Source organism: Capnocytophaga periodontitidis (assembly GCF_016126015.1).
In the GTDB taxonomy this organism is placed as follows: domain Bacteria; phylum Bacteroidota; class Bacteroidia; order Flavobacteriales; family Flavobacteriaceae; genus Capnocytophaga; species Capnocytophaga periodontitidis.
Map to the genome: position 1 here is coordinate 1 of NZ_JAEFDB010000014.1, position 57,671 is coordinate 57,671.

General features: G+C 39.3%; 41 protein-coding genes (1 of these 41 running past the window's edge). 1 reads left to right on the plus strand and 40 read right to left on the minus strand.

What is annotated here, in order from left to right; all coding sequences use genetic code 11:
• Window positions 1-300 precede the first annotated feature (300 nt).
• The 28 genes from I7X29_RS13745 to rimO form a co-directional block, all read right to left on the minus strand.
• Window positions 301-2,190, minus strand: coding sequence for an acyltransferase family protein (locus I7X29_RS13745; protein ID WP_198475468.1), 1,890 nt, complete (start codon window positions 2,188-2,190; stop codon window positions 301-303).
• A gap of 9 nt (window positions 2,191-2,199) precedes the next feature.
• Window positions 2,200-3,033, minus strand: a complete 834-nt coding sequence (locus I7X29_RS13750; RefSeq protein ID WP_198475470.1) for a glycosyltransferase family 2 protein — start codon at window positions 3,031-3,033, stop codon at window positions 2,200-2,202.
• Entirely contained in the window at window positions 3,030-4,136 is a 1,107-nt protein-coding gene (locus I7X29_RS13755) for a glycosyltransferase WbsX family protein (RefSeq protein WP_198475472.1), read from the minus strand. Before I7X29_RS13755 ends, I7X29_RS13750 begins: the two co-directional genes overlap by 4 nt.
• Window positions 4,133-4,834 (minus strand): glycosyltransferase, encoded by a 702-nt coding sequence (locus I7X29_RS13760; RefSeq protein ID WP_198475474.1) that lies wholly within the window; start codon window positions 4,832-4,834, stop codon window positions 4,133-4,135. The genes I7X29_RS13755 and I7X29_RS13760 overlap by 4 nt, the downstream gene beginning before the upstream one ends.
• A 318-nt stretch (window positions 4,835-5,152) precedes the next feature.
• Window positions 5,153-6,280, minus strand: a complete 1,128-nt coding sequence (locus I7X29_RS13765; RefSeq protein WP_198475476.1) for a glycosyltransferase family 4 protein — start codon at window positions 6,278-6,280, stop codon at window positions 5,153-5,155.
• Window positions 6,277-7,371: a glycosyltransferase gene (locus I7X29_RS13770; RefSeq protein WP_198475478.1), complete on the minus strand. Its 1,095-nt coding sequence runs from the start codon at window positions 7,369-7,371 to the stop codon at window positions 6,277-6,279. Before I7X29_RS13770 ends, I7X29_RS13765 begins: the two co-directional genes overlap by 4 nt.
• Before the next feature lie 14 nt (window positions 7,372-7,385).
• Window positions 7,386-8,420 carry an EpsG family protein gene (locus I7X29_RS13775; protein WP_198475480.1) on the minus strand — a complete coding sequence of 345 codons (1,035 nt, stop codon included), beginning with the start codon at window positions 8,418-8,420 and terminating at the stop codon, window positions 7,386-7,388.
• Window positions 8,421-8,428: 8 nt separating this feature from the next.
• Window positions 8,429-9,154, minus strand: a complete 726-nt coding sequence (locus tag I7X29_RS13780; protein ID WP_198475482.1) for a glycosyltransferase family 2 protein — start codon at window positions 9,152-9,154, stop codon at window positions 8,429-8,431.
• Window positions 9,151-9,786, minus strand: coding sequence for a CatB-related O-acetyltransferase (locus I7X29_RS13785; protein WP_198475484.1), 636 nt, complete (start codon window positions 9,784-9,786; stop codon window positions 9,151-9,153). Before I7X29_RS13785 ends, I7X29_RS13780 begins: the two co-directional genes overlap by 4 nt.
• Window position 9,787: 1 nt before the next feature.
• On the minus strand, window positions 9,788-10,627 hold the full coding sequence (locus I7X29_RS13790) for a hypothetical protein (protein ID WP_198475486.1): 840 nt from the start codon (window positions 10,625-10,627) through the stop codon (window positions 9,788-9,790).
• Entirely contained in the window at window positions 10,608-11,846 is a 1,239-nt protein-coding gene (locus I7X29_RS13795; RefSeq protein WP_198475488.1) for an oligosaccharide flippase family protein, read from the minus strand. The genes I7X29_RS13790 and I7X29_RS13795 overlap by 20 nt, the downstream gene beginning before the upstream one ends.
• A gap of 18 nt (window positions 11,847-11,864) precedes the next feature.
• Window positions 11,865-12,632, minus strand: coding sequence for an oxidoreductase (locus I7X29_RS13800; protein WP_198475490.1), 768 nt, complete (start codon window positions 12,630-12,632; stop codon window positions 11,865-11,867).
• Window positions 12,629-13,420 carry a nitrilase-related carbon-nitrogen hydrolase gene (locus tag I7X29_RS13805; RefSeq protein ID WP_198475492.1) on the minus strand — a complete coding sequence of 264 codons (792 nt, stop codon included), beginning with the start codon at window positions 13,418-13,420 and terminating at the stop codon, window positions 12,629-12,631. Before I7X29_RS13805 ends, I7X29_RS13800 begins: the two co-directional genes overlap by 4 nt.
• The gene (locus I7X29_RS13810) at window positions 13,420-14,712 is read right to left on the minus strand and encodes a glutamate-1-semialdehyde 2,1-aminomutase (RefSeq protein ID WP_106096656.1); all 1,293 of its coding nucleotides are present in this window, start codon (window positions 14,710-14,712) and stop codon (window positions 13,420-13,422) included. Before I7X29_RS13810 ends, I7X29_RS13805 begins: the two co-directional genes overlap by 1 nt.
• Before the next feature lies 1 nt (window position 14,713).
• Window positions 14,714-15,697: a Gfo/Idh/MocA family protein gene (locus I7X29_RS13815; RefSeq protein ID WP_106096271.1), complete on the minus strand. Its 984-nt coding sequence runs from the start codon at window positions 15,695-15,697 to the stop codon at window positions 14,714-14,716.
• Window positions 15,694-16,404 carry an acylneuraminate cytidylyltransferase family protein gene (locus tag I7X29_RS13820; RefSeq protein ID WP_198475494.1) on the minus strand — a complete coding sequence of 237 codons (711 nt, stop codon included), beginning with the start codon at window positions 16,402-16,404 and terminating at the stop codon, window positions 15,694-15,696. The genes I7X29_RS13815 and I7X29_RS13820 overlap by 4 nt, the downstream gene beginning before the upstream one ends.
• 3 nt (window positions 16,405-16,407) lie before the next feature.
• The gene (locus I7X29_RS13825; protein ID WP_198475496.1) at window positions 16,408-17,451 is read right to left on the minus strand and encodes a nucleotidyltransferase family protein; all 1,044 of its coding nucleotides are present in this window, start codon (window positions 17,449-17,451) and stop codon (window positions 16,408-16,410) included.
• On the minus strand, window positions 17,451-18,122 hold the full coding sequence (locus I7X29_RS13830) for a PIG-L deacetylase family protein (protein ID WP_198475498.1): 672 nt from the start codon (window positions 18,120-18,122) through the stop codon (window positions 17,451-17,453). The genes I7X29_RS13825 and I7X29_RS13830 overlap by 1 nt, the downstream gene beginning before the upstream one ends.
• Entirely contained in the window at window positions 18,119-19,009 is an 891-nt protein-coding gene (locus I7X29_RS13835; RefSeq protein WP_198475500.1) for a formyltransferase family protein, read from the minus strand. Before I7X29_RS13835 ends, I7X29_RS13830 begins: the two co-directional genes overlap by 4 nt.
• 3 nt (window positions 19,010-19,012) lie before the next feature.
• Window positions 19,013-20,173 (minus strand): UDP-N-acetylglucosamine 2-epimerase, encoded by a 1,161-nt coding sequence (gene neuC, locus I7X29_RS13840; RefSeq protein ID WP_198475502.1) that lies wholly within the window; start codon window positions 20,171-20,173, stop codon window positions 19,013-19,015.
• Window positions 20,170-21,213 (minus strand): N-acetylneuraminate synthase, encoded by a 1,044-nt coding sequence (neuB, locus tag I7X29_RS13845; protein WP_288869619.1) that lies wholly within the window; start codon window positions 21,211-21,213, stop codon window positions 20,170-20,172. Before neuB ends, neuC begins: the two co-directional genes overlap by 4 nt.
• Window positions 21,170-22,099 (minus strand): methionyl-tRNA formyltransferase, encoded by a 930-nt coding sequence (locus tag I7X29_RS13850; protein WP_198475504.1) that lies wholly within the window; start codon window positions 22,097-22,099, stop codon window positions 21,170-21,172. Before I7X29_RS13850 ends, neuB begins: the two co-directional genes overlap by 44 nt.
• 10 nt (window positions 22,100-22,109) lie before the next feature.
• Window positions 22,110-23,258: a LegC family aminotransferase gene (locus I7X29_RS13855; protein ID WP_198475506.1), complete on the minus strand. Its 1,149-nt coding sequence runs from the start codon at window positions 23,256-23,258 to the stop codon at window positions 22,110-22,112.
• Between the two features lie 16 nt (window positions 23,259-23,274).
• Entirely contained in the window at window positions 23,275-24,483 is a 1,209-nt protein-coding gene (locus I7X29_RS13860) for a UDP-N-acetylglucosamine 4,6-dehydratase (protein ID WP_198475508.1), read from the minus strand.
• A 403-nt stretch (window positions 24,484-24,886) separates the two neighbouring features.
• Window positions 24,887-25,507 (minus strand): hypothetical protein, encoded by a 621-nt coding sequence (locus I7X29_RS13865; RefSeq protein ID WP_198475510.1) that lies wholly within the window; start codon window positions 25,505-25,507, stop codon window positions 24,887-24,889.
• Window positions 25,508-25,774: 267 nt separating this feature from the next.
• Window positions 25,775-26,623, minus strand: coding sequence for an NAD-dependent epimerase/dehydratase family protein (locus I7X29_RS13870; RefSeq protein ID WP_009413015.1), 849 nt, complete (start codon window positions 26,621-26,623; stop codon window positions 25,775-25,777).
• 172 nt (window positions 26,624-26,795) lie between these two features.
• Window positions 26,796-28,115, minus strand: coding sequence for a UDP-glucose dehydrogenase family protein (locus tag I7X29_RS13875; RefSeq protein WP_198475512.1), 1,320 nt, complete (start codon window positions 28,113-28,115; stop codon window positions 26,796-26,798).
• Between the two features lie 60 nt (window positions 28,116-28,175).
• Entirely contained in the window at window positions 28,176-29,486 is a 1,311-nt protein-coding gene (gene rimO / locus I7X29_RS13880) for a 30S ribosomal protein S12 methylthiotransferase RimO (protein ID WP_198475514.1), read from the minus strand.
• Window positions 29,487-30,077: 591 nt separating this feature from the next.
• On the opposite strand from rimO, the gene I7X29_RS13885 reads away from it, so the two are divergent.
• Window positions 30,078-31,199: a glycosyltransferase family 4 protein gene (locus I7X29_RS13885; RefSeq protein ID WP_198475516.1), complete on the plus strand. Its 1,122-nt coding sequence runs from the start codon at window positions 30,078-30,080 to the stop codon at window positions 31,197-31,199.
• A 12-nt stretch (window positions 31,200-31,211) separates the two neighbouring features.
• On the opposite strand, the gene I7X29_RS13890 is transcribed toward I7X29_RS13885, so the two are convergent.
• From I7X29_RS13890 to I7X29_RS13945, 12 genes are all read right to left on the minus strand, one after another.
• On the minus strand, window positions 31,212-33,281 hold the full coding sequence (locus I7X29_RS13890) for a GDSL-type esterase/lipase family protein (protein WP_198475518.1): 2,070 nt from the start codon (window positions 33,279-33,281) through the stop codon (window positions 31,212-31,214).
• Window positions 33,282-33,587: 306 nt separating this feature from the next.
• The gene (locus tag I7X29_RS13895) at window positions 33,588-35,654 is read right to left on the minus strand and encodes a beta-galactosidase (protein WP_198475521.1); all 2,067 of its coding nucleotides are present in this window, start codon (window positions 35,652-35,654) and stop codon (window positions 33,588-33,590) included.
• A 43-nt stretch (window positions 35,655-35,697) separates the two neighbouring features.
• A complete protein-coding gene (locus I7X29_RS13900; protein ID WP_198475523.1) occupies window positions 35,698-39,741 on the minus strand; it encodes a hybrid sensor histidine kinase/response regulator transcription factor in 4,044 nt (1,347 codons plus the stop codon).
• 36 nt (window positions 39,742-39,777) lie between these two features.
• The gene (locus I7X29_RS13905; protein WP_198475525.1) at window positions 39,778-42,834 is read right to left on the minus strand and encodes a glycoside hydrolase family 2 TIM barrel-domain containing protein; all 3,057 of its coding nucleotides are present in this window, start codon (window positions 42,832-42,834) and stop codon (window positions 39,778-39,780) included.
• A 24-nt stretch (window positions 42,835-42,858) separates the two neighbouring features.
• Window positions 42,859-45,171, minus strand: coding sequence for a beta-glucosidase BglX (gene bglX, locus I7X29_RS13910; RefSeq protein WP_198475526.1), 2,313 nt, complete (start codon window positions 45,169-45,171; stop codon window positions 42,859-42,861).
• A 7-nt stretch (window positions 45,172-45,178) separates the two neighbouring features.
• A complete protein-coding gene (locus I7X29_RS13915) occupies window positions 45,179-46,582 on the minus strand; it encodes a cellulase family glycosylhydrolase (RefSeq protein ID WP_198475528.1) in 1,404 nt (467 codons plus the stop codon).
• Between the two features lie 256 nt (window positions 46,583-46,838).
• A complete protein-coding gene (gene galA / locus I7X29_RS13920; protein ID WP_198475530.1) occupies window positions 46,839-49,304 on the minus strand; it encodes a beta-galactosidase GalA in 2,466 nt (821 codons plus the stop codon).
• The gene (locus I7X29_RS13925; protein WP_198475532.1) at window positions 49,305-50,090 is read right to left on the minus strand and encodes a glycoside hydrolase family 16 protein; all 786 of its coding nucleotides are present in this window, start codon (window positions 50,088-50,090) and stop codon (window positions 49,305-49,307) included.
• Between the two features lie 227 nt (window positions 50,091-50,317).
• The gene (locus I7X29_RS13930) at window positions 50,318-51,874 is read right to left on the minus strand and encodes a DUF1735 domain-containing protein (protein ID WP_198475534.1); all 1,557 of its coding nucleotides are present in this window, start codon (window positions 51,872-51,874) and stop codon (window positions 50,318-50,320) included.
• A 158-nt stretch (window positions 51,875-52,032) separates the two neighbouring features.
• On the minus strand, window positions 52,033-53,733 hold the full coding sequence (locus I7X29_RS13935) for a RagB/SusD family nutrient uptake outer membrane protein (RefSeq protein WP_198475536.1): 1,701 nt from the start codon (window positions 53,731-53,733) through the stop codon (window positions 52,033-52,035).
• Window positions 53,734-53,737: 4 nt separating this feature from the next.
• Window positions 53,738-56,491, minus strand: coding sequence for a SusC/RagA family TonB-linked outer membrane protein (locus I7X29_RS13940; protein ID WP_198475538.1), 2,754 nt, complete (start codon window positions 56,489-56,491; stop codon window positions 53,738-53,740).
• A 24-nt stretch (window positions 56,492-56,515) separates the two neighbouring features.
• Window positions 56,516-57,671, minus strand: partial view of a RagB/SusD family nutrient uptake outer membrane protein gene (locus I7X29_RS13945; protein ID WP_198475540.1) — the 3' portion only. 593 nt of this gene lie beyond the right edge of the window; 1,156 of the gene's 1,749 nt are visible here — the last part of the coding sequence; the start codon falls outside the window, past its right edge; the stop codon is at window positions 56,516-56,518.

The window sequence follows — 57,671 nt, forward strand, 5'->3', positions numbered from 1 at the left end:
ATTTTTTTATTATCTCACGAATTTTCACCTGACGGTGAATTATTTTGTGAATATATTATGTTACAAAGCTGTAAATCAATGCTCTGTTATATCGAACTGACGTTATATTAACGTGAGTTCGGCCTAAGTAATTATTTAACAATCAGTGAAATATTTTTAATCTTCCACGAATTTGAGGCTGTCCTAAAAGTTTTTCTTGAGAGGGCGTTTGCAAAACGCCCCTACAATGTGACTAAAAGTAATTGATTATCAGATTTATAGACTTTGTCAAAGTTTTGGGACTTTGACAAAGTTTATGATTTATCGCCTACTCTCAAGTTTAAGGAGTTTTTCTCCATTTGCTATGAAAAGAGCTGCTATTTGTTGAGCTCCGTAGGTATTGAAATGATTGGTGTCGTACATTATTGGTTTTCCTGCTATACAACCATCATTAGGGATGTAATGAGAGAGGTCTATTATATGGAGGGTAGGGAATTCAGTTTTTAGAGTGTAGGCAAATCTTTCCCAACGTTTGTAATTTTTCTTGTATTTTTCTCCTCTAAGAGAGGTAAAGTATTGGATTCCTAGTTGCTTTTTGAGCTTTTGGTTTCTTTGAACATCATAATCAAAATTAGCTGATGAGTTTAGCACATAAACGTCTTTTCCTGCCGCTAACAAGGTGTGTATCGTAGCGATGAACTTTTGTGTATATGCAGGGATATTTTCTCTATCGGTAGTATATGAGTTTACTAAAAAGATAACATTGTACTGGAGGTAGTGTTCTTGCAAGTAATCGAGTGCCTTTTGGCATTCGGCTGTAGGTTTCCACCCTTGAGTGTTTAATAGCGATGGACAAGCTCCTGCTGATAGGACATCGGCTTTCCAACCTTCCTTTTTCCCTACTATATCTATGAAAGGGGATAAATGAGAGGTATGGCTATCGCCTACAAAAAGGATTTTTTTAGGATAAAGGTTTTTCGTATCACCTAATGTTTGCAAGGTATCTTTTGAGGAACTACATTTTTCACACACTACTGGTGGAAAGTGTGATGAAGTTTTTTGAAGCTCGGGAATTTTTGCTTGATACAGACTGTAACTAATGGCAATCACTACAATAAGAGGCAATAGGTATAAATACAAAAAGCTCTTCTTGAAAGTGTATTTTTTCTTTCTAAAAGGTTGTTCTACAAAATAATAGGTGATGATTGAAAGTAAGAACATTAGTATAAAAGCCCCTAAAGCGACCTTTAGAGGTAAGTCGCCTACTCCTAAAAAATACCTACACATTGCTAATATAACCCAGTGCCATAAGTATAAAGAGTACGAGAGTTTTCCTATCCACACTATAGGTGGTATTGAAAATAGTTTTTTCACATAGCTTCCTTTTTCATTAGCTACAATTAGTAGCGCTGTAGGGACACACAACAAGAGTGAAGTTACCCCTGGGAAATAAGGAGGAACAAAAATGCCTTTGATACACAAGCAAGCTATGACTATTACCAAAGTGCTACTACCTAATATATTAGACATTTGTACTGACAAATGATTGCCTTTTAAGCACAAGATTACAGCTAATAATGAGCCTGTGAGCAACTCTATCATTCGCAAATGAGGGAGGTAGTAAGCATCTAAGTGTATGCCTATTTTCTCTAAAGGTAAGAAGGAGAGGCATAGCAAGAAAAACATTGTTGAGAGTAATACAGCTATGATATGTTTTCTGAGGAACTTACTTTTAAACACTAACCACAACAATAGAGGAAAAATGAAATAGAATTGTTCTTCTACAGATAGTGACCATATATGATTGAAGGGGCGTTCTTCGGTGGCAATATCAAAATAGCCTCCTACTCTTGCAAAATAGAAGTTAGACAGAAAGAAAACAGAAGCTACTGCACTGTTGGCAACGCTATAAAAATCTTTGGTTAAGAAGAGCCATCGTGTGAGCAATAACCCTACAACTATCACTACAAAACAAACAGGAAGAATTCGCCTGATGCGCCTATTGTAGAAATTGGCAAACGAAAAGTTGTTTTGCTCCATCTCACGATAGAGAATAGTGGTAATTAGGAATCCTGAAATAACAAAAAAGATATCCACTCCCAGAAAGCCATTGGGCAAGAGCGTTGGACTTAAATGAAATAATACAACGGCTAAAACCGCTAAAGCGCGAAGTCCATCGATGTCGGGGCGATAAGTATTCTTTTTCAGCATAGTAAGTTTTTAGTCCTTTTCTAAGATTTGTTTTAAGGTTTTTTGATTGATTTTCTTTCTTTCCTTATCAAAAAACCAGCCGTACTTATTGAAGTAATAAATAGCGGATTTGATATGGGCTTTCAATAGTTTGATATTTTTATAGGATGCTTTTTGATATTCGTGTACAACGACGGCTTCGGGGAAAAAGATGGTTTTGTAGGCACGATGGATACGACGGTTGAGATCGAAATCTTCCATATACATAAAAAAGTGCTCATCAAATAATCCTACATTCTCAAGGGCTTCGGTGCGCAAGAACATAAAGCAGCCTGAGAGTATAGGGATGTTCATCGTTTGGTTATAGCTAAAGTTGTGTAACTCAAAATGTTTGTTGCTTTTGTCTCTCCATTTTTTAAAAGGGATAAAACGCCTAAAAATGAGGTCGAGAGGGGAAGGTAGGAGTTTGCAAAGGTATTGCAGCTGACCATTGGGATAGATGATTTTTGGCATTATATTGCCTACCTCGGGGTGCTCATTCATATAATGAGTGAGTTTTTCTAAGGTGCCTTTTTGTATGACAATATCAGGATTTAAGACTATGTGATAGGGCAGCCCTTGCTCCATAGATTTTTTGATAGCAATATTATGAGCTTTGCCATACCCCATATTCTCGTTGTTGAAAATATAGTGTATTTCCTTATCGGGGTACATCGTTACTACTTCTTTCAGCACATCGGTGGGTGAGTTGTCGACAAGGAATAGCTGTAACTGCTTGCTTTGACAAGCGAAGTAGCTATCGATTGCTTTTTTTAAAGGGGTGAGGTCGGTTTGATATAACACTATAGAGGCAGAGAGTTTCATTCCGATAATTTTTTAATGACGTCTAAATATTGGTACTCATAAGTAGTGTCAGGTTCTAAATAAGCGCCTTCCGACCATTCATTCCAAGCATTGATGAATACAAATTCATTTCCTTTGGCAGCTTCGATAAGAGAGAGTTCTTTTAAAAAGTGTTCAAAATTAGCAGGAGTAGCATTTACAAAGAATTTAGAGCGATTTTTGTATCGGGGAGTGTTATCCCAATCTACAATAATTGATTGATAGGTTTTATCTTGGGTTTGTTGTGCTAAGGCTAAGAGGGCTTCACCAAAAGCTACATAATCTACTTTTTGGCTTTTTTCCATTTTAAATTTGAGTCGGCCTATCCAGAATTGCATTTTTTCAGGCAAACGTCTCAGTTTTTTTTCTATTGCAGATACCCACGATTTGCGTTGGAAGAACTTTTTGTTGAACAAATAGCGAGGTTGAAAGAGCATTTTAGCTTGGAAGCTGTTATACACTTCGTCTTCTCTATCGAGGTCATAGGATTTCATTCCGATAAAATAGATGCCTTCAAAACCATTTTCACGAGCTTTTTGGTTGAAGAAGTTCATCCATTGGGTTTGATGTTTATTGAGTTCGGGGCGATAGATGCAAAAGACAGGCTTGTGGTCTATGGTAATATAGCGAGGGTCTTTGAAAAAAGGTAACAAATAATCAAAATGTTGTTGCCAAAGATCTTTATCGTTTAAATGTTTTTGTTCCATCAGTATTTCGGAGCTACCGATCCACTGTTTTGTCCAAGTTTCGTTTGCCCAAGTGATACAGAAGTTGAGGTTGTTGTTAGGGTTTGCCAAAAACAACTCCATAGGCTTGCCTAATAATAGTTTGCCATCAAACCAATAGTGGTAAAAATTGAAGCCTGCTAAGCCGTATTTTTTTGCTAATTGAGTTTGCCAAGCAATTACCTCAGCTTCAGTAAGGTCGTAGTAGTTGTTGTTCAAAGGGATTCGGGGTTGTTGTTGTTCTTCAGCATATTTTTGAGCGGCTTGTACCAACTCCCAATCGGTGAACTGGTGTCCCCACCATTGGTTGTTTTCTTCTATAGAGTGAAACTGAGGGAAATAGAAGGCTATATATTTCATTGTAGTGTTCTTTTAAGTTTGTTGTATATTTTTATTATTACATATTTTATTCCCAAATACTTATAGAGTATAGAAAGGAAATCACTTTTAAATTGTACATCTTTCACTTGGGTAGAAATTCCATCGTTGCTATATACGGCTATGGTGAGTTCTACATATTCAAATTTGTATTTTGACCAGAGTTTTAGGTTTAACTCATAATCGGCTAATAACTTGTATTTTAGATTATACGGGTGTTGTTCTACTATTTTCTTAGGGTAGAAAATTGCTTGGTGACATATATTTTGCTCTATGAGTTTGGCGGTTGTAAACGCGCCGTCGTATAGTGTTTGTGTGTTTTTTAAAAGTACATTGCCGTAATAGATGGTGTTCTCGTTTTGCAATATTGGGGTTATTTGGTTTATAGTGAAGGTAATTTCATCATCGGCGCCTAAGAAATAGAGAAATTTTCCGTGAGCGAGGGCAATACCCTTGTTCATTGCATCGTAAATTCCTTTGTCTTTTTCAGAAATCCATCTCAATTGAGGGATTTTTTTGGTAAAACTCTCTACAATAATTAGGGTTTCATCGGTAGATTTACCATCTATGACTACCACTTCGTAGAGCTGATTTTTCCCTAATTGTTGCTGTATAAGAGAAAGGCAATGGGCTATATGTGAAGCTGAATTATATGTGGGGATGACAATAGAGAGTAGCATCAGGACGATGAATGTTTAGTGTTTGAAACGCGAAGATACAAAAAATATTATAAATGGTGTGTTTTTTAACAGAAAAGTGAATTGTGAGAAGTTTTGAAAAGCTCTATTTGTGTGGGTGTTTGTGAAACACCTCTACATAACACAATTCAAATATAAGTGTGAAACTTTGGCAAATTGTAACGTTGTAAAGGTGAATTTAAGAGTTTTCGTATATCCTCTTTGGAGGACTTTAGGACTCTTGGAGGACATCTGAAGAAGTTCTATAGATTTACCAAGGTACGAGCTATAAACTTGCGGTAGTAGAAAAAATATAACAAGTTATGACTCTATAATTTTTAATAACTTTTCATTCACTTTCTCTCCATCAAACTTTTCTAAAGCTATTTGATAGCTTTCCATACCCATACGACTGATTTCGGCAGGGTTTTCTATAAAATATTGCATAGCTTGCACAAGAGCTTCGACATCCCATTTAGGAATAAGGAAGCCATTTTTGCCATTTACTACAGTTTCACGGCAGCCCGGTACATCGGTAGTGATTACAGCACGCCCTATTGCCATTGCCTCTTGAGTGCTGCGGGGTACACCTTCGCGATAAGAAGGCAAAACAAACACAGAACTTTCAGTTATCCATTGATTTACATTGTTTACAAAGCCAGGGTAGGTGATAAAGCCTTTTTGAATGTATTTGTCTAATTCTTCTTTTTTCAGAGCTCCTGGATTCTCTGAATCAAAACTTCCAATTATTTTGAAAATAACAGATGGATATTTAGTTTTTACTATTTCTACAGCTTTTAAGTATTCAAAAATTCCTTTTTCGCGCAAAAGACGTGCAATAAAAATGAATGAAATAGGAGAGATAGGAGCATTTGAAAAGGGATAATCTCCAAAATCAAGCCCTATGGCACCTAATACTTCTCGTTTTTTTACAGTTATATGGTACCTATCTAATAAATCTCGTGGGTCATCAGGGTTTAAGAATAACACTATATTAGCCTTAGGGAGCGCTATTTTATATAAAAATACTTGAATTTTTTTGATAATTTTAGCTTTAAGAGATTGCCCGTTAGGTTGTTCTGTAAAAGTATATCCTAAGCCTTCAAGCATTGCTATAATTTTTGGTACTTTAGCTTTCTTCGCTGCTAAAGTGCCAAAAATCACAGGTTTTGAAGCACGAGCAAGCAGTACATCTGGTTGTATTTTAGCAAAAGTTTTTTGGAGGAGCTTCATATTCCTAAGGTCAGCAAAAGGGTTGAGCCCCCCTCTATCAAAAGTATAATCTATAGGAGTTGCACCTAATTGTATTACTTTTTCTTTAGTAGCAGGAGTAAAATCGGTAGCCATTATATACACGATGTATTGTTGAGCTACTAAAAATTGTATCAAGTGTTTTCTAAAAAGGAATACATCTTTAGAAAGCGTATCGAGGATGATTATTTTTTTCATTTTATGGAATTTGTGAGTTTTTGATAGAGCGCTACCGTTTTTTCTACCATTGTTGTAAGTTGGAAATCTTCGGCTCTTTGAGAGCATTTTTGTGAGATTTGTTTATAATAATCTTTATTGGCTAAAGATTGTATTTTTTGAAGCAAATCGTTTTCATTCCCTTTTTCAAAAATTAATCCATAGCCTGACACTATATCTTTAAGACCAATCACACCACTTGCTATTATAGGTTTGCCTGCAGCCATTGCTTCTACAGCTGTAAGTCCAAAACCTTCCCAATGTGAGGATTGTACTGCAATATCGGCTGTTTTTAAAAGAGAAGGAATATCAGTCCTGTTTCCTAAAAATTGTACTCGTTCTTGAAGGGAAAGTGATTGCACTAATTGTTTGCATTCCTCTTGAGTATCACCATCACCTACTAATAATAGCTTGTATGTATCTGGTAATAAAGCCAAAGTTTTGATAAGTGTTTTTTGATCTTTTTGAGGATGGAAGCGGGAGACTTGAATAAGTATTATAGAGTCCTTGTCAAAAAAATCTTCTTTATTATAAACTTTAGCATTTTTATATTTAGTAATATCTACTCCATTATAGACTACCTTTATTTTATTTTCTTTTATATTCAACTTTTGAATTAGCACTTGTTCTACTTGAGGAGTAATAGCAATAATTTTTGAATATTGGCGATAAATTAATTTATCTATCCATCGAAAAACAGCACTCCCTAAACGTTTGTTATGAGTGTTATGCTCTGTGAAAATAATAGGAGTTTTAAACCTAAAAAATAATTTAGCTAAAGAAAGCCAATAGAAAGTAGGGAATAAATGAGCGTGAACTATATTATATTTCTTTTTTCTTATATATTTAATTATTTGGAAAATTTGTAAGGGTGAATATAGGTGTTTTATATTTGAATGATAAACACTTCCTTTTAAGGTATTATTTAATAAATTTTCAAAAGGAGATTCCTTTTTGCTTAATAAAAGTAGATCAACCTCAATATTTTTCTTCTCATACAAAGGTAAGGTTTCAACAAGGAGTTTTTCAGCTCCCCCTGTATTTAGATTATTGATGATATGTAGGATTTTCATTGTTTAAAAAGCTATTAAAATAGTATGTTTTTATAGTTCCAAGCAATAGGTGCCCAAGTTGAGAAATAAAGCCAAATATAAAAAACAAATGTATATTGTACAGTTAACAAGAAGATCAATAATTTTTTACTTCTATTTGTTAGTATTTCAGCAAATTTAGTAAAGACAATAACATCAAAAACAATAAAATATAAGCCTAACCTATCGGCTAATGTAGAGAAAACAAAAGTTAATAGGAAGGTTAAGAAAACCATTATAGATACTAAATCCATTAGTTGAATAATAGAATTTAATGTTTTTTTAAATTTCTTATAGTAAATAACATAAATTCCTAAGGGGATGAGGTGCATTACCATACGCCTTATAGCTCCTGAAGAATCGACACTATTGTTTAAATACAAATTATCTGCCTTTTGCGATAACCAAAGAATAGAAAAAATTAGACCAAAGGAAATAATAGTATACAGCCAGAAAAAGAATTTTTTTCTAAAAATGCGACTGTTGATTAAAGGCATAAAGAAAAACATTATTACAGCTGTTTTGTGGAATAGCATAGCCATAAATATCCAAAAGAAATACACTCTTTTTTTAGGCTTTTTTAGTAATGAAGCAAAAGCCATACACACTAAACCTACAGCAACCCCTTGCCGAGTATAGCCCATAGCAACAACTACAATGGTATATGTAAAAAGAACTAAAATTGGTAGCCAAAAATTCTTAAAAGCAGATGAGAATTTGTAGATTCCCCAACAAAAAATAATGGCACAAATAAAGTTGACTGTATAAATTTCATAACCTAATTGAAAGCTAGCCCAATTGATGGCTCCATAGGCTACATCAGTGAAAATGATTGATATTAAAAAGGGGAGTTTAGATATTAAATCGAACATAGCGAGATAATTATACCAATCGCCTCCTACTTCGTGTCTAAATCCTATAAAGAAGACAAGGAATATAGAGAATAAACCTAATAAAAACTTAGATACCTTATCAGCTTTTAAAAAGTTCATCAATACAATAAATCCCCATATTACCCAATAAATTGCCATTAAGTTGCTTATTTAAATAAATTTCTAATGCTTTCTTTACAAAAACTCCAGATAATTCTACAGATAAAATGGAAGTTATTTTTTTCTCCTGAAATATGCCATTCTTCTAAATATACACTCACTGCTGATTTTGTAGAACATCCTCCAAATAAAAATTTAGACACAATTATATTTTTGTATTTAAATTTATAATGTTCATTGTAAAGATCAAAAAAGACTTTGTAATCGGCACAGATTTTATAGGTTGTATTAAATAGATGTTTTTGTTGAAGTTCTGTTCGTACGAAAACACTTTGATGACAGAATGGAATATTTTTTTTCATTCTGTTAATAGATAATGCTTTTCTAAAATCCTCTTTATTAGGATATACATATACTACGTCTCCATAGATTACATCGGCGTCACTCCAATCATTATCCTTAAATACTTTTTCTAATACTTGTTCATTATAGAAGGTATCACCTGCATTCATAAAGTTGAGCCACACCCCTGTAGCTTTTACAATTCCCTTATTCATAGCATCATAAATGCCTTTATCGGGCTCACTTACCCAAAAGGAAATTTTATCCTCATATTTTTTGATGATATCAAGAGTGCCATCGGTACTACCTCCATCTATGATGATATACTCTATATTAGGGTAGGTTTGGTTGAGTACCGATAGGATCGTATTTTCAATATCCTTTACGGCATTATAGGATACAGTGATGATGGTGATGAGGGGAGTATTCATTGGGTATAACTTTCTATAAAATTTTCGACATCAAAAAAGTATTTTTCTATAAGAACTTGGTTAGTATCGTCGTTCCACCATTGGATAGATTCTAACTTATTTATTATTTCATCATTAAATCTGAACTTAATGATTTTTATAGGGCAACCTACTGCTATAGCATAAGGAGGAATGTCTTTTGAAACGACAGCACCTGCTCCTATAACTGCCCCATTACCTATGGTAACACCATCTAAAACAGTTACATTGGCACCTATAAAAACATCATTTCCTATTACAATGGGTTTTCGTTCTTCTATTTTATCTTCTTTTGATAGCGTATATCCATTTTGTTTTCTTGTAGAATAAAACATAGGGGCGGTTGAAATTCCATTGAGAGGATGTATTCCCCATCCACACAGAAAATTAGGCCCTATTGAACAATATTTTCCTATCTTGGTATAGGATATAGTAGCGTTTTTGGCTATATAAGTATAGTCACCAATTTCACAATTATTGATGCAATAAGGAAGGTATAAATTTACTTTTTTGGTAAATATGTTATTCTTTTGAATGCCAAAAACACACGTAAAATCTACGTTGTATTTACATAGATAATAAAAGAATTTTATTATATTTTTTAACTTGTTCATTTTAATCTTTTTTAAAGGCATCTATAAAAGAATTGGGACTTTTGTTGATGATGTTGATATTCTTACCTTTGATATAATCATTTATTTCCCAATAAGATTCAAACATTCTACCATAGGCATATAATACTTCGTGCAATTTCCAAGGTTTACCATCAAGCCCTTTGAAAACAGTTTTAGAAACTTCTTTTTTATCATAGAAATGTTTATCTTGAATGAGTACATTATTATCTTTATCTACAGATAATAATCCTAACCAAGAGTGTTCAACTCCATATAATTCAATAGTTTTATAGCCTAACCAAATAGAAACCATAATTCCTCCTACAAGTACATTTTGGACAATAGGCATTGCAAGCATTTTATTGAAAAAAAACTGCTTTATACTTATAAAACTTTCAAAAGGAGATGAGTTGTACAAACAAATTTTTACATAATCAGTTTCCATTTTTTTGAAAAATGAATTTTTTCCTTTAATATAAGGTACAAACAAATACATTTCCCAATTAGTAATCAAGGTAATATCTTTTATTTTGTTAATTCCTTCTTCTGTGTAAAAATAATAAGGATCTGCTACTAAATAATACAGAGGTTTTACCTCATAATAACTTTCTGAAAGAAAGTAGTCATTCAGAACCATATAATCATAAGCTCTATCAATAAATCCTCCTTGTTTTAAAGAATTACCATTACCTAAAATTCTGATTTTTGTGTTTTGTTTTCTTTCACTGATATTTAATAGTTGTCTTTTTGATTTAAAGTTTGAAAATAGAATTATTTTTAATAAATATTCAAAGGTTTGAAAAACAAGTTTGATTCTTCTTTTAATTATTGATATTTTCATTAGAAATATTATTGTTTAAATCTATCTTTTTAGTGTAAAAGTATAGAATAGGCAAAATAGATAACGCAGCTAAAATACTTGCAAAAGGAATATATTTAATATCTGTAAACGTTAGACAGATTAATGCTACTATATAAATTAGTGTTGAAAGTATAGAACAGAAAGCAATTTGTTTGTTCTTACCATAATAGAACAGATAATTAACTAATAAAGCATAAGGGATTGCTAAGGTTGCCGTTATTGAAAAAATTACTATATAGTATTTTGTTCCTAAAAATTGATTTCCTAAGAACCATAAGATAAGAGACTCAGGAATTATAGAAATAATAGAACTAATGATTATAGGAATTAACAATGATATTAATGCCCATTTATGTATTTGTTGCAAAGAGATTCCATTTTTCTTTATAGCCTCATAGTAATAGGGTACAGTAGCTTTGTTAATAGCTCCTATAAGTGTTATTAAAATCATTGCTATATTAGCGCCCATTGCATATAAGCCTAAATCTGTTTCTGTGAATTTATGATATATAAAAATTCTATCTACTTGTCCTTTTATATAGAAACTCAAATGATGAAAGATCATAGGTAAACCTAGACTCAAAATATATAGAAAAGCTGTTTTATAGTTATTAAAACTAAACTTTCTTTTCTTTACTTTCGTTCTATACAAAAAGAAATACGATATTACAAACACTAAAGCATTGGAGGTAAGTATAGCTAAAATTCTTTTTTCAACCAGATTAGTTTGAAAGAACTCTAATAAAAATATAGTGATGGACAAAGATAATACTCCTGATAATATTTGAATAACAACATAAGAAAAGGCTTGTTTTTGACATTGCCTTATACTCAATTGAACTGTAACAAACACCTCAAAAACAGCAGCAAGAACTAAATATAATAATATTTCGGATTTAAAGAATAAGCATATTAAAAAGCTTAAAGAGGCGATACAGATTGTATAAAGATAACCGGTTCTTACAATTAAGTCTAAAGCATTTTTTCCATAAAAATAGAAATAACGAGTAACAGAACCTTCTTGTACCAATCCAAATAAAATAACAAACAAAGCTGTATAAGTTTGGTAATAAGAAAGTTCTCCATACCCTGCAACTCCTAATTTTCTAGATAAATAAGGAATCAACAGAAAAGGGATTATTTTTGAGATAATTTCTCCTATTAAGTAAATGGTACTATCTTTTAGTAGGCGCCTCATATTTTTCTCTCAATCTGATTATAATGTAAAACCATCGTCTACAACTATATTTTGTCCGTTTACGAACTCTGATAAATCAGAAAGCAAGTATAGTACAGTGCCAGAAATATCTTTAGCGTTGAGCATTCCTTTGTTTAAGCAAAACTCTCTATACGCTTTTAAGAAAGGCTCAGGTTGTTTATCTTCTATACCACCTAAAGAGATTGTATTTACTCTAATATTTTTTCCTTTAAAGTATTTAGCCATATATTTGCTGAGGTGTATTAAGCCCGATTTAATAGCGGCATACTCTACAGGTGTAGTCATTGGGGTATTATTGTAAATTTGAAAACGTGGAGCTATGACCCCATAAATAGAAGCTAAGTTAATGATATTACCATAACCTTGGTCATAAAAATATTTAGCGAACAGTTGAGAGGTAAGGAAGTAACCTCCTAAGTTCATTCCTATATTTTCACAAAAGTCATTATAAGTTACCTCGAAAAAGTGTTTGCCATAGTTTTTGTTGCGAGGGTAGGCGCTATTGACTAGAGCGTCTATTTTGCCATATTTTTTGGAAATATTATTGATAAGAGCTTCAACAGAAGCTTTATCAGTAATATCGACTTGTGCAGGTACTATACAGGCATTTCCTAATGAAGTACATAGTTTCTCAGCTATGGTAATATCATACTCTGCTACCACAGCAATACCTCCGTTATCGGCTATAGCTTGACAAAAGGTTTTGCCCAATAAACCAGCACCGCCAGTAACTACTACTATTTTGTCTTTTACTAAGTCGCTCATAATATATTTTTGTACAGTGTTGTTTTTCTATCGTTTTTCACTGGGAACTCTGTTCTATATTGAGTTACTTCCTCAAGATTGAGTTCATATAGGGTTACTTCTTCTGAAAGAGACTTTCCTTTCAGCACTTCACCATAAGGTGACACAATGTGCGATGAGGTTACATATAACAATCCTTTGCCATCTTTCCCTATACGATTTACACCCACCATAAACACTTGGTTTTCTATAGCTCTTGCCTTGATAAGTGCCCACCAATGGGGTACTCTACGCTCAGGCCAATTGGCTATATTTAGTATCACCGAGCAATCTTTAGAGTATGCTTGGTAAAGTTCAGGGAAGCGCAAGTCGTAACAGATGGTTAGGCCTATAGTAGCTCCTGCGATAGTTAGCTTTTTCAGTTCTTCACCTGCTTGGTAAAAATCATTTTCATTAGCATACGAAAAAGGATGTATTTTAGCATAAGTAGTTAGCAAGACACCTTGATTGTTTACTACAGCCAAGTTGTTAGTAGCTTTATCTCCTTTTGTCAGAACAACTCCGAAAGCTATAGATACATTATGTTTTTTAGCTTGTTCTTGAAAGAAAGTAATCGTTTCTGACGAAAATTCATCTTCCTTCACCTTTTGACTTTCCATTGTAAAACCTGTGAGGGTCATTTCAGGATATACTACCAAATTGATATCAGAGCAATGTTCAGTAATAAGATTTAATGTTTTTTCTACCTTTTGCTTATTCTCGGCTTTATTCTCCCAACTTTGGTTGAGTGAAACTAAGGCTATTTTCATTAGTTATATTTTCTAAATACAGGTTTGATAGTGCTGCCTACTAGATATTTATCTACTCCTTCATTGAGTGCTTTGGTATACACTTGTAATGATTTCCGTACAGCTTCAAGAGTTCTGTTTAATTCTTTATCAGTATGGGCATACGAAATAGCAATCCAAGGTATTAAAACCCCATTTTTAATCATTTCTTGCGAAAAGAGTGTTCTAAAAGCCAATGATACTTCTTTATTAGTATCTTTTGTGATATAGTTAGGAGAACATTCAATTCCTGTAGCTGCAAAATAATCACTTATTTGTAATTCCTTTGCAATAGCATTCATTTCTGAAACTAATTTTCTACCATAGTTCCATAAATGATCTACCACTTTGTGTTCTTTATAGAATTTTATAGTTTCTACTAAAGCTCCTAAACCACACATCTCGGCGCCGTGAGTAGTAGAGGTTAAGAATACACGTTCTGCTCCAATTTCTTTGATACCTCCTATTTTCATAAACTCTCGTTTACCACATAGGGCTGCTACCGAGAAACCATTAGCCATACCCTTACCAAAGGTACAAAGGTCAGGCTCTACATTATAGTAAGTCTGTGCTCCTTGCAAATGCCAACGAAAACCTGTTATCATTTCATCGAGGATAAATAAAGCTCCATTTTTATGACATAATTCTTTTACTTTTTGCAAGAAGTTATCTTTAGGATGCTCCCCTGTGGCAGGCTCTAAAATTACACCAGCTACTTGATTAGGGTGTTGAGCAAACAAAGTCTCTAATGACTCTATATCATTATATCTAAAGTGTACTGTGTGCTCATAGTTTTCTTTAGGAATACCACGAGTAAGCACTGTATCTCCGATAAACCAATCATCATAAGAAAAGAAAGGGTGATCCAAACAGCGAATGATATATTTCCTACCTGTATAGGCACGTGCCATTTTCACGGCAGCAGAAGTAACTGTTGATCCATTTTTAGCAAACTTTACCATATCTACACTTGGTATAAGGTCTACCATCGCCTCAGCTGCTTCTAATTCTATCACTGAGGCACGTGTAAGGTTATTTCCCTTCCAAATTTGCTCAATAGCAGCATTGGCAACTCTTTTTTCACCATAGCCTAAAGTAATAGCTCGCAAAGCCATACCATAGTCTAAGAATTCTTTCCCATCGGGGGTGTAAAGATAAGCACCTTCACCTCTTTCAAATATTTGAGGGGCATTTTCGGGGTATTGGTCATCTCCTCTACTATAAGTGTGACAACCACCAGGGATTAGATTATTGAGTCGTTGACTATAATTCATTTTAGAAACCTCCATCTGATTTTTCTATTTGATTTAATAATTCTAGTACTTTTATATCGTCTTGAACTGTATTGGGATAGTGTTTAGGGTTTTCAATTCCCTTTATGAAGCTATTCACTTCATCAATATACATTTTCTCACCGATATTCTTGTTATATCCTGAAGCAGATTCAAATTGAGGTTGTTCAAAATGTATCCATCTGCCATTTTCTACTTCATACAAATGGAAAGTAGCCTCATCCCATTTCCATTGTATTTGGGCTTTTTCAAGATTAATTATCAAGTTTCTAACAGCATAACGAGAGGCTACATCTACAAGAATTGTACCTACCTTATCGGCGTATTTTAAAGTAAAAGCATAGGAATCTTCTATTTCACAACCAAAATCAATTGTTTTCTCAAAGACTCCCTTAGCTGAAATAGGCCAACCTATGGTATCTACTATCCAAGTTAGCTCAAAAGGTACAATTTCTCTTCCTCCCCCCATAATACGCTTTGAAACGTAAAAGTCATTTACTCCTTCCCAAGGATGCCAATCGGGTAGATATTGTCCTGAATGATATGAAAAGTTGGTTACTTTCCCATACTTTTCACTCTTTATAATCTTAGTAATATCCTTTATAATAGGATGAAAACGGAAAGTACAAGAAGGGGCAATAAAAGTATTGTTTTGGTTGTAATCAAGCATTTCTTTTACTTCTTCAATAATGACACTTGCCTCTATAAAAGCTGGCTTGTTATAATCAATTGCTATTTTTGCATAGTAGGTATGCAAATTAGGAGGAGTAGAAATAATAAAAGCATCAAAGTTAGACAAATCCTCAGTGTCTAAGGATTTTACCGTTTTTATATGATACTTATTTTCTGCTTCTTTTCTTCGGTCTTCTCGGGGGTCAAAGCCTACTACATCAGTATACTGTAAGGCTTGCAAACATCTCACACGCCTTTTACCCATTGATCCCAAACCAATTACTAAAAATTTCATAGTATATCGTTCTTTTTATAATTTAGAATTGTTTCTATACACAAAAAATCGTAGATATCATCTACTTCGTAGTTTTGCCAACGTTCAATAAAGTAAGGTATTGAAAGTTCACTATAGAAGAGTTTTTTTTCTTCAAAATAACTTGTTTTTACTAAGTAAGATACGCCATAAGGAAAATAAGCTTTAGATAAGTCTTGTCTTCGGGTAACTTTTTTAGAATCTTCTATAAAAGGGCTTATTTTATTATCTTTTATTGTTTTTACTATAAAAGGATGTTCTGTATGCACTTCCCCCAAGCTAACAACTCCTACACTATTCTCTTCTAGAAGAGCAATACAATTATCTATATCTCCTTTTTTTCTTAAAGGAGAGGTGGGTTCTAATAGGAGTATATAGTCAAATTCCTGTCCTTGGGTACGATAATATGCTATTGTATGTAGGACAAAAGCAGAGGAGGGAGAGGTATCTGTTGCTAATTCTGAGGGTCTTAGGAAAGGGACTTTTACTCCAAAACTCTCAGCCACAGTAGCTATTTCAGCACTATCAGTTGAAACAAAAATTTCATCAATATACTCACTTGCATGGGCTTGCTCTATACTCCACCCTATCAAAGGTTTACCACATAGCGGTTTTATATTTTTACCTGGTAATCCTTTGCTACCTCCTCGTGCAGGGATGATAGCTAATATTTTTTTGTTATTATACATTATTTAGTGGTCTAAATGTTTAATAAACTCTTGTGCGTGCTCATAGTCTACAGTTTTACCAATGTCTATCCAATAGCCTATGATGGGGTCGTATACCAATTTGCCCCCTTCAGTAACTAATTGTTCCATTACATCGGTGATGTCGCAATACTTGCCTTTTTCTATTTTAGCAATCAAGGAGCGTTTGAGTATATAAATACCAGCGTTTGAGTGGTATATAAAACTAGGTTTTTCTTTAAAGTTCATTACTCGTCCTTCTTGGGTTTCAAATACAGCATAAGGGATATCTACTTTATACTCAGTAGAAGCTACTGCCATATCTGCCCTTTCATTGATAAGCTTTAAATAAAGAGACTCGAAATTTACATTGGTAAACAAGTCGCTATTCATCAACAAAATATGTTCCGTATTTAGGTTGTTTATCAGAGCTAAAGCACCAGCCGTACCTAAGGGTTCGTCTTCCCATACATATTCTATAGTAATTCCTTTTTGGCTACCATCACCCAAGTAGTTTACTATCTGCTCACCAAGATATTTTACTGATATATAAATTTTTTTGATTCCAAAACTAATGAGCCTATCTATGTTGTGTTCTATGATGGGTTTATCACCTAATCGCAACATTGGTTTAGGCATAGTATCAGTGAGTGGACTGAGGCGTTTACCGCGCCCTCCTGCCATAATTACTGCTTCTAAAGGAAGTTGAGCTTTGATATATTCTAAATCTATAAAGTCTACCATTTTCTCTTCTGAATTGAGAATAGGAAGGATTTTTATATCGCTTTTTCTATATTTCTCAAAACTCTGATAGGAATCTTTTTGGTATAGTCGTTTGAAATCTGGGTTTGCAATCTCTCCTAGAGTTTTTTGTAGGTTTTGTTCAGCGATGATAGATCTGCGTATGTCACCATCTGTGACAGATCCTACAACCTTCTCATTATCATCTACTACAAAGAGGATAAGCCGGCTTAAGTTGCGCAACTTGTTGAGATGTTGTAGCCCCTCTACTAAGTTTTTGTTTTTATGTATTAAAATGTCAGTTCTCATTATTTATCAATATATTTGATAAGCTGGAAAGCCTCTGCATATTCTACACCTACACTTGCACCACGGAAAGTAGCTAGGGCTTCTATATTTTTTAAACTTCTAGGGAAAGGATGCTTTCCAAGTTCAGACTCATATATTTTCATTAGATTCATTTTTTCTTCTAAAAAAGAAGAAATATCTACAAAATAATTAGGTATGAATACTTTTTCGGGCAATTGAGGAGCGAATTCTGTTTCTGAAATGCATTCATACATAAGTACTTGTTTTATAAAAGGATATCTAAAAGATTTGGTGCAAGCCATTACAGCATCGAATGTAATTCTATGATCTGAATGAGCGTCCGAACGATTCAAACAATATACTATCTCAGGTTCAATTTCAATAAAGATTTTTGATATTTTTGGCACCATCTCAATGAGAGTGCTTGTAGAGAGGGACATTGTAGGATAGTTTAACATAAAGACCTTTTCTACACTCAATGCTTCAGAAATTTTTTTAATTTCTTTTTGTCGGTTACTAATGCGTTGCTTGGAAAAACCTTGGTTTTCAAATATATTGGTAGTAATAAGCCAATATATTTTATCTCCATTTTTCTTGTGTTTTAGTAAGGTGCCACCAACTCCTAAAATCTCATCGTCGGGGTGTGCTGAAATGACTACAATATTTCTCATAAGTATTGTCCTTTTTTTGGGAGTTCAGAGAACTCGTGTTCTACAATTTGAATTGCTCCATCATAAGTTTTTACAAGAATTTTGTTGTCCTCGACATCTAAAACTTTTCCTGGTTCGCAGTTTGCAAAGTTACAACTTTTTTTAATTACTTTCCAAATTTTCACCTCTTTTTCATCACTTAGTATAAGATGCGCCCCTACATAAGGATGAGTTAAAGCTCTTACTAAATTATAGATAGCCTCAGATGACATTCTAAAATCAATTTGTCCATCTATTCTCCCTCGTTTTCTCCACGAATTTCCTGCTGTTATATCTTGCTTTCTCCTCTCTATATCATTGCCCTTTAACTCAAATTCTTTAGAAAAAGATATAATTTGTTTTATAGCTACATCAGTTATTTTTTTATAAAGAGTAGCTGCTGTATCGGACTCCTCTATAGTTACTATTTCTTGTGAAATAATATCTCCTGTATCTGCCCCTTCATCCATTATGAAGAAGGTGCTTGCGGTTCTTTTTAATCCTAGGAAAATAGCCCATATTAAGGGGTGACGACCTCTGTTGTTAGGAAGTTCGGCAGGATGAAATCCTACTACTCCATATTTTGGAATAGACAATATCTCGGCAGGGAGTATATGAGACCAACCAAAACAATAAATTACATTAGGATTTTTTTCTTTTAAAAAAGAAATAATGTCTTCTTCATTATCTTTTTTTCTAAAAAAAGTAGGGATATGATATTTTTCAGTCAAGGGAGTTAAATCACAGAAATCAGCATTAAAGTCTGATTTCTTTTTAGTAATGACCCCTACTATGTCAAACCCATTTACTATCAATGCTTCCAAAGCTTGATATGAAAAATCAACAGTACCGATAAAAACTATTTTCATTTGTTACAAATCATAAAACTGTTTTTTAAGTATATCATTTAAATCTATACTTTTTAAAACCTCTACTATTTCTTTTGAAGGATCTTCTACTCCTTTATACGGGTTTTTTACAGTCCTTAACAGCTCTTTAAATCCACTTGAAATTGCTTTATTAATAGCCGCTTCAATATCTTGAGACGAGTTATTACATTGTATCACACTTTTAGCCATTATTCTACCTCTTTGTCTATCTCCTATATTTACAGTAGCGGTTTTGAAACTAGGAGCCTCAAGTAATCCACTTGAAGAATTTCCTATTACAGCATCTACATATTGCAAAGCAGAAAGGTAACGCAGTTGCCCCAGAGAGGTAAAACATACAGCTTTTGAAGTGTTTTTAGCTACATATTCATCAATCATTTGATTTACAATTCGCCCATCGGTGTCGGAATTTGCTTTAGTGAATATTATTTTGCAATTTTTAATTTTGTCCAAAGCGTCCAATAGTTGTTTTGTTTGTTCACCAGAGGTTGATTTTTCAAGAGTAACAGGATGAAAAGTAACTAAAAAGGCGTATTTTTTATCTAACTTAAAATTAATAGAGGCTTCAAAATCTTCTTTAGATAAGAGTTTCAGTTTAGCAATATTTTCAAGTCCCAAAGCTCCTACATTAAATACTTTATTAGGGTTTTCACCTAACTGTACAATTCTTTTTTTATACGCTTCAGTAGCACAAAAATGTATTTGGGACATTTTAGTAATGCTATGTCTAATAGGTTCATCTATCAATCCTTCTGTAGCTTCCCCTCCGTGACAATGTGCAACTGGAATACGAGCTATCATAGCTGCACTTACTGCTGAAAAGATTTCAAATCTATCTCCTAATACTAAGATGATATCAGGTTTCATTTCAGCAAAAGCTTCTGAAAAAGAAATTATTGCTAACCCCATACTTTTGGAAATCCCTATAGGAGTATCGGAAGAGAGGAGGATTTCTATCTTTTTATCAATGGTAAATCCTGCTTTTTCAATTTCTTTATAAGTTAAGCCAAATTCTGGGGAAAGATGCATTCCTGTTGCGATCAACTGCAGTTGCAAATCTTTGTCTTCTTCAATTGCTTTTATAGTACAATATAACAAGCCAAATTCGGCTCTTGTTCCGGTTATGACACAAATCTTTCTCATAGTTCAATCAAATCGTCTTCTTCAAAGTCTTTTTTAGCTGTTTTACCTATTACTTCATCCCATTGCATAGGAGAAATGCCTGTGCCAGGGCGTTTTACTGTTAAGTTCTCAATGGTAAAAGACTCTCCTTTCACTATTTTTTTAGCAGCTACAATACTCTTCCTCACAATAGGTTTGTTTTTAGCTTCAGATTTTGAAACTTCTTTCAGTCCTGAACCTCCTATAGCTTTTTCTATATTGCGAATGGCTATTACCATAGCTTTTAGTTCCTCAGGTTCAAGTGAGGCTTTATGATCGGGACCAGGTAAGGTTTTATCCAAGGTAAAGTGTTTTTCAATAACCATAGCTCCTAAGGCTACAGCTGCAATGGGGACTTCTATTCCCAAAGTATGGTCGGAATAACCTACGGGCACTCCTAATTCTCGATGGATATGGAGCATCGCTTTTAGGTTTACATCCTCCATAGGGGTGGGGTATTCCGTATTACAATGCAATACGGTGATTTTATCTTTACTTACCCCATTATCAGTCAGCACTTTTATGGCGTCTTTTATTTCGGTGATCGTAGCCATTCCTGTAGAGAGTATCACTTCAGTAAAAAGAGTTGCTACTTTTCTTAAATAGGGCAGGTTGGTAATCTCTCCTGAAGGAACTTTAGCTATTGTAATTCCTAATCGAGCCAAAAATTCCAACGATTCTATATCAAATCCAGTAGAAAGAAATTGTACACCTTTTTGGGCACAATAGTCAATCAACTCTTGATGAACAGCTTGCGAAAGCTCTAATTTTTTAAGCATTTCATACTGCGTGTCATTATCTTGCGTGTTTCTATCTTGATAAGCTGCACGTTTTGCTTGTTTAGTTACCAAGTTGCCTGCTTTAAAGGTTTGGAATTTCACATAATCCACGCCAGCTTCAGCTCCTTTATCAATAAGGGCTTTGGCTTTGGTGATATCGCCATTATGATTAACGCCAGCTTCGGCTATAACTATTACTTTATTTTGTCTCAAATCTGTCTCCCACTCTAAATTTTTCATCATATTCAAAATCTATAACTTTAATAAAACTATCTTTTGTTTTTACTATAAAACTGTCTTTTTCTTTATTTAAGATAACTCCTATAGTTGCTTTGTAAGTGGGAGCATCTTTTATTTCGCAAACACGCCTTATTTTCATTTCTTTACCGTTTAAAAAGGCTCTTGCGATGGGGCCAGGGAAGGTAATGGCTCTTACAAAGTTAAATACATCTCTACTTGTTTGATTCCAATCTAATATTTCATCACCTTCTTTCCTTTGTGGGCAATAGAAGCCAATAGGGTGAATAGTTGTCTGCTTTATAGGTTGGATTCCATTTTCTTTTTTGAATAACAAAATAGCTTCATATAATACCTCAGCACAACTTGTATGAGCTACCTCTAATAAAGTGTTATAATCATCAGAATCACTAATAGGAAATGTTTTTTGTAAAATAATATCCCCAGTATCTATTCCCTCATCCATAAAGTGCACTGTGATACCAAACTCTTTTTCGTTATTAATCAATGCCCAGTTCAGTATATTTCTTCCTCTATAAAAAGGGAGCTTACCTGCATGGCAATTAATAGTTTTTAGCTTTGGAAGATTTATAATTTCCTTTTTAAAAATTTGATTAAAAGACATTGAAACAAATAGGTCGCAATTATACTTACTAATATTGTCTATAAACTCTCTTGAATTGATATTTGAGTGTTTTAAATAGTCAATATTATTCTCTTTTGCGAATTGATATAGAGTATTGTCCTTAGTATCAAATCTTACGCATATAAATTGTATGCTGATATCCTTATCAGCAATAAGTTTTCTAAAAGCATTATGAGACCATATTCCATCAGCAAAATAACCTATTTTCAAAGGGTTATTAGAATTGTATTTATTTTTTTCTATCATAGTTTTTCTTCTATTTACCTCTTACTCCACTGGGTATATTCACTACTCTTGCTTCCAACCATTCGGCGTTGCTAAGGTCGGTTTTAGGACAATCTTTAAACATTGGTAGTCGGTTCATTAGTTGCCATATTGGGCGACTCATTACACCCTTTGCATTTGTTTCGGTAAGGAAAGCGTCACGCTCTTCTTTGTTGTTTAAGATAATGGCATTGAGCCAATAGTTACATTTTTCGTATTCACGTTCGGCAAAAAATGCAATCCCTTGTTTTTCAAAGTAAGCTTTATAAGCTTCGGCTGTAGTGCGTTTGTTGGCTAAAAAGCCATCTAACTGTTCTAATTGGGCTACCCCTAAGGCAGCATTGATATTGGGCATACGGTAATTATAACCTATTTCATCGTGTACAAATTCCCACGCGTGAGGTAACTTGGCTTGGGTAGTGAGGTGTTTAGCGTGTTTACCTATAGCCTCATCATTGGTGAGTATCATACCGCCTCCACCTGTAGTAATAGTTTTATTACCGTTGAAAGAGATAGCTCCTATTTTCGCAAAGGTACCCAAATGTTTGTCTTTATAATAGCTACCCATAGCCTCGGCAGCATCTTCTACTACTTCTATATGATAACGTTTACAGATAGCTATAATTTCTTCTATACGGCAGGCGTGCCCAAAGGTATGCATTGGCATACACGCTTTGATACGTCGGTTTGTTTGTTTATGGTAGCATTCATTACCTCGTAGTTCAGCGTTTGTTTGCAAAAACTGCTCTAAAGAGGTAGGAGAGAGCCCCATAGTATCTTTATCGACATCTACAAATACGGGCACTGCTCCTGCATACACAATAGCATTGGTAGTAGCTATAAAGGTCAGTGGTTGAGTAATTACCTCATCACCAGCTTCTACCCCACTGAGTTTTAGTGCTATGTGGAGGGCATTTGTACCATTTACACATACTACAGCGTATTTAGCCCCTGTATATTCAGCTACCTTTTGTTCGAAGAGGTCTACAAACTTTCCTACACTTGATACGAAAGTAGTATCGATGCACTCTTCTAAATATTTTTTTTCGTTCCCAGCAAAAGTAGGTGCGTGTAGAGGGATAAAAGCTTCTTTTTCGCCGTAAAGGTCGCGTATAAAGGATATGGTTTCGGATATGTTCATTGCCTTAATTTTCTAATTACATTTTGCTATCCAAATACTTTCCTATTTCTTGGTGGTCGAAATTTACTAAGAATGTTTTCATCAGCAGGGTAATGTCTTTTTTCTCGGTAGCAGGATTGTCAAATAGTTGGGTTAGCTTATCTATAAAACTTTCTATTTCAGTTATTTTTTTAAATGATTGCAAACTGATAACTCCTAATGAGGCGTATCTATCTAGTGCAACTTGTTCTCCTTCAGTATAAAATTCCTCGTAAGGTTTTTCACCAGTGGTATCGCTTTTTGAGAAATAAACAGGATACCATTTATCTGTTTCCTTCCTACTTTCAGCCTTAGCTATAGCTTCTGCCTCACTTTTACATTCAAGGGGTTCATAGCCTAAATCTTTAAGTAGTTGGGTGGCTATTTCGGAGAAAGTGAGTACTTGTTCTTTCTTCAGTTTAGGGAAGTATATTTGTCCTGTAGTGCCTAATATACAAGCCATTAAGCAAATCTGACCGCTTTCCTCAGGCGATACAAAATAGCGAGTCACATCCGAAGGGGCTGACAGAGGTTGGTTTTTGGCAATACGCTCTAAAAAACCCGCTGGCAACGAGCCATTGGAGAAGGCTACATTAGCAAAACGCGCTGTAGTTACGGGGAACTTATGAGCATAAGCCATTATCATATCTTCCATTATCTTTTTGCTACCTCCCATTATATTTACGGGGTTCGCTGCTTTATCGGTCGATACACAAAAGAAGTGTTCAGGAGGATAGTCACATAATAAATCTAAGAATTTTTTAGCGTTTACAACATTGTTTTTGAGTAAGGCTTCTACCGAATATTTATCTTTTTCCGAGCGCACGTGCTTATGAGCTGAAAAGTTAGCCACTATATCAAAACCACCACGTGCTTTGAACATTTTTACAAAAGTATCATCGGCGTAATTCATAGGGTAGGTTACATAGTCGGTAGGCACTGTAAAGGCGGAAGTACTGCGCAACTCGCGAGTGAGTTCGGTAAGTCCGTTTTCGCTAATATCTACTACTACCAAAGTTTTAGGTTTGAAAGGTAGTAAGGCTTTGATATATGAGCTTCCGATGGAGCCTGCGCCACCAATTACCAATACGCTCTTGCCCTCAATAGCCTTAGTTAGTGCTGCTTGATGGGTGTGCAAATCAGTCTGAAACATACTTTCAGGGCGTTTGGTAACGTATTTTGCTATAAAATTCTCGATGTTTAGCATAGTCTATAACTACTTAAAATATTTTTGAGTCTTTAAACATTCTAAAATAATACAACTATTTGTAAGTGTAGGTTTTGTTGTTTTTTAGATTTGTAGACAAGATGAATAGTATTCAGATCGCAAATGTACAAAATTATTATTGAATAATACCTATGTTTGTTTATAAAAATTATGTCATTAAAAAAGTTCCTTTTAGCTTTTTTCCTGCAAATGCACGATTTTATAAGAATTTGTTGTGATATACTTTGAAAAAATGCGTGATATGATACTTTTGTTTAGTATGTGATGTGATAGAAGAAATAATAGACTCATCTTTTGTTGTGAGATGAGTCTATTTTTCTAATTATTGTTATAGATGTCTCAAAAAATCATACCTACAGATAATAGAATTATAGTAAAGGTGTTATACCAATGTTTTGAGGGTGAGTTGGTTGTTATCGGTAGAGGTTTTTGCTAAGTGTTGTACTCTTGCGGAGAGTGCTCGGCGTCGGTTGCGGTTGAACTCGGTGAGTTTGTGGTGGGATTTGGTGGTTGCTAATAGAAATGCGCAAAAGATTCCTATGACTATGAGTAGGAACAGCCCTGCATAAGCCCAGTGTGCGGTGTTGTGGCATTGGTAAGTGTGCAGTATTCGCAGGTGTTTTTCGTTAGTGAGATCTCCGCGTTTGCGCACAGCTTGTAGTTTTTCTTTCCACGCTTGTTGTAGAGCTTCGTCTCTCCAATTGACGTACCATAAGCTCCACTTGAACTGATAGTTAGGCACTGTTAGAGCTAAGTGTTTTTGCAAACGATAGGTGAAGACGAGCCTAACGAGAATGTAGTAGATAACTCCAAAAACGCCAGCTAAATAGAAGAGGATTTTGTTTTCGATATCGGTGTGGGCGGCATAGTATACAAATGAAGAGACAACAGTCACGGGTAGGAATAGGGCATTGTGGATGCTATCGGTTTCTTTTTGTACATAGTCGTCTCCTTTGAGCAAACGTTTAGGGGAGAATTGTTTGAGTGTTAAAAAGTTCATCATAAATGGTAAATGTTAAAAGGTGTTAAAATGTTTTTGAGGCGCGAAGGTACAAAAATATTTTAATTATTTACGAATTTATGAAAATATTTTTTAGGTGAGAAGAGATTTTTTTGTTTATAGGTTTGAAAATGAGAGTATTTTATGAGGTGCGAGCTACACGGGTGATTTGGGAGCTATGGGAGCAGTGAAGTAAAGGTATTTTAACGATTACGTCACTGTTATTCCTATAGTTACGATAAATTTATCTTCTCCCCTTTTCTCAAGCTGTTAGTTCTTTAGTTTTTCTATAAAGTCTTTTATATGCTTCTTAGCTCTCCAGCCGAGGGCTTCTGTTTTTTTGGTAACAACTTCGGCTGTCATACGGTTGCCTTTGCGCTCGGGGAGCATTTGTATCTCTCCTCCAAACAGTTGGGCTATTTCGAGGACTGTGTAGGTTTCGGGGCTGCCTATGCCGTAGCCATCGCCTTTGCCCTTTTGTCCTACTAATAGCAATCCATCAACTATATCATCTATATGGGTGAAATTGCGCTGTTGGGTACCAGGGCTCACTACTGTTAGAGGTTCGCCTTTCTTCATTTTCTCGGTAAAGAGGGCGATGAGGGTTGCGTATTTGCCTGTGCGTATTTCGCGCTTGCCATAGACATTGTAGAAATATACAATGGCATAATTTAAATTATACCAATTGCCATAGTTGATAATCAGTTCGGTATTAGAGGATTTGCTCCACGCATAAGGGCTTTGGTCTTTGCCAATCCCACCATCGCCAAACTTAGTGCTACTGCCTGCATATACTAATTTACAATTGTGTTTACGACAGAACTCTAACACTTTTAAAGTTCCTATTTTATTGAACAGAAGCACTTTATCGATATCGTCAAAACTTTGTTCTACACGAGAGTATTCTCCTAAATGGTATATCAAATCGGGGGTGAAATTGATGAGCTCGAAAATGTGTTCGGTACTACCTTCTATATAGGTTACTCCCGCCACGTGGTTGTCTCGGCTTCCGGTAAAGTAATTGTCTAATGAATAGACATCGTTTTGAGGGTTGTTGGCTAAGGCTTCACAAAGGTTTGAACCTACAAAGCCAGCGCCACCTGTTACTAATATTTTCATTGTGCAATGCAGAATTAAAATGTGATTTATCAGTGGTCTCAGAGAGGCTCAGAGAAATTCAGATGATACTGGTAATTTTATAAAACAGATAATCAGTTCATTAGACTTTGTTAAAGTTTGAGACTTTGACAAAGTTTGTGCTATAGGAATTGTGGGAACTCTCACCTAATTATTAAACTCCTATTTGTATATATTTCCATCCTTTTTGGGGTAAGTCAAAGGCGTTGTACTGGTTGCGACCATCGAAAATGACTTTTTCGTTTAGTAATTTGGCGATTTCATCAAAATCGGGGACGCGGAATTCTTTCCATTCGGTGAGTAAAAGCAAGGCGTCAGCTCCTTTTAGGGCTTCGTATTTGCTCTCTACATAAGTAACCTCAACATCTTTTAGGTAACATACTTTGGCTTCGTGAACGGCTTTAGGGTCGTAGGCTTGTACTTTGGCACCTCGTTTCACCAATTCTTTAATGACATAAATTGCAGGAGCTTCGCGCATATCATCGGTTTCAGGTTTGAATGAGAGCCCCCATACAGCAAAGGTTTTGCCGCTGAGGTCTTGACCATAGTGAGCGATTACTTTTTGAGCAATTACATATTTTTGACGGTTGTTTACATCGTCGACAGCTTCTATCAATTTGGCTTTGTAATTTACCTCTTCGGCTAATTTTTTTAAAGCCAATACATCTTTAGGGAAGCAAGAGCCTCCATAGCCACAACCGGGGTAAATAAAACTGTAGCCTATACGACTATCGGATCCTATACCGATACGCACTTTGTTCACATCGGCTCCTACACGCTCACAGATATTGGCAATCTCGTTCATAAACGATATTTTGGTGGCGAGCATTGTATTTGCTGCATATTTGGTCATTTCGGCTGAACGGATATCCATTGTGATCATACGATCGTTTTGCATATAAAACGGATTGTAGAGTTCTTTCATTTTCTTGAAAGCGTAATCGTTATCCGCTCCTATTACCACGCGATCAGGTTTCATAAAATCTTCAATTGCTTTACCTTCTTTTAAAAACTCGGGGTTGGATACTACGTGAAATTTGTAATTCACACCGCGTTTATCTAAGGCGGCTTGTACGGTAGCACGTACTTTATCGGCTGTACCTACAGGTACGGTAGATTTATCGACTACAATGAGCTCTCCTTGCATAGTTTCGCCTATTGCTTGGGCTACTGAAAGCACATATTGCAAATCGGCTGACCCATCATCGCCCATAGGAGTTCCTACAGCTATAAAAGCGACCTCGGCATCTTTGATAGCCTCGGCTATATCCGTTGTAAAAAACAAGGTTTGATGAGCTACGTTGCTCAGCACCATCTCTTCCAATCCAGGTTCGTAGATAGGTATAATTCCTTGTTTGAGTTTTGCTATTTTCTCAGTATTGACATCTACGCAGGTTACCTTGTTGCCCATTTCGGCAAAGCAAGTGCCTGATACTAAACCTACATAACCAGTGCCTATGACTGCTATTTTCATATATGGATTTCTGTATTATATTTTTTGCAAAGATATGAATAATTTGTCAATTAGTAAATTTTAACAAATTGCGACGGGCTCTCCATACAAATCGTAGTCGGCAGCCTCTATAATTTTGACATCGGTAAAATCGCCTATTTTCACATAGTGTTTTTTAGCGTCGATGAGTACCTCGTTGTCGACATCGGGGGAGTCGTATTCGGTGCGTCCTACGAAATAGTTGCCTTCTTTGCGGTCGATGAGGCAACGGAAGGTTTTACCTACTTTCTCTTGGTTCAATTCCCACGATATTTGCGATTGCAATTCCATAATTTCATTGGCACGTTGTAGTTTTACTTCTTCGGGGACATCGTCGGCTAACTCGTAGGCTGTGGTATTCTCTTCGTGACTATAGGTGAAACAACCGAGGCGATCAAAACGCATTGCTTTAACAAAATCTTTTAGTTTTTGGAAATCTTCTTCGGTTTCGCCAGGGTAACCTACAATTAGGGTTGTGCGGATTGCCATTTCGGGGACTGCCTCGCGGAATTTTTTGAGGAGCTTGGTAGTCTTCTCTTGGGTGGTACCGCGTTTCATACTGGTGAGAATCTTATCGGAAATGTGTTGCAGTGGGATATCTAAATAATTACATATCTTAGGCTCGGTTTTCATCACCTCAAGCACGTCCATCGGGAAGCCTGTGGGGAAGGCGTAGTGAATGCGTATCCACTCAATGCCTTCAACTTTTACCAAGGCGCGCAATAGGTCGGCAAGAGCGCGTTTTTTGTAGAGATCTAAGCCGTAATAAGTGATATCCTGAGCGATGAGAATGAGTTCCTTCACCCCTTTGGCGGCGAGTTTTTCGGCTTCGGTTACCAAATCGTCAATGGGGGTAGAGATATGAGCGCCACGCATTAGTGGTATAGCACAAAAACTGCAAGGGCGGTCGCATCCTTCGGATATTTTAAGATAGGCGTAATTTTTAGGTGTAGTGGTGAGTCGTTCACCTATGAGTTCGTGTTTATAGTCGGCGCCGAGAACTTTGAGCAGAGCAGGCAATTCGCTAGTTCCAAAATATTGATCGACATCGGGGATTTCTTTTTCTAAATCGGGTTTATAACGTTCGGAGAGACAGCCCATTACAAAGACTTTATCCACTAATCCTGCTTCCTTTTGCTGTACATAGTCCAATATAGTGTTGATGCTCTCTTCTTTGGCATTGTTGATAAACCCACAAGTGTTGATAACCACTATGTTACCTTCTTTTTCGTGTACTACTTCCTTACCACCAGCCTTTAATTGCCCCATTAGCACTTCGCTGTCATACACGTTTTTAGAGCAACCAAGGGTTACCACATTGATAGTATTCTTTTTTATTGATCTTGTTCGCATTCTTCAGTTTATTTCGGGGTGCAAAAGTACGGATAATTTGCTAATTTGCCAATTTGCTGATTATTTGTATCTTTGCGGCGAGGTTTAGGGGATAGGTGTCAGGGAAATGAGTTTTGGGGTGCTCTGAGGCTATCTGAGAAACGATGATGTTTAAAAAGTCTCCCACGAATCTCACGAATTTTCACCTGACGGTGATGTTGTGATAAGGGGGGGAGTGTCTTGGAGAAACTATGAAAATCTTGGAGGGAGAGGAGAATCTCGGAGGGGGATTGTTATACAAAAGGCTGCCTAAGGGTTTAGACAGCTTTTGGTAATTATTATTTGTGAGGTTTAGTTTTAGAATTTGTAACCTACACCAATTTGGAATACACGGTTTTTGAATTTCATAGAAAAAATAAAGTAAATACTCTCCCACGAATCTCACGAATTTTCACGAATTTAGGACTAGATGAAACTCTTTGCTTTGTATTATTTCACGAATTTTTCACCTGACGGTGAATTATTTTGTGAATAAATTGTGATACAGTGCTGTAAATCAATATTCTGTTATATCGAACTCACATTAAAATAATATCATATTTTTTAAAACAAATGAACATAGCTTTTGATGCCAAACGGGCTTTTCATAACTTTCGCGGTTTGGGTAACTACAGTCGGGACTTGATTCGTATGCTCCAAGAGCATAAGGTTGGTCATTTGTACCTATTTAACCCTCAAAAACGCAAATTTTTAGGGGTGAAAATTGATGAAAATACTACCGAAATCACTCCTCAATCTTTCTTTTGGCGCAAATTTAAAAGTCTTTGGCGCAGTTTGAAAATCACTGATATAGCTAAAAAACTACCCATAGATATCTATCACGGACTTTCGGGAGAAATTCCGAAAGGTATCGCTCAGCATTTGCCGACGGTGGTGACGATTCACGACCTTATTTTTATGCGTTACCCCCAATGGTATTCGTATTTCGATAGAAAAATTCACTATAAAAAGTTTCTTTATGCTGCCCAAAACGCCCAGCATATTATCGCTATTAGCGAACAGACAAAACGCGATATCATCTCTTATTTGGGTGTTCCTGAAGAGAAAATTACAGTGGTATATCAGGGTTGTCACAAGGCGTTTAAACAAATATATACTAAAGATGAAAAAGTGTCTATACGCCAAAAATACCGACTTCCAGAACGTTTTGTGCTGAATGTGGGGGCTATAGAGTCTCGCAAAAATGCTCTCGAAATAGTGAAAGCTATTGAACCTCTTGAAGATATGTCGCTCGTATTGGTAGGCAAGCCCACTCAATACTACGAAGAGATAAAGAGGTATTGTGAGTCGCATAACCTCAGTAAGCGCGTGCAGTTGCTCAGTGGTGTATCAATGGAAGAATTGGCGATTATCTACCAATTGGCAATTGTGTTCTGTTATCCTTCAGTGTTTGAAGGCTTTGGCATTCCCATTATAGAAGCCTTATTTTCTAAAACGCCCGTTATCACTTCTAAGGGCAGTTGTTTTCCCGAAGCAGGAGGAGCTCATTCTATTTATGTGAATTTAGACCAAGCGGCTACCGAAATACGCGAGGCTATAGTGAAAATCACTACCGATGAAGCGTTGCGCACGACGATGATTACCGAAGGCTACCACTATGCACAACGCTTTACCGATGAGGCTGTTTTCCAAGAGTTGATGAAAGTTTATTGTCAGGTAAGAGATAAGAGGTAAGAGATAAGAATGTTAGGGTTTACTTGTGAAGGTACTGGCGGGCAAGTTGGCTTCGTTTACTAAATTGCCGTCGGTAACGGGGCTAAAGCCATAGCGCACAGCTTTGGGATTACTTACTTCTTCACTTGTCACTTTTATTGCTTCTCCTATAACTTCGGCTGTTGCCGGATAGAAAATTCCATTACCATTAGAAAGTTCAAAACCGCGCAACGTTTTGCCATCGGCGGAGTGCATTCCTTGGGCATAATCAAAAGCAACTGTAGCGACTTTTCCATTGAAAGTTGCTGAACGGAACAAAGGTCCTGAAGGGAGTACTTTTTTGCCATACGTATCGCCTAAAGCCCATTGTGCTAAACGCTCGCCTATGGGTTGTTTGTTTTTGGGGTGTACATCGGTGGGGTGACCATAGTCGTAGGACACTGCCATTCCGCTGTGAGGCACTACCTTCATCAATCGGCGCTGACTTTCTCTAAACCAACCCCACGACGGGCGGTTGATACTCGATAGCTGTACGTAATAGAAAGGCAGTTGCGAATTGCCGAACTCGGTGCGCCAACTTTTTACTAACAATGGAAACAACCTACTATGTGCATCTTTGTTATGCGCATTGGATTCTCCTTGATACCAAATCACTCCTTTGATAGGATACTTCGCTAAGGGCAATATGCCAGCTTCAAACAGATAAGCAGGCTCATAGGGGTGTCGCTGTAACTTATCGGTGGCTTTAGCGATATTCTCGCCTGCACGCTGGCGCACCCAATCCATTATAAAATCGTTTTCGCGCCAATTGTTGAGGATACGCGGAAAGTCGTATTCCAATGTACGGCGGTCTATCCACGCTTCGGTAGGCGAACCACCTACGGCATTGCAGATGAGCCCTATAGGCATATTCAACTCTTTTTGGAGGCGACGTCCAAAATAATAGGCTACTGCCGAAAAGGCACGTACGGTTTTAGGGCTACACACTTCCCATTGTGCAGGTTTATAGTACTGCAACTGATTGATAGAATCTAAAGCTGAAAGTTCCCAAGCGTTAGCATTATCAGTGCGCCAACGGGCTTCCATATCAAACAATCGAATATTAGGGTTTTCGGCTTGTGGAATATCTCTTTCGCCTGTTGAGGCTTGGAACATTTCAAACTCCATATTTGATTGTCCTGAACAAAGCCACACTTCACCAGCTACTACGTTCTTAAAAACACGTTTTTTTTTACCTGCGGTAATTTGCAAGGTATAGGTTTCTTTGGCAGCAAGTGGTGCCAAGGTTACTTGCCATTTGCCATTGCTATCGGCAGTGGTGTTGAGTTGCTGATTTCCTATTGTCACAGTGATTTTAGTACCTGCATTGGCGATACCGTGCAAGGGTAACGATTGCCCGTGTTGCAATACCATATTATCGGAATAGATTTCAGGGAGTTGCAAGCCACCATAATCGCCTGTAATAGCTCCATAGACTACTTGCGCCAAGATAGCTGCCCCTTGTGCATTGGGGTGTACGGCATCGGGGAGCATTTGTGGGAAATGGTACAGCGGCTCGTGAAAATCGATGAGCTGGGCGTTTGTTTGCTGAGCAACGAGCGCAATGGCTTGTTGTATTTCGGCGTGCCAATCGCGTGTGCCCGACTCAAAACGAGGGTGGCGATGTGATAGCGGACTCATACGTGCAATGACGATGCGCGCTTTAGGGTTTGCTTTTTTAAAAGAAGAAATAAGAGTGAGATAATCTTTTACAAAATCATTGCGGTGGTTAGGCCAATTACGTGGGTCGGTATCGTTGATACCCAAGTGAATCACTACGATATCGGCTGCAAAAGCAAGGGCTTTTTGGTATTCCTCTTGTTGGATGTACGGGCGATGCCCCTTGCTGAGCAAAGTCGCTCCTGAATGACCGAAATTTTCCACTTTATAACCTTTACCCAACAAGCGTTGTAGCACTGATGGGTAACTGTTTTGTTCGCGATTTTCGATGCCATAGCCGTAGGTAATGCTGTTGCCTACACAAGCCACTTTGATAGGTTTTCGCTGTCCCCAACCCAAAGAGCCAAGCACTAAGACGCTGATAAAGAGGAGTTGTTTTTTCATTTGGTTGTAAATTGAATGCTATTCAATTACAAAAGTACAAATAATTAGCGAATTGGGAAATTTTATTTCCAAAGAATCATTAGTGCTTGTGTTTTTTAAGGTCTAAGTTTTGTTCTCTCATAAAAGTCTTTATTTTTTTTATTATCTCACGAATTTTCACCTGACGGTGATGTTGTGATAAGGGGGGAGTGTCTCGGAGAAACTAGGAGAATCTCGGAGGGGGATTGTTATAGAAAAGCTACCTAAGGGTTTAGACTTTGGCAAAGTGTAGTGATGCAAAAATTGCAAATAATTGATTAGGAAATTTTATTTCCAAAGAATTACTAAGGTTTCTTCAGAGGATAGGCGTGCGGTGTTGGCTGTTGCACTTCCTCCCTTATCGGCAAAAACGATTGAAGGATTTACTCCTTTGGGGCAACGCAATGATACTGTGGTAGCTTGTGGACGTTTGTTGATGAGGATAGTAAGGTATTGATTGCCTTTTTGCATCGTATACATTTGCACTCCTTTTTGGTAAGTTTCAAACTGAAAAGGGACTACAGCTTGTGCTTCGGCGAGTAGCAAATGCGAAAGTACTTCCCCTTTGCCACTGCGCAAAGCGCCCAACCCCAATAGCGATGGAAACCAAAAGGTCTCTCCCCTCATAAAGCGATGTTTTGTTGCCAACACACTATTTTCCTCTTGGGCAACTATTTGTCCTTGAGTATTGTAGATACTCCCTTTCCAAAGGTGGGCGGGCAGGGGTGCGTTTTGGTAATTTACACTGAAATCGGTAGGGAGGCATTTTATTTCTTTCAGCGCTCCCCCCAATACATCTTGTAGCGGAAAGCCCGTGTGATGTAGAGCAAACATATTTTCGTCGTAGAACGCGCTGAGTCCTTCCATTATCAGTTTGCCGCCATTGCGTACAAAGTTGCGCAGAGGTTCCCAATAACGCGATGGGAGGCTTATTTGTCCTGATAAAATAATGGTTTCTCCTTTGTAAGAGGGTTTGTTCCAGTTGAACTCATCAAAGCACTGAAACTGACTATTGATGCCATTTTCAAGTAGAGTTTCATACATTGCAAATGCCGATTTCATAGCCCCTCCCGTGTTTCTGCCCTCGTAATCATTATTGGTATTATCATTTAGCTGGGCTTTTTTTTCTACCCAAAGGGTTTCGCGGGTATAGAGGATATGAATATTAGCTACTACGGGTTTAAATTTGCTGATATTGATTTTTCGGAGTGTTTTGGCAACTTCAGAGGCAGCAGTGAGTCGGTCGGTAGGTTGGTTTTGGAAATCTACGAGCGCCCATTCGCCTGCTTCATCGCCCACAGCACGGGGGTTTAAGCACCAAAACAAGATGTGTTCAGCACCATTGCCAATACTCGTCCACAGCCATTGGGTGATTTCTTCTTTGGTAGGACAGAAGGCTTTATAACCGCTGAAAGTGTTGTTGCCCCCTTGCAATTCGGTTACCCAAAAAGGCAATTCGCCTGCTCCCGAACGTATGATAGCGCAATTCGCCCCCAAAGCTGTAGCATACTGATTTCTGTGAAACATAGTGTAATGCCAACTGGGGTGAGCTGAAGCGCCTAACGAACTGAGGAAGTTGCGCCAAGCGGGGAAGTTGTATTCGGCAATATTGCTGAATATTTGGTGAGAATTGACGTGCAGATAGGCATTAGGGTCGTACTTTTTCACCTCGTTGGCAATCCATTGCAGATACCAAGTATTGTAGTGTAGCAAGAACTGTTGAGGGGTGAAATCTACTATTTGTGGGTAGCCTTTGCTGTTGTAGGCAGTAGGTTGTAGTGTTTTGAGCCATTCACTTTTTTGGGTATTAGCAAAAGCGTCGTTAGGTACCCAACCTCCTGTACCAGGTTCGTTCATCAGCACCCAACCATAGAGGGCAGGAGAGGTTTTGAAATGGGTTACTACTTGCTTGATATAGGTAGCAATTTCTTGTAGATGCGACTGCGAATAAGGGTGCTTAAAGCCACCTAATGAATTGTCAGGCGCAGCGGGGAAGAGCGTGCCTACAATCTTCACATTGTACCGCTCTGCTGCTTTAAAAGCCTTGTCAAAAAGAGAGAAATCCCAAGTACCGTCGGGGCGCTTCATATAGTTTTCGAACATACGAATGCGACAACAGTTCATTTGGTGCTCGCTGAGGAGTTTGAACCAAGTATTTATCTCCTCATCGGTTTGACCAGGCTCTATGAACACCTGTGCACCAATGGGTGATACATAGGGTTGCGCTTTCACAGTGGTAGTGATGGAGGCAATCCCAAGACATAAAAGGTATATACAATTTTTAAAAAACATACAAATACTTTTTTGGTGGTACATTTTGTGGTGCAAAGGTAAGGTGATAAAGTGTTTATCCACTTATCTTTTCTTTTAGAAAACTTATCAAATTAGCTTATACGCTTCACATTTCACTTTCTCCTTTCAAATACTCTCGCGGTGAGGCATTGTAGAACTTCTTAAACGAGCGACTGAAATTCGATAGCTCTTGGTAACCCACCTTATAGGCTACTTCCGAGATGTTCAAATTGCCTTGTTTCATCAGTTGGGCAGCGGCGGTCATACGTATTTGTACAATCACGTTGTAAGGGGTGGTGTTCATAATGGCTTTTACTTTTTTGAAGAGTTGGTTAGTACTCATATTTAGAGCATCGGCGAGGGCATCGATACCAAACTCGGGGTCGCTGAGGTGTTCCATTACAATGTTGTTCACTTTATCAACAAATTCTTTTTTCCACGGTTGCCCGATGAGTTTTTCACGGTACACATTCAGGTCAGATGAGGAGCTGTACTGTTCCCACAACTTCTTGCGCGAAAGTAGTATATTTTCGATGCGCTTGCTGAGTATTTTAGCCGAAAAAGGTTTGGTGATATAGTCTTCCACTCCCAAACTGTACCCCTCTACCACTTGCGATTCCTTGTCTAAGGCGGTGAGCAGAATGATAGGAATATGGTTTGTTTTTTCGTTGGCGCGCAGTTCTTTTACCATTGAAATGCCATCGCGTTTAGGCATCATAATATCCGATACAATAAGGTCGGGGATGTGGGCAATAGCCAATTCTAAGCCCTCTTCACCGTCGCGTGCTAATAGTACGTGGAAATGCTCGTTGAGAATGTGCTGTATATAATCGCGCATATCGTCGTTGTCTTCCACTACCAAAATAGTCTCTTCCTTGTCGGTTGCATTTTCTTGTGGAGCTATTTCTTTTACCGTTTGGGTAGTGTCTATCTGTTGCAAGGTGATAGAAGCCTCGTCGTGGAGTTGTGGCACATCCAAAATAGGCAACAATACCGTGAAGGTAGCCCCTTGTTTTTCTTCACTTTCCACCTCTATATGTCCTTGGTGTAAATCGACGAGGTCTTTGGTAAAGGCGAGCCCTAAGCCTGCCCCCTCGTTGTGGAGTTCTTTTTGGCGTTTGCCTTGCAAGAAAGCGGTAAAGAGCTGTTTTTGTTCTTCTTTGGAGATACCAATGCCTGTATCGGCTATCTTTATTTGCAAAAACTTCTGCTGATTTTGCACCACAGTGGCAATGAGTACTGTGATTGCACCTTTTTCGGGGGTGTATTGGAAGGCATTCCCGATGAGATTGTAGAGAATTTTATCTAACTTATCAGCATCAAAAGGCATCCACAAGCTGGGCATTGTACTTTTTATGGTGTATTGTATTTGTTTTTCTAAAGCGAGATAAGCAAAGGTTTCACTCACTCCTTTCACAAAATTCACCACATCGTCGTATTGCAAATTCAGCTCTAATTTGTTCTTTTCTAACTTTCTAAAATCGAGTAATTGGTTGATGAGGCGCATTAGTTTTTGGGCGTTGCGCAACATCATTGTATATTTCTCTTTGTGCTGCTTAGGAGAATTCTCATCATCTACCATTTGGTTTAGCGGACCTACAATAAGCGAAAGCGGTGTTTTGAACTCGTGAGAGATGTTAGAGAAAAAGTTGGTTTTCATCTCGTTGATTTCGTACATACGCTGGGCTTCCAATTGCGAGATACGCAGGTTCTGCTTGTCTCTTTCCTTGATGGTGTAATACTTCACGATAAGCACCAATAAGCCCACCCCCAGCAAGGCATAGAGGATATAAGCCCAATTTGTTCGCCAAAGCGGAGGGGCTACTACTATCTCAATTGTAGTGGGTTTTTCGCTCCACACCCCGTCGTTGTTAGTGGCTTTTACTTTGAAAATGTAAGTACCTGGGTTGAGGTTTGTATAGGTAGCGATACGCTCGGAAGTGTCGTAAATCCAATCGCTGTCGAAACCTTCGAGCATATAGGCGTATTGGTTTTTGAAAGAAGCGCGGTAGTTCAATGCCGAAAAACGGAACGATATTACCGATTGCCAATGTTTGAGGTGAATGCTTTGGGTCTCATCTATCACCTCGCTGAGCACCCCGCCTTCTTCTGGTCGTACCGATTTGTTGAATATTTGAAAATCAGAAATTACTACTTTGGGTTGGGTTTGGTTAAGGGTAAGCTGTTGAGGATAGAAAGTATTAAAACCGTCTTTTCCTCCAATGAGCAACTCGCCGTCTTTGGCTTGTGCAAAAGCCCCTAATTGAAAGCCCGAATTTTGCAAGCCATCGTACTCGTTGAACACCTGAAACTGTTGGCTTTTTGGGGTGTATTTCAGTACTGCCGAAGGGGTACTCATCCACAGATTGCCACTATTGTCTTCTGCCAAACCAAAAATAGGGTCGCCATAGTCGCTGCCTTTACGGCAAATGAGCTCGAAGCGTTCGGTTTTCTTGTCGAACTTGTGTAGCCCTCCTTTGGTGCCTATCCACAAGGTGCCGTCCTTGCTCTCATGGATAGCCGTAATAAAGTCATTGCTCAGGGCGTGTGTATTGTTTTTTAGGGCTGTATAGGTGTGTTTGAGTTTTAGGTCGCGGGTGTAACAACGCAAGCCTTTTTCGGTACCTACCCACAAAAGCAGGTCTTGGTCGCGGTGAATTACGTGGGTTTTATCTTCGGGGTAGATGATGTTCTCACTTTCGAATAGTGGGGTAAAAACACCCGTAGCGGGCTGGTAGTTAATTGCTCCCAACTCGGTAGCAAGCCAAAAGGAATTATCCCAATCTTTGGTAATTTGATAGACGTTGCGGTAGGTGTAATTCGTACCGGTAGGCACGGGAATGGGCACCTGACTAAAACTATTGGACGAAGGATTGTACTTAATGAGATAATTGGCATAGTTGCCTATCCAAATATTCCCTTCGGCATCTTCACAGAAAGCCTGATAGAGCTGAGTATTGGGGTTGTAGGATTGGTTGCTAAAAGCAGTGAGTGTCTTTCTGTCGGGATTGAGTTTATCAATATGGTTTAAGCCACCTATCCAGAGGTTGCCTTTGCTGTCCTTAAAAATAGCGCGCACTTGTTTTTCCGAAAGAAAATTCTTGTATCTCACCCATTTGAATTGGGCAGGGGTAGGACTAAAATAGTAAATCCCAGAGGCGGTACTCACCCACATCAGCTGACTTTTATCTCGGTAGATGTGATTCACACTTTCATTAGCGAGTTGCGGGTTTTGCAAGTCGGTAATGGAGTGAGTGTTTTTGTTGAGGAGTTTGATGCCCTCGTTAGTCTCTATCCAAATGTTGTGCTGACCGTCATCGGCTACCGAAAGCACGTTCACATTGTGCGTACAAGGGGTCGCACCACACACCGCATAACGTTGGTAGTTTTTCGTTTTTTCATTTAAGCTATACAAACCACCGTGAGCCGATGATACCCAAACCGTGCCTTCTGGGTCTTTGTAGAGGTTGAAAATGTGCTTACATACCTTCTCATCAGTGTCGTTTGTATGCCAATAAGGGTGTAGTTCAAATTGTTTTTCCTTGCGGTTAAAACGGTACACCCCGCCACCCCACGAACTAAGTATGAGCGTGCCATTGGTCGCTACCATACCCGTAAGGGCGTTGTTCAGGGGTTTGGAAGTGCTTTTTTCTCGAATGTCGTAATGAGTGAAGACTCCTGTTTTGGGGTTGAGCATATCCAGTCCGCCACGGTCTACGGCTATCCAAATCATACCCGCCTCGTCCTCTACTATGCCCGCTACATCGTTATAGCTAAGGCTTTTACTGCCTTTTTGATGTTTGTAGGTGGTGAAGATACCCGTGCGTAGGTTCAGTTTGCTGAGTCCTTCGCCTTTTAAGCCAATCCAAAGGTTGTGCTGACTGTCTTCAAACAAACACCTGATAGAGTTTCCTGCAAGGCTGTTCTTCTGGGTGCTATTGTGTTTATACACAGTGATATCATAGCCGTCGAACTTGTGCAAACCGTCATCAGTGCCTATCCATATAAAACCTTTTGAGTCCTGCAACATACTGGTTACCTCATTGCTCACCAATCCGTTGTGGGTGGTGATTTTGGATAGATACGCCCAGTCCTGCGCTGAGAGCAACGCAGGAAATAACACCCATATTATGTAGAGTAGTTTTCTCATTTTTCAAATTTGCTAATTACCCAATCTGCTAATTTTCTAATTTCTTACCTGAATGCTAAATTCGTAATGATAATACGGTTGGTTGAGCAAAAATTCTTTATGCACGCGTGGCGACCAACTGTCGTCTCCTCCTACACCCATTTGAGCCTCATCGATGTGCAAATAAGTGTGGTCTCCACGGCGCAGTTCTTGGGTTTCTTTGGATTGGTTCAGTGCGTCGTCCGAATAGTCTTGTACGTTGAAATTAAAAAGTTTAGGCGCACTGATGTATAGTTCGGTAGTACCCGAAAGGAGTTTGAGCCAACGGGTATCGATATGGTTGCCGTTTTCAGAAGGCATCACATAAGGGAAGTGCATATCCTTTACCGCACCGCTGTGAATACCCACAAAAGCCGATTCTTTTCTATCGGCATAAGTTTCATAAGGACCTTTGCCGTACCATTCCACTTTGTTAAAACTCTTGTCGAGTGTTAGGAGCATTCCCACTCTTGCCAAAGGAGGCACAGAGGCAGGCACTTCCACATTTGTGCTGATATCTATACGTCCCTCGCCATTGATGAGGTAAGTTACTTGTTGGCTGATATTGCCCGCTTTGGTTTCAATGCGGTTGTGTGCTACTATTTTCAGTTGGGTTTCCCCTATGGGTGTAGCTTTCATTTCGGTAGCTGTTACCGCAGCTTCTTTTAATCCCGCTTTGCGCCAAGCTGAGGCATAAGAGTGCTCAAAACCACCTTCGTCGTTATCGGTAGGCACACGCCAAAAGGAAGGCACCATCGCTTCTGAAAGTAAATTTTTCCCTTTATGCGTAAATTGACTTAAACCGCCTGTTTTTTTGCTGAATACAGCTGTAAAATCGTCGCCTTTTACGGTGAAGTTTGTCGCTTCGTCAGTAAAGGTTAGTTTTTTATCGGAGTTCTTGGTGAGTTCTCTCTCAACACGGTTAGGAAAGGCAAGTTGTTCTTTGGCTACTTCAAAATCTTTTAAAGCCCAAGCAGTTGCCTTTTTATTCTTAAAACGGAAGTTCATAAAGTATTCCTTGCCATTTTGTACTAATTTTGTTTTGAAAGGTATTTGTAGGGCTCTTTGGCTTTGAGGGGCGATGTTCAAGTCGTTGATTACCCCATTGGCGATAGGTTTGCCATTCTCGATAAGTTCCCATTGCAAATACACCTCATCGCTATTTACAAAGTAGTTGCTATTGCTGATGAGCACCAAACCTGTGTTGATATCAATATCCTTTACATTGAAATACTGATATACCTTTTTCAGTTCGTGCATTTCGGGTTGAGGAACGCCTGTGGCATTTACCAATCCGTCGTTCACATTCGCCTTGTCGATATGATTGATGATGTTCCAATACTCTTTGCCGTTCTTATCTTTGCAACGCAACGCTTGGTCTTTCCAATCCCACGTAAAACCACCTTGGTAGCGCTCATTGGTAGCAAAAAGCTCCCAATACTTGCGGAAGTTGCCTAAGCTGTTACCCATAGAATGGGCGTATTCGCAGATAATCACAGGGCGTTTGGGGTCTTCGGTAAAGAGATTGTTTAGGTGGTTGAGCTCGGTGTACATATTAGAGATGATATCGTAATGCGAGAGCACGCCTGCATAAGCAGGATTTTTGGATTCGTAGTGCACGGGGCGCTTTTGAGGGTCGAGGGCTTTTATCGCCTCGTAAGCCGCATCGAAATTCTTGCCCCAACCCGATTCATTCCCCATCGACCAATAGATGATACAAGGGTGGTTCTTGTCGCGAGCAACCATATTCACATTGCGCTCCACAATGTCCTTTTGCCATTCGGGGCGTTCGCCTATGTAGTAGCCACTCTCCCACAATCCGTGGCTCTCGATATTGGCTTCGTCTACCACATATAAACCATATTCGTCGCATAGGGTATACCACTCAGGCTGATTGGGGTAGTGAGAGGTGCGCACCGCATTGATGTTGTGCGTTTTCATCAGGATAATATCGTCAATCATCGATTGGCGGGTGATGGTGCGACCATTATAAGGGTCGAACTCGTGGCGGTTCACTCCTTTAAACTTCACAGGCTTGCCATTCACAAGGAGCAATCCGTTTGTTAGTTCAACTTTCCTAAAACCTACATTTTGAGTAAACGATTGTAACACCTTGCCTTTGGCGGTGAGCAAACTGAGTTCCAGTTTGTAGAGGTTAGGGGTTTCGGCAGTCCATTTCAACGGATTTTTTACAGCTATTTGGGTACTAACCGTAGCTTCTTTTCCCGCAGCAATATCCGCAACAGAGGCTTTTTCGGTACCTATCACATTGCCTTTACTGTCTTTAAGGGTGGTTTGTACCACAAGGGCATCGCTTACTTTTTCGCCTAAATTCTGTACCTCTACTTGCACCTGCAAGGTAGCATCGCGGTATTGCGCATCGAGCTGAGGATAAACCGAAAAGTCACGCATACGCAACTCAGGGGTAGCAAAGAGGTATACATCGCGATAAATACCGCTGAGTCGCCAAAAGTCTTGGTCTTCTATATAACTGCCGTCCGACCAGTTTAAGACTTCTACATACAGCTCGTTTTTGCCTTTTTTTAGGTAAGGAGTGATGTTAAACTCGGCAGGTAGCATTGCATCTTCGTGATAGCCCACTTGCTTACCATTGATGAACAACTCCATCGCCGATTGCACTCCCGCAAAGTGAATGAACACCTGCTCGCCTTTCCACTTGCTAGGCACCGTGAACTGCGTTCTATACACTCCCGTAGGGTTATAGTCCTTAGGGGTGTAAGGAGGATTCATTTCAAACGGATATTTGATATTGGTAAACACAGGAGGGTCATATCGGTTGCTTTGCAGTTGCCAATTTGAAGGTACTTTTATAGCGTCCCATTGGGTAATGCCTTTGCCCAAAAAGAAATCGGTAGGCACTTGTGAAGGGTGCTTGAAGTAGGCAAACTGCCAATTGCCGTTGAGGAGTACTTTTCCAGCCGGCTCATAGTGGCTATGGCTTTTTTCGGTGTTGATACTGCTTACCGCTAAGTTTTCCCAATCGTGGGTTTGCGCTATGCCGAGGCTACTCGCCAAAGCAAGTACTGATAAGAATAAGGTACGTTGTATTCTCATAATCGTTTACTATTTTATGGTTTGTTATTCTTCTATTGTAAAATGTTGTTCGTTACTATTATCGGCAGAATGTAAGCCCACCCACAGCAAGCACTCGCTGGGCTCAGTGTCCTTTTTTCCATTGATGCCGTAAAAAGCAAGAGCTTCGGAAGGTAGTTCAAAACGGACTTGTTTGCTTTCACCTGCTTTGAGAGAGATTTTCTGAAACCCTTTCAATTCCTTTACGGGGCGACTAACACTTGCTACTAACTGTCGGGTATAGAGTTGTACCACTATTTCGCCTTCGATTGTTCCTGTATTCTGCACAGAGGCATTTACTATAATGCTATCGTTATAACGTTTCAAACTTTTTTTATTCAGATGTACATTACTAATAGCAAAGGTAGTATAGCTGAGTCCGTAACCAAAAGGATAAAGAGGCGTAATGGAACTATCCAAATATCCTGCGTTATAATGAGGGCGGTGGTCTACTTCTTCATTATTTGTATATACAGGTCGTCCTGTGCTCTTGTAGTTGTAGTAAATAGGAATTTGCCCTACACTGCGCGGGAAAGACATCGTTAAGTGTCCCGAAGGATTCACATCGCCTGCTATCACATCGGCAATACCATTACCTCCTTGCGTACCAGGGAACCACGCTTGCAAAATAGCTTGTACATTCTCGTTTTCCCAAGAAAGGTCGAGCGGTCGTCCGCTAAAAGTAATGATAGTTATAGGCTTGTTTATGGCTTTTAGTGCTTCGAGTAATTGGCGTTGTGCTTGAGGCAAACGAATGTCAGAACGCACCGCCGACTCTCCTGCCCAGCTACTTTGTTCTCCTACGGCTACTAATACCCTATCGGCTTTGAGAGCTATAGCAACCGCTTCTTTGAGTTGTTCTGTTGAAATAGTTGTAAAACCACAGCCTTCGGCATAGAGGAGTTTTACGTTTGTACCCTTGTATTTCTCGGTAAGCCCTGTGAGTAAACTCACGCTTTGTTTGCCGTCGCCTAAGCACGTCCAACTGCCGTTTATATCACTTGTGTTGTTCATCATAGGTCCTATTACAGCAATCGTTTTACCGCTATATTTTTTGATGGGTAACACTTCAGCTTCATTTTTCAAGAGTACTACTGAGGAAGCAACAGCTTGTCGCGCTACTTTCAGATATTCCTCAGTAAAAGTATTTTCTTTGGCACGAGTTTCATCTAAGTATCGGTAGGGGTCATCAAAAAGACCTAAAAGGAACTTCATTTCCAATATATGTCTTACTGCTTTATCAATTTGAGCTTCGGTTACTTTGCCTTCTTTCACTAAGGCACTAAGGTATTTAATAAAGGTTGCCCCGTTCATATCCATTTCTATTCCTGCATTGGCTGAGAGGTTTGCCGCTTGTTTATCATCTTTGGCTACCCCGTGTCGTACCAACTCGTTAATGCCTGTATAATCACTCACTAACAAGCCGTTAAAGCCCCATTCTTTGCGAAGCACCTCAGTAAGCAACCACTTGTCGGCGGTGGCAGGTACTCCGTTTATTTCGTTCAAAGAAGCCATTATACTGCCCACCCCTGCGTTTAGGGTCGCCTCATAAGGAGGTAAATATACATTGCGCAAGGTGTGCATAGAGAGTTCAGCTGTATTATAGTCCTTACCTGATTCGGCAGCTCCATAGCCGGCAAAGTGTTTACCACAAGCTAAAAGCGTGTGAGGGCTACTCAACGTTTGCCAATTCTCACCTCCTTGAAATCCTTTTACGCGTGCTTCGGCAATGAGACTTCCTAAATAAGGGTCTTCGCCTGCGCCTTCCATTGCGCGTCCCCAACGAGCATCGCGGGTGATATCTACCATAGGGGCAAACGTCCAGTTGATACCATCGGCACTAGCTTCACAGGCAGCGAGTTCAGCTGTTTTGTGCATCAATGCCAAATCCCACGAGCAAGACTCAGCTAACGGAATGGGAAAGATAGTTTTATAGCCGTGTATCACATCTTGACCAAAGAGGATAGGAATGCCCAAACGTGTTTGTTCTACCGCTATTTTTTGCAATTTTCGTATACCTGTAACCGAAGTAGCGTTAAAAATACTTCCTACCAAGCCTTTTTCGAGGTAAGGTTGGTACTTATCAGCCATTACAGGGCCTGTAACCGACCAATCGGCTGAGAATTGCGTCATTTGTCCGATTTTTTCTTCAAGAGTCATCAAACACAGTACCGAATCTACGCGCTGTTCTATGTGTTTATCGCCACTGAAACTCTTTTGGGTGAATTTTTCATTATCAGATTTTAGGATAGCGGGTGTTGCGCAACCTATCATAAGTAACGAAATAAGCGTTTTAAAAATGTGTTTGCTATATCTCATAGATAAACTATAGGTTTTCTAAAATTACTACTATTGAACGTTTGAAGGCTGGAATTAAAGCCTTGTTACTTTCAATAGGTATATGTCGTTCCCATTTATCCGTCCAAGGATCGTATATACTGTAATGCGTATATTTGTTGTTGATGTGGCTGAGTGGTATTTGGAAATTGCGTTTTATCTCGGCAGGGATTCCATCGCGGAGTTCTGTTTTCCAATTATTAGCAAGGTCTCTGCACCACAGAATTGTCTTGGTTTTTCCTTGTAAGCCATAACAATTTACATTCATTGAGCTAAATGAAAAAGGTTGCATCGCTTCTGCCATAGGGTCAATTCCTTCAATAGCGTTTTTGAAACGCCCAAAGTGATACCACAGTTGGTTAGGCTCGATATAATGATCCCAATGCCAAGTATTGCCCGAACCTGCACTGCCACAAAAGAAAGGCGCAAAAATGAAATCGTGTAATAAGATGCCTTCTGTGTCTTTAGGATAAAGCGCTGAAGGTCCTGCGTGGTTGGGTTGCACTGCACCAATCTCATTGATGACAATAGGTTTGGGATTTTCTTTCGTAAAATCTAATCCGATATTTACAGCATTGCTCACTAATGAATCGATTGCTCCTTTTACGACAGGATATTGATGCCACTTGTCGCCCTCGTCCAAATAACGGTGAATGCTCAAAAAATCGTTATTAGGTATTACTGCTAACTTCTTGTAGTAGTCGCCCATATAAGAGGCGTGCATACTGCCTAAGGTTTGGGTAACCAACTGATTAGGACATAATTTTTTCACCTTGCCGAGCATCTCTTTGGTAAAAGGAAGCCACTCTGCTTCGGGTACAGCTGAATCCATTTCGTTCCACAACTCCCACCCATATACATACGGGTGGTTTTGGCATTTTTTAGCAATCGCTCTGAGGCGTTTTAAGTAGGACTTTTTGCCTTTTTTAGTACTTACATACTCGCTTACATTCTTGAACTTGGTAGCTAGTGAATAGCTGTTACACCAAGAAGCCTCAGGTGAGATATTATTAGAGATAGTACGCAAGTGATGCAGGGTGAATTTAAGGTAAATATGATACTTTTCTGCAAGTTGTAGCAACTGTTCTATACGCGCTAACTTCTCGGGATTGTATTTTCCTTCCCTTTGGTCTTCTATTTCTAAGAACTCAGTACTTATCCAGATGCGCATCGCATTTCCGCCATTCTCGGCAAAGTGTTTAAAGTACTTTTCTACCTCTTCAAAATTATGCGATGGTAGATAATTGGTGCTAATAGGAATCCACGTCGCACCGTTTTTTTCAAAATAGCGCGGGTGAGTTTTGCTTACCGTTATATTTGCTTGCGAAAAGCTTAGTGCTCCACACAAGCAAAGCCCCCAAAGCAGTATTTTAGATAGTTTTATGTTAAACATTTTTTTACAAATCAAGAATTTATTTAAATCTCCTACGAATTACACGAATTGTGATATATAAAATAATAGCTTCCAAGAATTTATTTTTGGGCGTTTGTTTCGGGCGTTTGCAGCACATACCCAGCTATCGCTGGCTTTCCTACACAACATACTATAAAAGTGATTGATTATAAGGATATTGCTGGGGTGAGGCTTTGTCAAAGTTTTTGACTTTGACAAAGCGTAGTGATGCTCATTATTGCTGGGTTGAGGCTTTTCACTCTTCACTTTTCACTATTATTTGTGCTTCTTTTAGACCTTTGGTAGTAGCGCGCAATTGCAGTTTGCCACCTCTTTCACCTGAGCGGATAATCACTTGGCATTTGCCATTGAAGAGTTTGCGCTCTACACGCTCTCCTTCGGCAAAAGTATCTTTCTCGTGCGAACTGGGGTCGCCGTTTCCTACTCCTATAATGCGAGCATCTCCTGTAAGCTGAAACTGTATAAGGGCATCGGCATTAGGTACTTCACGTCCTTTTTTATCTACTACACTCACGTTCACTACTACGGCATCTTGCTTACCGGCTTTCAGTTGTGTTTTATGAGGAGAAAGCACAATCGCAAAGGGTTTTTCGGTAGTAGTTATTTCGGAGGTAATCCGCTTTCCATTCTTAGTGCCTACGGCTTTCAGCGTACCTTTTTCGTAGGGTACTTCCCAATATAAGTGTCCAAAAGCAGGTGTTTTTTGTTTGCCGAGCGTCTTTCCGTTCAAGAAAAGTTCCACTTCTTCGGTATTGCTATATACCCACACTTTTACCACAGTGTTTTGGGGCAGGTTCAGATTCCAATGAGGGGCTATGTGCAATACAGGCGATTCACTCCAATGAGCTTTGTAGTAGTAATACACGTTCTTAGGGAAACCACACACGTCCATTACCCCAAAATGCGAACTGATATTAGGCCACGCAAAGGGAGTAGGCTCTCCGCGATAGTCGAAGCCCGTCCATACGAAACCTCCCATAAAACGAGGGTCGTTAGCCGTTGTGCTGTACCATTGCTGTGCTTGTGATGCCCAACTGGGGTAACTCTTGTCTTGGTCGAGCAGATAGGCGCGTAGGGTATCGGCTACAAAATGACCACTGTAACCGCCGGCTTTCTCAAGTACGATTTCCGGCAGATACACCCCTCGAGTACCCACGGTGCTGGCTACTTCGGTACCGATGATAGGTTGATTGGGGTGCGCTTTCTCATAATCGGTAAGCCCATAGAGGTTGTAATTGAAGCCTCGTACGGGTATGGCAGCACTCACGCCTTCACTTTCATTACCTACATTGGCGCCATAAGTGCTCACGCGTGAAGGGTCTAAATGCTGTTGCAAATTCACCAACGTACGCGCAATGCGCTCGCCAGTTTCGGTGCTTTGGATTTTTTCTTCTTCATTCCCGATGCACCACATAAAAACGCTAGCGTGATTGCGGTCGCGCTTGATAAGGTCTTCAAATTGTCGACGGTATTCTCGTCCGCTATTTAAGAGTCGGGTTTCGTCCATCACTAATAAACCCAAACTGTCGCAGGCTTGAAGCACGACAGGGCTGTGAGGGTGATGGGCAGTGCGGTAGGCATTGGCGCCCATCGCTTTGAGTAGCCCAACGCGATAGTACTGCAACTCATCTAATAGAGCTGTACCTACTCCGGCGTGGTCTTGATGTACGCACACGCCTTTTATTTTCATTTTTTTGTCGTTGAGGTAAAAGCCGTCGAGTTGATAACTAAAAGTGCGCACCCCAAAGCGGGTGTGAATGAGGTCGGTAGTTTTTCCGTTAGCAGTGATTTTTGTTATTAGGGTGTACAGATAAGGATTTTCGGTATCCCAGAGTTGTGCATTAGGAATATTGAAGTTACTCTTTACTGTTAATTTTTCGTTAGGAGCAAAAGTAGCATTTGCAGATTTGTGAGTAGCTATTACTTTCTTTTCACGGTTAAGAATAGTCCATTCCACCTGAAAAGTTTGCGGACTTGTATCTCGGTTATAAACCGTAGTTTCGGCGTGCATTTCGGCTTGTTTGCCAATGCTTTTGGTATAGATGAAAACCTCTTCGGGGGAAGAGTGAACAGAGTTGTAAGAGTTCATCCACACGTGCCGATAGATACCTGCGCCTTCGTAAAACCAACCTTCGTTTTGGGTAGCGTCTACCCTTACGGTAATCACATTAGGCTTGCCAAAATGCACCAAATCGGTAATATCGTACTTTATTCCTGTATACCCGCTGAGGTGATGCCCTACATAAATGCCATTTACCCAACACCGACTGTCTCTAAAAATACCGTCGAATTGCAGTTCGATGCGTTTGCCTGCTTCGGCTTTGCTGAGGTCAAAGGTTTTTCTATACCAACCAATACTACACTCAGGGAAAGCATTGCCTAAGGCTTTATAGCCGTGTGACCAATCGCCTTTTTCACTGAAAGGGAGGGTTATAGCCCAATCGTGAGGGAGGTCAACGGTTTGCCACGCGCTATCGTCGTAGTCGATACTTGAAAAGTTAATGCCTTTGGAGAGCGTTTTAGAGAAGTCGTTATACACGCGGTAGTACAAATCTTTGGAGGGGTCGGTAGCGTGTCCTAAACAGAATTTCCAATGGTTATCCAACAATATATGTTCCCTTGTGGCTTGCCCATAGATGGGAAGGGCAAGCCATAGGAACATACAGATAAAAATGAAAAATAATTTGTTTAGATGAGTCATTTATTTTTTAGGCACATATTTATATACCTTAGCCCAGTCTACTTGGAGTTTGAGGGCTTTGGTAAAAGGTTTGTTAATGTCTTTTTCGGTTTGGAAGCACAAGTGGTGAGGTGCTTTGGCTATTGCCACAGGGTCGGAGAGAGTCCATACTAATTTGCTATCGATGTAAATCTTGATATACTCAGGCGCCCATTCCATTGCTACGATGTGCCAATCGCTTTTGTTGTAATTGCGGAAGGTTTGTTGATACTGTTGGTCTTTACCAGATACTGCATAGTGGATATTTGTATTCCAAGTGTTATTTTCGTGAGCAGTTTCGTAGATATCATTTTCGCCATCTTGAGGCCATTTTTCACTTTCAGGCCAAGTAAGTCCTAAACCGCTGGAAGACTTATGAGGGTCTTCGTCCATACGGATTCTGAACTCAAATTTGCCATATTTGTAATTCTTTTTATGAGCGATACCGCCTGTCATAAACCAGCCATTGCGTTTAGGGTCTTTATCGATAAGGCAGTTTAGGAAACCATCTTTTACTTCAATAGCATAAGTACGGCGTGTATTCTCGGGTTTGAGTTTACCTTCTTTTTCGAGGTATTCATTGTCGTACACTGCCCAATTATCGGTGTTTAAGGCATTGCCATCAAAGTTATCTTGGAAGTCTAACACCCATTCAGCAGGGGGTTCAGGCATAGGGTTCTCCTCAATAGGTGTATCACCGCCTGACTTGTTGCAGGCGGTAATACCACATAATATTGAGAGAAAACTAAATAATTTCAGTGTGTTCATATTGTTTAGTATTAATTTGATTAAAAAAACGTTTACAAAAGGTTGTTGGTATGGGGGCGTTTGCAAAACGCCCGTACATAACATACTCTAAAAGTAATTGATTATCAGGTTTTTGAACTTTGCCAAAGTCTGAAACTTTGGCAAAGTGTAGTGATGCAAAAGTGATTTTGAGACTTTTTGGATAACCCTTACAAACATAATCGAAATAATCCAAGAATATAATATTATTAAGGTGCTTTTTTAATAAAGATATCTGAAAAGGTCAAGTCTTCGTAATTGTTATCCCAGCTACCTATCTTTATCACAAAGAATAATTTACCTGTTTTAGTAGCTGTATAGGTCTTTTCCCCTGAAGCTAATTCCGACATCAGTCCGCTTTTAGGTGTTTTAATTTCTCCTGATAGGTCAAACACCTTACCGTCGTTGAAGTCTTTGCCTTCTTCAGGTTCCCACTGACTTATATACACTTGTATCCAGCCCCACGCTTTGCCTTTGGCGGTGAGTGTCATATCGTAAGTATAAGTTTCACCTCCGCTTACTTCAATAGGTTGATAGATCACGTGGTTGAACTTTTTGCCTTCGGTGCCCGAAGTGTAATGAATATTACCGTCAGTAATGGTGATATCAGCTTTTTCTGAAAGACCTCCATTGATGCCTTGCAACAGTATTTTCCAAGCGTCTTTTTTGATGCTAGTCTCTACCGGAGGTTTAGGAGGCTTAGGACTATTATCTTTCTTGAATACGATATCAGAGAGGGCTAAATCCTCAAAGTTGTTATCCCAGCTACCTATCTTTATTACAAAGTAGAGTGTGCCGGTTTTACCAGCGGTATAGGTTTTTTGGTCTTGGATAGATGAAAGTTCCGCAAATGAACCACTCATAGGAGAGGTGATGTTGTTTTGGAGCTCTAATACCTTGCCATCGCCAAAGTCTTTGCCTTCTTCGGGTTCGTGTTCACTTACGTACACTTGTATCCAACCCCACGCTTGCCCTTTGATTTCCACGTGCATATCGTAAGTGTAAGTTTGTCCTTTTTCCACTTTTACCGGTTGGTAAATCACGTGGTTGAACTTACCGCCCACTTTACCAGATGAGTATTGGATATTACCCTCAACGATATTAATCTTAGCATCGGCTGTAATTTTGCCGTCGATACCTTGTTTTAGCACCTTCCAAGCATCTTTTTTGAGCATAGTTTCCAAGGTAGGTTTAGGAGGCTCAGGAGGTGTAGGCAAGAATTTTGCCCCATCAATCACTACAATAGTAGTTGCTTTAGAGGCGAGAATTTTCTCGTGTCCATAGATAGTAACTGCCAAAGCGATGCGATTTTTGTAGTAATCGGCGTGTTCGGTAAGGAGTTTTTGCATATCCACTTCTAAGTAGAAAGACTCTTCATTTTTACCAGAAGGGATGGTAGCGCTTTCAGGCAGAGTGTAAGAACCTTCGGGCAGTACAACAGCTGGTTTTTTCTCGTCGTTTTTGTACTTTTCTACATAAGCATTAGTAGCTTGTGCATCCACTTTTACTTTTACAGCAAAGCCATCGGTAGAGAGACCTGAATTTTTCACGCCGAGCACTATTTTCAATTTCTTGGTAGTCTCGTCGAAAGTGTAGTTTTCGGAGTTTCCGCCGAAAGGCACATTGTATTCATTACCTCCGTTGTTCAAGGAGGCTTGTGGCATATAAAGGGTAGTAATGCCGGGGTCTTCGAAAACATCGTCTTTTTTACAAGCGATGAAGGCTACGAATAGGAGTAGCAATAATGTAATGTTTTTTGTTTTCATATATAAGAGTTTGTCCTCACCCCCTCCTTCTCCCCCTCCCCCAAGGGAAGGGGGAGGGAATCCGCAAAAGCGATGAGGTTTTATACTAATTATTTATATTCTTTTTTTCAGCTTGTCCCCTTCGGTGGTTCGAGGGCTAATTGCCCGTGTGGCTCACACTACCAACCTGGGTTTTGTTTTACAATTCCGTTAGATTTATTGATTTCGCTATGAGGAATAGGGTAGTAATACATTTTTTCGGTAAAAGTGCGCTTTTCTACTTCTTTTACTTGATAGCTAAAATGATTGCCGTTTTTGGTAGCTTGCACTCCCGTAAGTGGCTCATTGAGCACGGTAGTAGCGTCTTTCCAACGGCGCAAATCCCAATAGCGGTGTTCTTCAAAGGCGAGTTCTATACGGCGTTCGTGTTTTACTTTCTCTCTGAACTCCTCTTTTGATGCTGTAGTAATCGCAGGCATTTCCACACCCGTTCTGCCTCTCACCAAATTGATAGCCTCTTTGGCAGTAAGTGCATAACCGTTGTTAGCATCGGGTCCGTAGGCTTCGTTCATCGCCTCGGCATAGTTGAGGTAAATTTCAGCCAAACGGAACACTACCCAAGAGCGGAGTCTTTTTTCATCTTGCACTAAATCAAGATTGTCGTTCAAAAACTTTTTGAGGTAGTAGCCTGTGCGTGAAGCGTTTTTGGCGTTGTAGTTGTCAGCACCACCTGCGTATATTTCCATTGTACGTCCGTTCCACTGACTGTTGTTGGTTACTATTGTATAGCCGAGTCGAGGGTCGCGATTGGCGTATATATCATTAGGGTCGGGGGCACCTTTGTACTCATAAGCACTTACCAAATTATGTGAAGGCGTGATGCCACTATTACCTCCTGCACTGCCAATAGGGTAGTTTTTCCTTTCTAAATCATTGGTGGCACTTTGGCGAATAGCAAAAATGGTTTCAGAGCTTTTCGCGCTTCTGTCGCCAAGGAACAAATCGCGGTAGCTATTGTCGAGACTGTAGAGATTTAAGCTGAGGAGCTCATTGGCAGCCTCGGCAGCTGCTTTCCACTTGTTCACATCGTTGGTGGGGTTGTACAACGGACTTGCCGCATAGAGCAACACTCTGGATTTGAGGGCTAAGGCAGCGCCTTTGGTAATGCGCCCGTCCAAGCCTATATCAAAATCTCTTCCCCAATTGGTAATCAAGCTATCTTTGGAAGCATCAATTTCACTCACGATATAGTTCACTACCTCGTCTACTGTGTTGCGAGGCAAATGCGTGTTACTATCGGCGGAAAGACTTGTTTTTACAAGAGGTACACCTCCATAGCGTTTCAGTAGTTCAAAATAGAAATAAGCTCGCAACACGCGGTTTTCAAAGCGCAAAGCCCTTATGCTCTTCACATCGCGATTGTAGTTATTGATGTCGTTTTGAGTGATAAGGTTGCGGTTCTGCTTTAAGAAAGAAGCATAGTTAGGGAATTTTTCCAAGAAATAAGTAGCCGCTTGTATGCCTTCGTAGTTGTAAGCATACGTATTATCGGGGTTGTTGGTGCTATTCCAGCTTCCTTCGTTAAAAACTTGAGTGTTTGAAGGCGAAAGCGTATATTCAGCCTCGTCGCTCACTGCCGCAAACAGATTGCCATCGATGGCATCAAAGCGGTTTTGCAAACGCGTATAGGCAGCATAACCAAAGTCGTACAACACTTGGTAATTGGTTTTTATCTGCTCGTCAGTATCGTAAATATCTTCTTTGGTGTCTAACACATTACACCCGATGAGTGTACTCATCAGCGCAATGCAGCTCACTGCAAAGATTGTTCTGCTCGGTTTATTACTCTTTAACATAGCGATATATTTTCGGTAGTTCATTTGTTTAAAACTTTAAAGACACACCCATAGTAACCGATTTGAGGGCAGGGTAACCCGATAGTACTTCGGGGTCTAAGTCGTAATCGGTAAGCAGTGATGAGAAAGTAAACGGATTGGCAGCATTTACGTAAATGCGCAATTTGCTAACGCCTATCTCGTCGAGCATTCGTTTAGGAACGCTGTAACCTACCTCTATGTAGCGTACTCTTAGGTAATTAGCTTTCTTTATCCACAAGGTGGAAGGCTGGGTGTTATTGTTGTTGCTCAATAACGACAAACGTGGGTACTGTGCGCTGCTACGGGTATCGATGCCTTGTGCAGGATAGTAAGCCCAGCGGTTTTTGGCGATCGCATACACATTGCCATTGTTCTCGAAAGCAACTGTTTTTTGGCGTGCATCGTCTAATAAATTCACCTTTCTGCCTTGTACTCCTTGCACAAGCACTCCAAGGTCAAATCCTTCATAACCAAGGTTGAGCGTACCAGCATACGTGAGTGTAGGGAGGTAACTTTTGCCTATTTCAGTTTTATCGGCAGGGTCTATACGGTTGTCACCATTTAGGTCGCGGTATTTCACATCACCAGGGGCAACGTTTCCAAAGGAAGGTTTAGGGAGTGAAGGTAGCAGGTTGCCATTGCTGTCAAAATCGTTTATGTCGTAAAATCCAGCAGCTTCATAGCCAAAGCGTGTGCCGATAGGTCTGCCTGTTTGAGCTGAATTCTCGCTAGTAGCGTCGTACTCAGCCATATAGTCTATTTTGTTTTTAGCATACGAAGCATTAGCGCCTATACTATAAGTGAGTTTTCCAGCTGCATTGCTGTAAAGCGTACTCACTTCAAATCCTCGGTTAGTTACTTTTCCTATATTTTTATAGGGAGGGGTAGCCCCAAAGACACTTGAAATACTGTAATCAGGGGTGATAATACCTTCGTGTTTGTTGAGGAAAGCATCTATCATTACATCCCATTTGTTAAAGAATTTAGCTTCTACCCCTATGTTGTACTTATAGGCTTTTTCGGCAAAAATATGTTCATTAGGCACGTATTTTAGTCCGATAGCACTATGCCAAGAAGGGTCGTCGTTTCCTGTGGCAAAACCGCCTCCTCCGTAAGAACCGTAATAGCGTTCATATAAGTAGCGCCCTTCGTTGTACACATCATTACCGGTACTACCTACTGAAGCGCGCAATTTCAACCGATTGATATTGGCATTCGCCGAAGGGTGTTGCTCATTGAAAACCTGATAGGCTGCTGAAAGGGCGTGATAAAAACCAAACCGATTGCCTTTTTTGTAGTTATCTGATCCACCGAAGGCAAAACCAAATTCAGCCGATACGCGTTTGTTCCAATCGTAGAACACACGTCCGCCGATGTTCTGATAGGCGTAGTTGTTGTTCAAAACCGCTTTTCCGTTGAGATTATCGTCTATATTATAAACGTATTGAAGGTAATTTACCGCTGTTTGGAAAGTGTTTTGTCCAAACTCACGGGCATAACCTGCACCCAACAGAAACTGCAAACGGTTCCATTGGTTGGTACCCCAGTCGTCGTTTACTTTGTAGTTGCTATCGCGATGGGTGGTTTGTGCTACCCCATTGAACATACGAGTGTAATCTCTACTTACAATGCGCGTGCCTCGTGTCCACGAACTGAGCGATACGCCTTGTTGTATGTACAACCCAGGGGTGATGAAGTCTAATTTCTCTTTTAGGTTGAAATTAGCCCCTAAAGTGCGGTCGTGTAGGGTTTTGATACCTAAGGCTCGGATAGAGGCGTAAGGGTTATCGGGGTGGATGGCTGTACCAGGAAACGACCCATTGGGGTTTTGCGCCGGATAAATGATATTAGGGTAGCTCGCCAAGTTTTGCCAGAGTTTATACTCGTTGTAATTAGGCGATTTTCGGTCTTCTATACGTCCGTTGATATTTACATTTCCTTCAAATATTTTGAGCATACTGAAGTCTAAATTTGCCTTTACGAGATATTGGTCGAATCTTCCGCTGGAATGCGAATCGTCGTTCTTAGAGGCGTACAAACCACTGTTGCCAGCGTGCCCTAATAGCACAAAATACTTGGTGTTAGCCGAGCCTCCGCGTATGCTCACATCTTGCCTATCAAACAAAGCTGACTTTTTGAGCACTTTGTCGTACCAATCGGTGTTGTATTTCACATCGTTAGGAATATTGTAAAAGCTCGTCCAAGCCCCTGCATCATTACTGTAAGCCTCGTTGTATAGCTGGGCATACTCGGTAGCCGATAGCGGTTTGCTCAGTACCGTAGGCATTTGCACGCCTGTTTGGAAATCTACCCCTACCACGGGCTTGCCTTCTGCACCGCGTTTGGTGGTAATCCACACGATGCCGTGTGCGCCTTTCATACCAAACGGTGCTAAGGCTGCCGCATCTTTCAAAACCGTAATCGACTCGATTTCGGAAGGTGATAGTAGTATAAAATCACTTTGGTAACCATCGATAAAATAGGTGACAGAAGGGTAGTTGTACGAACCCAACCCACGGATATTTAGGCTGGCATTGTCCATTCCTCCGCCTTGCAATACAGTGAGCCCAGGTAGCAACCCAAACAAACTGTTGGTAAAGTTAGTTGTGGGCATTTTCAAGAGTTGTTCTCCTTTTACTGATGAGGTAGAAAGCGTCGAGAGCTCTTCGGGTACGTTCAGAGGGCTTTGTGCCTGCACAGCACCTGCCCAGAGCATACAGCCCACAAGGCTACAAAATAATATGTTATGTTTATATTTCATTTCAGTTGTTTTATTAATTGGTTATTAGTACCCTGGGTTTTGTATCAAGTAGCCTTTGTTCACTTCCGATTGAGGGAAAGGCTCTAAATACTGACTGTTGTCCCAATATCCTGTATAGACAGGTTTCACGGCGTAAGAAGCGTAATCCCAAGCATTCCACCCTTCCGATTTTCCTGGGGCGTACTCAAAAACTACTCCTTTCTTTTCCCCTCCAATGATACCATTGGCGATATCGGTGAGTTTCCAGTGTTTTACATCGAAATAACGGTGATTTTCTTCGTAGAACTCTACCGCCCATTCTCTTTGTACAATTTTGCGCAAAGCATCTTGTCCTGTTTCAGTAACATTGGGCAGCCCTGCACGCGAGCGGATAACATTTAGGTTTTGCAAAGCCTGAGCAGGATTGCCTGCTTCGTTATAGGCTTCGGCAAGATTCAAATAGAACTCAGCCAAACGGTACAAAGGGAATTCAAACCAATCGCGGGTATCAGCCATATAGAAGAATTTCACACGGCGTCCTGCGCCTTCACTGCCCGCTCTCTTTTCCCAAGTAGACGCATTTGCCAAACTCTCACTTGACCAATAATGAGAGCTCGGGTTGTTCCACGCTTGTTGTCCTGCAATCGCTGCTGAGGCTTTAAAGCGGGCTTCTAACTCATTGCACTTGTTCACATAAGTTGCGTAGCTTTCCCAATTTTCACCCGTCCACGTTTGGTCAGTACCATCAGTTTTGTAGTATTGAGTAAGCTGCAAGTAACTCATAGAATTTGCTCCTCCTGGTTGGCTGTGAGGATTGTAAGCCTCTATAAAACTTTGTGATTTAAAGGCGAGGAGTACTTCTCGGTTGTTAGGGGTTGCTACCGCTGTACCGTAATCGGCTAAGGGGTTGCCCGTATTGATGATTTGATAACCATTCGCAGTTGCCCAGCGTATCACTTGCTCATTAGCCTCTATAGCTTGTTGCCACAACGAAGCATCGTGTGTACCAAAACAAATCAGGTTGTTATTGCCTCCCAAACTCATATAAGGCGTATTGCTATTGAACAGCGGACGCGCGGCGTACATCAATGCTTCGGCTTTGATACACATTGGGATACCTTTGGTTACACGTCCTTTTTCCGAAGCGTTGTAGCTATCGGGTAGGTCGCTAATAGCTTTGTTGCAAAGGGCAATAATGTGG

Coding starts and splice junctions, on each gene's coding strand:
- I7X29_RS13940 (WP_198475538.1), bottom strand. CDS start 56,491: ATGAAATATAAACATAACATATTATTTTGTAGCCTTGTGGGCTGTATG.
- I7X29_RS13770 (WP_198475478.1), bottom strand. CDS start 7,371: ATGAAAATCCTACATATCATCAATAATCTAAATACAGGGGGAGCTGAA.
- I7X29_RS13860 (WP_198475508.1), bottom strand. CDS start 24,483: ATGCTAAACATCGAGAATTTTATAGCAAAATACGTTACCAAACGCCCT.
- I7X29_RS13805 (WP_198475492.1), bottom strand. CDS start 13,420: ATGAAAATAGCCTTAGTTTCACTCAACCAAAGTTGGGAGAATAAAGCC.
- rimO (WP_198475514.1), bottom strand. CDS start 29,486: ATGCGAACAAGATCAATAAAAAAGAATACTATCAATGTGGTAACCCTT.
- bglX (WP_198475526.1), bottom strand. CDS start 45,171: ATGAGATATAGCAAACACATTTTTAAAACGCTTATTTCGTTACTTATG.
- I7X29_RS13855 (WP_198475506.1), bottom strand. CDS start 23,258: ATGAACATATCCGAAACCATATCCTTTATACGCGACCTTTACGGCGAA.
- I7X29_RS13930 (WP_198475534.1), bottom strand. CDS start 51,874: ATGAAAACAAAAAACATTACATTATTGCTACTCCTATTCGTAGCCTTC.
- I7X29_RS13835 (WP_198475500.1), bottom strand. CDS start 19,009: ATGAAAATAGTTTTTATCGGTACTGTTGATTTTTCATATCAAGCTTTG.
- I7X29_RS13810 (WP_106096656.1), bottom strand. CDS start 14,712: ATGAATTATAGTCAACGACTCAATAATCTAATCCCTGGTGGTTGTCAC.
- I7X29_RS13875 (WP_198475512.1), bottom strand. CDS start 28,115: ATGAAAATAGCAGTCATAGGCACTGGTTATGTAGGTTTAGTATCAGGC.
- I7X29_RS13900 (WP_198475523.1), bottom strand. CDS start 39,741: ATGAGAAAACTACTCTACATAATATGGGTGTTATTTCCTGCGTTGCTC.
- I7X29_RS13765 (WP_198475476.1), bottom strand. CDS start 6,280: ATGAAAAAAATAATCATCCTCGATACGCTTTCTAAAGATGTATTCCTT.
- I7X29_RS13755 (WP_198475472.1), bottom strand. CDS start 4,136: ATGAAATATATAGCCTTCTATTTCCCTCAGTTTCACTCTATAGAAGAA.
- I7X29_RS13745 (WP_198475468.1), bottom strand. CDS start 2,190: ATGCTGAAAAAGAATACTTATCGCCCCGACATCGATGGACTTCGCGCT.
- I7X29_RS13865 (WP_198475510.1), bottom strand. CDS start 25,507: ATGATGAACTTTTTAACACTCAAACAATTCTCCCCTAAACGTTTGCTC.
- I7X29_RS13800 (WP_198475490.1), bottom strand. CDS start 12,632: ATGAGCGACTTAGTAAAAGACAAAATAGTAGTAGTTACTGGCGGTGCT.
- neuB (WP_288869619.1), bottom strand. CDS start 21,213: ATGATGAAAAATTTAGAGTGGGAGACAGATTTGAGACAAAATAAAGTA.
- I7X29_RS13885 (WP_198475516.1), top strand. CDS start 30,078: ATGAACATAGCTTTTGATGCCAAACGGGCTTTTCATAACTTTCGCGGT.
- I7X29_RS13925 (WP_198475532.1), bottom strand. CDS start 50,090: ATGAACACACTGAAATTATTTAGTTTTCTCTCAATATTATGTGGTATT.
- I7X29_RS13785 (WP_198475484.1), bottom strand. CDS start 9,786: ATGAACAAGTTAAAAAATATAATAAAATTCTTTTATTATCTATGTAAA.
- I7X29_RS13890 (WP_198475518.1), bottom strand. CDS start 33,281: ATGAAAAAACAACTCCTCTTTATCAGCGTCTTAGTGCTTGGCTCTTTG.
- I7X29_RS13780 (WP_198475482.1), bottom strand. CDS start 9,154: ATGAATACTCCCCTCATCACCATCATCACTGTATCCTATAATGCCGTA.
- I7X29_RS13820 (WP_198475494.1), bottom strand. CDS start 16,404: ATGTATAATAACAAAAAAATATTAGCTATCATCCCTGCACGAGGAGGT.
- I7X29_RS13830 (WP_198475498.1), bottom strand. CDS start 18,122: ATGAGAAATATTGTAGTCATTTCAGCACACCCCGACGATGAGATTTTA.
- I7X29_RS13935 (WP_198475536.1), bottom strand. CDS start 53,733: ATGAACTACCGAAAATATATCGCTATGTTAAAGAGTAATAAACCGAGC.
- I7X29_RS13775 (WP_198475480.1), bottom strand. CDS start 8,420: ATGGCAATTTATTGGGTAATATGGGGATTTATTGTATTGATGAACTTT.
- I7X29_RS13915 (WP_198475528.1), bottom strand. CDS start 46,582: ATGTTTAACATAAAACTATCTAAAATACTGCTTTGGGGGCTTTGCTTG.
- I7X29_RS13815 (WP_106096271.1), bottom strand. CDS start 15,697: ATGAAATTTTTAGTAATTGGTTTGGGATCAATGGGTAAAAGGCGTGTG.
- I7X29_RS13850 (WP_198475504.1), bottom strand. CDS start 22,099: ATGATAGAAAAAAATAAATACAATTCTAATAACCCTTTGAAAATAGGT.
- I7X29_RS13790 (WP_198475486.1), bottom strand. CDS start 10,627: ATGAAAATATCAATAATTAAAAGAAGAATCAAACTTGTTTTTCAAACC.
- I7X29_RS13905 (WP_198475525.1), bottom strand. CDS start 42,834: ATGAGAATACAACGTACCTTATTCTTATCAGTACTTGCTTTGGCGAGT.
- I7X29_RS13750 (WP_198475470.1), bottom strand. CDS start 3,033: ATGAAACTCTCTGCCTCTATAGTGTTATATCAAACCGACCTCACCCCT.
- I7X29_RS13795 (WP_198475488.1), bottom strand. CDS start 11,846: ATGAGGCGCCTACTAAAAGATAGTACCATTTACTTAATAGGAGAAATT.
- I7X29_RS13870 (WP_009413015.1), bottom strand. CDS start 26,623: ATGAAAATATTAGTAACAGGTGGCGCTGGCTTTGTAGGTTCAAACCTT.
- I7X29_RS13760 (WP_198475474.1), bottom strand. CDS start 4,834: ATGCTACTCTCTATTGTCATCCCCACATATAATTCAGCTTCACATATA.
- neuC (WP_198475502.1), bottom strand. CDS start 20,173: ATGAGAAAGATTTGTGTCATAACCGGAACAAGAGCCGAATTTGGCTTG.
- galA (WP_198475530.1), bottom strand. CDS start 49,304: ATGACTCATCTAAACAAATTATTTTTCATTTTTATCTGTATGTTCCTA.
- I7X29_RS13825 (WP_198475496.1), bottom strand. CDS start 17,451: ATGAGAACTGACATTTTAATACATAAAAACAAAAACTTAGTAGAGGGG.